The organism is Halorubrum shenae (assembly GCF_051194165.1).
In the GTDB taxonomy this organism is placed as follows: Archaea; Halobacteriota; Halobacteria; order Halobacteriales; family Haloferacaceae; genus Halorubrum.
Window position 1 is genome coordinate 169,354 of the sequence record NZ_JBLZNI010000004.1, and the last position, 57,101, is coordinate 226,454.

Sequence of the window (57,101 nt, forward strand, 5' to 3'; positions counted from 1 at the left end):
TCGAGTTCCTCATCGAGCGACTGCCGTTCGGCTGTTTCTGGAGCGGCAACTCCGTCAAGTATCTCGTCATAGCGGTCGGCCGGTAGATTCGCCAGAATCGCCTTTCCCGCCGCACTCACGTGAAGCGGGCCGCACTTGCCGACCGCCGCGTCCGTCTTGACGGCGTCAGGACCCGCGTGCGTGAATATGTAGACCCGCTTGCCGTGTTCTTCGGTGATAAACTGGACGCGCTCCGACGTCTCCTCGCTCAGTTGTCGGACTTTCCGGTGAATGAGCTCGTTCGCGGGGAGCGTCTCTCGCTGTCGTCCGCCGTGCGTCAGGAAACGGAGGCTCAACTCGTACTCGTTCCCGTCGCGAACAAGGTATCCGCGCTCGTGCAGCGTAGTGAGGTGGCGATGTGCCGTGCTCGTCCCCACACCCACTCCCTCGGCGACCTCGTCAATGGTTGCCGACCCAGCCTGATGGAGGTGCTGGACGATGTCGAGCGTTGTCTCGACCGCTTTGACCCGCGATCGGTCCGACGTGTTTCCCATACTCCAAACGTAACGTTCGAGAGTAATAATTGTCCCGCATTGCGGGACGAGCGGACGACGGTTTGCGACGATCGATCCGCTCAGACGAGTATTGCAGTGGGGTCGTTCACTCCGGGCGGTAGTATCCCGTGCCGTCCATCAGGCGGCGCTGCGTCCGGTAGACGGTTACTGACTCGACCTCGGGAGTCGACTTGTCGACCTCAGCGGTCGCCGCCATCGTTCCCTTCGGGTGCCCGAGCGTGACCGTGGCATCGGGATCCGAGGCGACTTCATTGGGGATCGTTCCGGGGATCTGTGCCGCTGCGGCGGTACAGGAGACGCCGGTGACGGCGTACACCGGGTGGAGCTTCCCCATGCTCATATATCTCGCCGTCAGGTCGATCTCGCCGGCCGCGACGTCGCCTCCCTCCGGCGTCGTGTAGTCCGTCGGCGGAGCCACGAAGACGAGCTTCGGGTAGCCGGGCGTCTCGCTGGAGGCGTCCTCGGGAGCGTCGACGAAGCCGAGTTCGACCGCAACCGTCCCCCGAATTCGCTCGAGTCGATCGAGCAGCTCTTCGTCGCCGTCGATCTCCGAGCGACCTTCGGTGGCAGTGAGGCCGATGTCCGCCGCGCGGACGAACGCGATCGGCGTCGTGACGTCGAGCACGGTCGTCTCGATCGGCTCGCCGTCAACGTCGACCTCGATCGTCGGGCCGCCGAGCGGGAACAGCCCGTCCGTCATCGCGCCGGCCGGGTCGTGGAACGTCGTGTCGACCCGTGCGCCGGTACCCGGCACGCCGTGGATCTTAAAGTCGCCGACGCTCGCCGCGCGGCCGTCACACAGCGGCACCGTCTGGGTGATCGCCGCATCGGTGTTCGTGTTGTACAGCTCTATCGTCACCTCCTCGTGGTCAGGTTCGACGGACACCATCTCCTCGTCGACGGCGAAGGAGCCGATCGCACAGGTGAGGTTGCCACAGTTTCCGCCGTAGTCGATGACCGCGTCCTCGACGGCCACCTGTCCGAACGTGTAGTCGATGTCGATCCCCTGGCGGTCGCTCGGGGAGATAATCATCAGCTTCGAGGTCGTCGATGTCGCGCCGCCGAGCCCGTCGATCTGTCTGTCGTCGGGGCTGCCGAACAGCGAGAGGATCGCCTCGTCGCGGTTCTCCGCCGGTAGGTTTGCCCGGGGAATGAACACGCCCTTGCTCGTGCCGCCGCGAACGACGGCACAGCCGATCGCGCACTGGTCGCCGATCAGTTCGTCGCTCATTCGGTCGCTCCGACGTAGTCGACGACTTCCTCGGCCGCGATCTTCCCGAACACGGCCCCGTTCCCGAGGCCGGTTCCCCCTGGGTAGTTGTCGAAGAACAGCCCCCCGGTGGTGTTGCCCGCGACGTACAGCCCGGTGATCGGGCGTCCGATGGTGTCGAGTGCGCGGGCACGGTCGTCCGTCGCCGCACCACCGAAGCCGAACGTGATCCCGCCGGTGACCCGGTATCCGTGGTACGGGGCGTCATCGAGCGGCAGCGCCCAGTTGGACTTCTCGAGGTCGAGTCCCTCGGTGTGGTTCCCGTCGAGCGACTCGGGATCGAACTCTCCGGCGTCCGTCGCCGCGTTGAATGCGTCGACCGTCGCGGCGCCGCCCTCGGGCTCGTCGCAGCCCAGTTCGGTGAGCACTTCCTCGACGGTGTCGCCGCTCACCCAATCGCCCGGTCCGGTCGCGCGCATGTGCTCTTTCAGCGGATCGTCGATGATAATGAACGCTTCGTGGCCGGGCTCCTCGAAGATGATCCGACCGAGCTTGGCGTACGTGTGTGCCCGAGCGTCTTCGCCCTCGTCGAAGAAGCGCTCGCCGTCGTTGTTCAACAACACGCCGTACTGGTAGCCGTCGACGCGGTTCGCTCCGCCGTCGTAATCGGGCGATTCGCTGTCGATGAGCGCCATGTGGGCGCCGCCCCACTGGCCGTCCGCGCGCGCCCCTGCGTCGAGGACCATCTCGATCCCCTCGCCGGTGTTGTACCGGCTGCCGCGGACCTTCATCGCGTCGTAGTCGGAGCCGTAGTACCGGGTGCGTTTCTCCTCGCTCGACTCGTAGCCGCCGGCGGCGACGATGACGGCGTCGGCGTGGTACTCCACGTCGCCGTCGTCGTTGCGCGCGCGGATTCCCGACACCGCACCGTCGTCGAACAGGATCTCCCGGGCCTCGGTTCGGTACTCGAACGTCGCGCCGTCCTCCTCGGCGGCTTCCACGAGTTCCGCGACGAGTTCCTCGCCGTCAAAGAACGTTCGCGCGACCGTGTACCCGACGTTGAGGGGTTCCATGTCCCAAGTCACGCCGCGCTCGGTGAGCCAGTCGACCGTGGGCCCGATGTTGTCGACGATCGTCCGGGCCAGGTCCTCGTCGGCCCGCCCGTTCGTCTGCTTCATGATATCCGCGTAGAAGTCGTCCGGAGTGTAGTCGTCGATGTTGTACTCGTACCCGTACTCCTCGAGGTTCGAATCCGACGACGCCACTCGGAACGACTCGCTGTACCGCGTGTGCCCTCCCCGTTCCGCTTTCGGTGACTTCTCGATGACAGTGACGTCGAGCCCCTCCTCGACCGCGCGATTGGCCGCGCTCAGCCCGGCGATCCCACAGCCGACAACGACGACGTCCTGGTCGGTAACGATTTGCATCTCCACTGAATGTCTGTGATGAACAGTCATAGACGTTTCGTCCTCCTGTTGTCACTGTCCGAGGATATATCGGTTCGGTCGGTGAGGGAGACGGCATGGACGCAGTCGTAATCGACGAGTTCGATTCGTTCGACGTGGTCGACACCCCCCGCCCGGAGCCGGCTTCGGGAGAGGTCCTGATAGAGGTCTCGCGAGTGCAGTTGAGCGTGACCGAGTGCCTGCTCTACCGCGGTGAGTCCGTCGCACACTATGACGCGGTAAAACGCCGTATTCAAGACGAAGACCCCGGTGCGCGGCTGTTCGGTCACGAATTCTGCGGGGTCGTCGCCGAGTGCGGTTCGGACGTCGACGACTACCAGATTGGTGACCGAGTGTACGCGCCCGGGAAGATCCACTGCGGGGACTGTTCGTACTGCCGGTCCGGATACGAGAACTACTGCCCCGACACCGAAGCCATCGGCTACGATCGGCCGGGCGCGCTCGCGGAGTACGTCCGGCTCCCCGTCGAGCCACTTGAGCGGGTCCCGGAGGGCGTTTCCGACACCGAGGGGGCCGCGCTTCAGCCGCTCGCGAGTTCCGTGCTGTGCGTGGTAGACGCCGAGGTCGGTCCGGGTGACGACGTACTGGTCGTCGGCACTGGCGTCATGGGGTTCCAGTGCGCCCTGCTCGCGAAGCGTTTCGGCGCCAGAGCGGTGTACGCCACGGACATCCGGGACCGACCGCTGGAGCTCGTCGCGACCAACGGCGTGGTCCCGATCGACGCGACGGAGGCCGACCCCGTCACCGCGGTCCGCGAGGCGACCGGGGGGATCGGTGTCGACGTTGCGATCGAGGCGGTCGGGGGCGATCAGTCGCACGCAACCGTCGGCGACGACCCGCTCGCACAGGCGTTCCGCGCGGCCCGCCGCGGGGGGACGGTCCTCCAGGTCGGTCACATCTCGGGCGACGTTGAGACGACGCCTCGATCGGCCCGATCGAAGGCCGTCCGCTGGGAGAATCCACGAAAGGGCGTCGCCGACCTCGGCCCGGGAGTCGACACGGGCACGCTCGCGGGCGAACTCGTCGCGAGCGGCGCGGTCCCGATCGGCGAATACGTCACCCACGAGTTCGGAGGGCTCGACTCGTTCGAAACCGTCGTGGACGTCACGCTCGAGAAGGGGGCACACGACGCGCTCGGTCCGGCACAGATCGTCCTCGACTGAGGGAGGCGGCCTCCGAGGCCGATGCTGGCGCCGGCGGACTCAGCTGGCGACGATCCCGACGCCGTCTTCGACCGAGATCTCCGTTCCGAACGGCTCGGAGAGAGCGGCGAACCGACCGAGTATTTCTTCCGCGCGGTCGCCGCTTGCGAGCGCCGGCGTCCCGCGTCGCGGGAGCGCCCGATCTCGCCCGAGCGAACACGGGTACAGCCGCACCGACGCCAGCTCGTCGCCCTCGAACTCACAGACCGGGACGATCGTCTCCCAGTACCCGTCTCGGGCGAGACTTCCGTTCGGATCCCCGTTCGCGTCGCGGTAGCGCGAGCGGAACAGCGCCGCCGGGTCGGTCGCGTCGTCGACGCCGTAGTAGTCGTAGCTCTCCGCGGGCAGCCGCTCGATGGTCTCTGTCTGGTACGCGAAGTTGCCGAGCGAGTAGAGCACCGGTCGCCCGCGGTACAGCTCCATCCCGCGCAGGACGTGCGGACCGGTCCCGACGAAGAGGTCCGCTCCGGCGTCGATACAGTCACGAGCGAACGACCGGACGTACTCGGGCGTCTCGTCGGTGTTCCGCACGCCGCCGGGGGCCTGGTGGCCGTGCAGGCTCGCGATCGCGTAGTCCGCTCGCTCCGCCGCGACCGCGACCGAATCGAGGTACGCCTGCCGATCGTCCGCGAGGGGCTCGAACCGGACGCTTGGCAGCTCTCCGTCGTCGACTTCCTCGAAGAACGCGTGGAGGAACCGCTCGTACGGGCGCTCCTTCCAGTCGGGGTCCTCGCGGACCAGCCACGTCTCGTGGAGGTCGCCGAGCCCGAGTTCCGCGCGTAGCTCCCGAAGGCGGTCGAGCCCGTCGGCGGATGCCCCGTGTATCCAACGAAGGTGGAGGGGGTTGATCCCCGTGCGTCCGGGGTGGTCGGCCGAGGCGGGGCCGGCCTCGCTTCCCGGCGCGATGCTGGCGTTCGCGGCGACCAACCCGACTCGGCCGCCGGGGGTGTCGACGTACGCGGGTCGGCGGGCGTCCGAGAGCGACTCTCCCATGCCGGCGAACGGAAGCTCGCGCCCCCGGAGCGCGTCCATCGTCGACCGCATCCCGTGCCGACCGTAGTCGAAGGAGTGGTTCGACGCGGTCGCGAACAGGTCGAACCCGAACGCGTCGAGCTCGTCGAGCACGAACGGCTCGGCTCGCATCAGGATACCGGCCAGCGGGCTGAGGTACTGGTACTGCGACGGAACGGGCGGCAGCGGCGTCGCAGCGGCGTCTCGCTCGGGCAAGACGACTTCGAGGTTCGCCACCGCGGCGTCGGCGCCGTCGATGACGCCGCGGAGGTCGTCAATCTGCCGGTCCGATTCCGCGTAGGGAGTGAGCCGTCGGGTGACGATCGCGTCGCCGGCGGCCGCGATCGCACACCGTGAGCCGGATTCGCTCATACAGCCCGCTCGGCGCCGCCCGTCAAGACACTTTCGCGCCCGATCGCGTGGGCTTATGTCCCGTGGGGGTCATCGGTGCGCATGGTTCATCACGGCTCGCGACACCAACGCGGAGTCGACGGTCACCTGATCCGCGGCGGCACGAGCAAGGGCTTCTTCGCGTCGAGCGCGGTCCTCCCCGACGACCCGACGACTCGCGACGAGTTCGTCCTCGAACTGTTCGGCTCACCGGACCCGCTGCAAGTCGACGGATTGGGCGGGTCACACACGCACACGAGCAAGCTTATGCTCGTCGACGCGGCCGATCGCGACGATGCGGACCTGCGGTACCGGTACGCGCAGGTCGGCATCGAGAACGCGGTGGTCGACTGGGACGGCAACTGCGGGAATCTCGCGAGCGCGGTCGGCGTCTACGGGGTCCTCGAGGGGCTCGTCGACTCGACCGAGCCCACAACGACGGTGCGGATCTACAGCGAGAACACCGACTCGCTGCTCGAACAGGACGTGCCCGTCGTCGACGGGGAGCCGACGCCGTACGGTTCCCGCCAGATAGACGGCGTCCCCGGGACCGGCGCGCGGATCCCCACGCGGTACCTCGCCCCCGGCGGCGGGATGCTCGGTGCCACGCTCCCGACCGGGACCCCGACCGACGAACTCGTCGTCGACGGAGCGCGGTACACGGTCTCCATCGTCGACGCGACCAACGTGACGGTGTTCCTGCGCGCCGCGGACCTCGGGCTCGACGGGACCGAATCGCCCGCGACCCTCGCGGAGCGCGACGGCCTCCTCGACCGGCTCGAACGGGTCCGGGGCGCGGCGTGCGTGAAACTCGGGCTCGTCGACGACCCGGCGGACGCGGTCGACGAGCGACCGACCATGCCGTTCATCGCCGTCGTCGCCCCGCCGACGGGATATGCGACGACCGTCGGATCGAGGGTCAAGGCGGACGACGTCGACGTCGTCGCGCGAATGGTCTCGACCGGTCGTCCGCATCACGCCTACGCGACCACCGGGGCCATGTGCCTCGCCGCCGCGACGCGGGTGCCGGGAACGGTCACCGAGGCGGTCGCTCGCGGGTCGGGATCGGAAGTCCGGATCGGTCACCCGAAGGGAACGATCCGCATCGGTGTCGAAACCGGGGCCGATCGCGGCGACGGATCGCGGACGATAGCGTCCGTCTCGATCGACCGGACCGCGCGGCTCCTGCTGAGCGGGACGGCGTTCGCTCGGGACCTCGATCGAGTCTGATCCGGTCTCACCGAGTCTGATCGGATCTGCCGTCGTGAAAAAACATCGGGCGTCGCGACTCCCCGTCGGCCCGGTTCGTTCAGTCGAAGATCGACTCGACGAGCGCGCCGTCGTCGACGACGACCTCGCCGTCGAGTCGGACGGTCGGCGTTCGGACGACGCCGTCGAGATGGATGTCGCTTTTAAGCGTGCCGCCGAGCGACTCGTTGTCGCCAACCGCGAAGTGAACCGTGCCCGCCTTCTTCTTGTCCTCGGCGAGGTTGCCGATGAGTTTCGCTTCGGGGTTGGTGCCGATCGCGAACTCGGCGATGTTGCCGGCGTTCTCGCCGTTTTCGGTGATGATACGCCACAGTTCGTCGGCGTCATCGCCGCCGGAGACGCCGGTGACGAAGCCGTCTTCGACTTCGAGGGTGATCGGCTCGTCGACCTGTCCCAGGTTGTCCATCGAGACGTCGATGACGATCTCGCCGTTCGCGGTGCCCTCCGCCGGGTGGGTGGGCGCCTCTCCTGGCGGAAGCGTCGCGAAGCCGTAGTTCTCGTGGTAGTAGCCGTCCAGCGAGAACGCCGAACAGCCCTCCAGGCTGAAGGTGATGTCCGTGCCCTTGTCGCTCGTGACGTGGGCTTCGGTGGCCGCGTCGAGCACGTCGCGGACCGCCTCGGTTCGGCGACGGAGCATCTCGAAGTCGACGCTCATCGCCCCTTCCACCATCATGTCTTCCGTAACGCTCCGGAGAATTCCGAACCGAGTGCCGGCCTCTGCGGCCGCCAGTCGCGACCGCGTGTGCGTGATCGCGTGGCTCGTACAGGTGAACGCAACGTCTGCGGCGGCCATCGCCTCTGCGACCGTCTCCGGGGGCTCGTTGCCGTGGCTCTCGAGAAGCGGCATCGTCATCGTGATCGCCTCGCCGCCCGCTCCCGCGGCGGCTCGGGCGATGCTCCGCGCGACTCGCTCTTTTCTCGCGTCCGCGATAACGAGGACCTCCTCGCCGGGCTGGACGTCGAGACAGTCCTCGACGATACCCCGTGCTGCCGCCGCCATTTCGACATCTAACATTATGACCAGATCGATCGATCATTGGAGAATACATAAACACACCGGTGCGATCCGATCACATGTCTCTATTGCGCGTCCCTATCACGCGGACGCTCGCGGTCGGCTCCCGAATTCGCCGCGTCGGTCACCTCTCGGGCGCGGCTCGGGGCCGCCCACCCGGTTCAGGAACGTATTAGTATCCCGCTGTGCGATGTCGGAACATGGATTCCATCCAAGAGATGAAAGGAGCGAGTATCGTCGTCGACACCTGTGCGGCGATCGAGGCCGGCGAGGACGTGCTGGTCGTCACCGACTGGCAAGTCGCCGACGTCGCCGAGCGCGTCGCCGCGGCGGCCAACGAGCGGGACGCCAACGTGACGATGACGATGATGGACCCCCGAGAGTACGACGGTAACGAGCCCGAGGACACGGTCGCGGCCGCGATGATGGAGGCCGACGTGATCATCACGCCGGTTCACCGGTCGATCACCCACTCCAGCGCGACCGCCGAGGCGAAGGCGAACGGCGCACGCGTCATCAGCATGGTGAAGTTCACCGACGAACAGCTCATCCGCGGCGGGCTGTACGCCGACTACGAGGGGATGCGTCCCCACTGCGAGGAGATGGCACGGAAGTTCTCCGAAGCGAGCGAGGCGCGCGTCACGTCCCCGCAGGGGACGGACGTGACCGTCGATCTCGATGGCCGAGACGGCAACTCACACCCCGGGATCGCGGACGAGGCGGGCGAGTTCACCGCGCTGGTACACATCGAGGCGAACATCTCTCCGGTCGAGGGCGGCACCGACGGAACTGTGGTCTTCGACGGTGCGATCCCGAACCTCGATATCGGCGTTCTCGAGGAGCCGGTCCGAATGGAGATCGAAGACGGCGCGGTCACGTCGGTCGAGGGCGGCAAGGAAGCGAAAAAGATAGCGCGCGTTTGGGACGAACACGACGACCCGGCCGTCTACAACATCGCGCAGCTCGCTGTCGGTATGAACCCAGAGTGTCCCGAATTCAACGGCTGGTTCTCGAACGATCACGGCCGCTACGGCAACGTCCACTTCGGAATCGGCACCAGCAGTAACCTCGGCGGCACCACCCGTGCGCCCGTTCACTTCGACGCGATGATGGCCGAACCGACGCTCGAACTCGACGGCGAAGTCGTCGTTGAGGACGGCGAGTTCGCTTTCTTCTGATCCGCTCGGTACCCCGTTACAATATCTTTCTCCGTTTTTAACCCGGTTATAATTGGAATTTCAGTTATTATCCGTCCCTCATGGTGTGTTCATAAATAAACTCGATTTGTTAAAAGAGTCTTGTACCAGAAGATTCAAATAGGGTCCTAACTTTCCATACGTTTGTATGGGAGACAATAACGATCGATCGTCTGCTACCCGTCGAGACTACATCAAGTACACCGGTGCCGCATCGGCAGCGGCGATGACCGGCCTCGCCGGCTGTTCGGGCGGGGGCGATGGCGAGTACCCGGACGGAGACATCACGTACATCATCCCCTTCTCGGAGGGTGGCGGAACCGACACGTACGCACGCCAGTTCATCAGCCACATGGCTGACGAGCTCGGTACCAACATCGCGATCGAGAACGTCCCCGGTGCGGCGTCGCTTCGCGGTACCGGCCAGCTGTACAACGCCGATCCCGACGGCTACACCATCGGTGGGTTCAACCCGCCGTCCACGCCGGTCTCGGCCATGGTCAACCCGCCGGAGTACGAACTGACCGATCTCGAGGGCATCGGGACGTACGCCCGGACGCCGTTCGTCGTCGTCGCCAACCCCTCCTACGAGATCGAGAGTTTCGAAGATATGGTCAGTCGCTACGCCGACGGAGACCTCGAAATCTTCGCCGGCAAGGAACGCGGCGGCGTCGACCACGTGCTGGCTCTCCTGATGAAGGGGAACGATAGCTACGACCTCCAGTGGGACCGATACGTCGGCTACGACGGGACCGGCCCGGCCGTTCAGGCGACGATCTCCGACGAGGTACCGGTCTCGATCGCCACCGACACCGGCGCCGCTGGCGCGGCCGAGGACGACCGTATCGACGTCCTTGCGTGCCTGTCGAGCCAGGGTTCCCAGGTGTTCCCGGACGTCCCGAGCACCACCGACCTCGGCTACGACAACATCGACTTCCTCGGGCAGCTCGTCCGCGGCGTCTACGCCCCGGAAGGGACTTCCGAGGACCAGATCCAGGTGCTGACGGAGGCCCTCGAAGCGGCCCTCCAGACCGACGAGGTCCAGAACTGGTCCGAAGAGACCGGTAACGTCGTCGAGTACGGCGGCCCCGAGAGCGCCTCGAACGCCGTCACTGATGCGTTCGAGCAGATCCCCGAACAGGTCGACCTCGAAGCGGTCCGCGACGCCGCGAGCCAGTAGGCGCACGGCTTTCCCACCGCGGGTTTATCATCCGCCGCACCACCAGTCGAGACCATGTGTATTAATACCACTCCAACTCCAGTACCACCCAAGCATGTCAGGTAAATCGCTGTATCGACGGCTGTCCGAACGGTTCGATCAGGAACGCTTCCTCCTGATCGCGCTCGTCCTCGGGTCAGGCTTTGCGCTCGCTGAGACGTTCCGCTTCGACATCAGCTCAGCCGCGCGGTTCCCGCGGCTCACGGGCTCCGTCGTGTTCGTCGGTGCGCTTATGCTGTTATTCGCGAAGTACCTCCCGAGCGGGCTCCGAGCAGTCGTGGAGGAGTCGGCGGGCGTCTTCGAGGCAGACGAGGAGTTCGAGAAGCGCCAGCAGGGGGCCGAAGAGCGGCAACAAGCGGAGGCCGACGCGACGGAGACGGATCGGAACGAGTTCTCCACTGTCGGGCGCCCGATCCACGATTCGGTGTTCACGGCCCTCGTTATCAGCGGATACGCCGCGGTCGGCTTTGCGGTCGGCATTCTCTGGGCGACACCGCTGTTCGTCGTTGCGTACGGATACTGGTTTAAACAGCCGTGGTATCTCACCGGAGTACTCGCCGTCATCGGCTTCGCGATCGCGTTCGGCTTCATGACGGTGCTCGGTGTCCCGCTTGACCGCGGTGAACTCTTCCTCACCAGCGGGGTGTTCTAGATGGCCCTCTCCGCCTTCTCGGAGGCGCTTTCGATCGTCTTCAGCTGGCCGACGCCGCTCTGGGTGATCATCGGGCTGACGCTCGGCATGATCGGCGGCGCGCTCCCGGGGATCGGCTCCTCACTCGGGATGGCGATCGTCTTACCGCTGACCCTCCCGTTGGGTCCGATCAACGCGATCATCCTTCTCGTCAGCATGTACAGCGGCGCGATGTACGGCGGCAGTATCTCCGCCATCCTCGTGAACGTTCCGGGGACCGGTGGGGCGGCCGCGACGACGTTCGACGGCTATCCAATGGCGAAGCAAGGGCGTGCCATCGACGCGCTCTCGATGTCCGCGACCGCGTCCGCGACCGGTGGGTTCCTCTCCGTGATCACGCTGCTGCTTATCTCGCCAATCTTGATCGAGGCCGTGTTGTTGTTCGGCTCCCCCGAGTACTTCCTGATGGCGATCCTCGGGCTCTCGATGATCACCATCGTCGCCGACGGCTCCATGGTCAAGGGGCTTGTCGCCGGCGCGGCCGGACTGTTGCTCACGACGATCGGTATCGCCCCGAACTCCCCGGAGCTCCGGTACACGTACGGGAGCCTCGGGCTCTACGACGGCATCGACTTCATCGCGGCGCTTATCGGGATGTTCGCCATCGCCGAGATGTTAAAGCTCGCCGGCCAGGAGGGCGGGATCGCGAACGCCGATATCGATCTGACCGGGAGCACGCTCTCCGGGGTCAAGGAGACGCTTTCGCACCCTTGGACGATCATCAAATCCGGCTACATCGGCATGTTTATCGGTGCGATTCCGGGCGCCGGCGCGACCGTCTCGAACTTCCTCGCGTACGGTGAGGCGATGCGGAGTTCCGACAACCCCGGGCTGTTCGGTAACGGTGAGCCCCTCGGCGTCATCTCCAGTGAGGCGTCGAACAACGGCACCATCGGCGGGTCTCTGATACCGACGATCTCGTTCGGGATCCCCGGAAGCGGTTCGACCGCCGTGCTGCTCGGCGGGCTGTTGATGCACGGACTGCGCCCCGGCCCGCAGCTGTTCGAGGCCGACCTCCACATCACCTACGCGTTTCTGATCGCGCTTCTGATCGGGAACATCTTCATCATCCTGATCGGTGTCCTCGTCGTGACTCGCTTGGCCAAACTCACCCTGATCGACACCCACATCATCATCCCGATGATCCTCGTGCTGTCGATGGTCGGCGGATACACGCTTCGCTCCAACTGGGTCGACGTGATCACCGTCCTCCTGCTCGGGTTCTTCGGGTACATCATGGTCCGGAAGGAGTACTCGATCATCGCGTTCGTACTCGGGGTCGTCTTGGGACCGATCGCAGAGGAGAACCTCATGCGATCGCTTCAGATCTCCGGCGGCTCCTACGACATCTTCGTGACCAAGCCGCTGTCGCTGCTCATCACGGCGGCGATCGTCGTGATCCTCGTCGGACCGTACGTCAAGCCCGCGCTCGAAAAGCGGCTCGCGTAACCCCGAATCGGGCGCGTTTCGTCCGTTCGTCCGGGCAATATTTCTCACAGTCCCCACACGAGACACCGGAGACGCTCGTATCAGCTGTCAGAGACGATCGATCCGTCGTCGATCACGGTTTCCCCGTCGAGACGGAGGGTCGCCGACCGACAGATTCCGTCGAGGTGTAGGGGTGCGGGCCTCCCGGCGTCGACTGTCGGAGTGCCGGTCAGGGTCGGCCAGGCGGTGACGTCGCCGAGGCCGACGTGGGCCGTGCCGCGGAGCTTCTTGTCGTTGGTCGCGACGCCGGTCGGTCGCGTCCGGGGGTTCATCCCGAAGCCGAACTCCCCGACCGACCGGCACCCCTCGCCGTGTTCGTCTAGCGTCCTCGCGAGTCGATCGGCGCACCGTTCGACGTCCCGGCGCATCCGACCGGCCGTTCGGGGATCGAGATGCGCCGCCGCCGTCCCGCCGGTGAGCGCGTCGATCGTCGCATACAGTTTCAGATGGCGGCCGCCGTTCCGAACGAACTCGAGAATCTCCGGCGGAAACCCGGCGTATGCCCCACAGTTGACGACGACGTCAGCCCGATCGATCGCCCCCGCGAGGACCGGCCGAAGCGGGTCGTTCCGGACGTCGCTCGGGACCATCGTGAGCGTCGTCACGTCGGCTCCGACGGCAGTCAACGCGGACCACAGCGCCGTCACTACCGCGTTATCGGTCGAAGTCGGTGCCAGCAGTGCCACCCGGTCATCGGCGCGCACGTTCGTCTCCGTCAGCCGCGTCACCGCCGGGATGAGTTCGGGGACTCGTCCGTCGTTCATGTCCGAGCGGTTGACGCGCCGAGAGAATAACCGTATCTACGGAGACGCGGAAGCGATAGGGTCGGAACGGGTCGCCGTTCAATCGAATTCGCGTCGTCAGACGACGAGCGGCCAGTAAAACAGCCACGACAACACGATCACGATCGCGCCGTGAACCATGGTCACGAGCCCGAAGACGAACACCTCGCTGAGCCCGAGCGGCCCCTTGTCGTACGAGAGCAGCACCGATGTGGTGTTGAACGGAAAGAACGTCGTCGAGCCGACGACGATGAGTACCGATAGCGCGAGGTAGAGCCGGTTGAGACCGAGAACGTTCGCGAACTCCATGATGATCGGCAGGGCGACCACGATCGCGGCCGACGCCGTCGAGAACCACGAGCGGATGAAGACGGCGAGCGCGAGGAGGGTACCGATCACCAGCCACGGCGCCATCGCGCCGAACGGGACGACCGCGATGAGCGTCTCGACGACGTAATCGAGCGTTCCGGTCGCCTCCATCGCGTCGAGGATAGAGAACATCGCTCCGATGAGAAAGAGGATTCCCCAGCTGACGTTGGCAATCAGATCCCGGTCGACGATTCCCACGCCCGGGACCGAGAGAACAGCAACCGCCACAGCCGCCGGGACGATCGTCGGAATCCCGGCGAAGGAGCCGGCGATCCACGCCACGACCGCACCCAGCATGACGACGCTGACGATCCGCTGATCCCGCGTCAGCGTGAGCCCGCTGGTCGGCCGATCGCCGTTCTCATCCAAATCGAACACGTCATTACTCCCCGCTCCCCTGTTTTCGCCGTCCGCATCGGCGTCCCCCTCACGGCCCACCGATTCGAGTGTCCGGTCGTCGTCCACGCCGTACAGAAGGAGGACACTGACCGTCGACAGCCAGAACAGCAGGGCCATCGGGGGGATCATGTACACGGCCCACTGGACCCAGGTGATCGTGCGGACGGACTCGTTGATCAGTTGTGAGGTGATGATCGCCATCCCACCCCCGGTCATCAGCATCATCGACCCGATCGGGTTAATGTGGCCGAGGACGATGAAAGAGGCCTTGCGAAACGCGCCGTCGTCCGGAAGCCCGTACGCGTCCGTCATCTGATTGACGACGGGGATGAACGTCACCGCCCGGGCGACCGCCGAAGGCATCAAAAGCGACAGCCCGACCATATGGGTCGCCAGCGATCGCACGCTCGTTCGCGGCGTGCTCCGCGTCGAGAGCATCCGGCTTGCGACGATTTTCCCCAGACCGACCTTGCTGATCGCGCCACCGAGGAGCAACAGCAGCAGCAGGAAGAACACGAGCGTCGACGCGAACCCGCTGACCGCGTCCTCGAACGCCGGGACGAGCCCGAAGGCGAACAACAGTATCGGAGCCAGAGTACTCGAGACAACGTACGGGACGGCCTCAGTCAGCCACAACACGAGCGCGAAGAGGAAGACGGCGAGCACGAGTTGCATCTCGCGCTCGAGGCCGCCAAGCGGCGGCGCGAGGGCGCCCCCCACGAGAACGGCGATCGAGACCCAGACTCCCGCAACGCCGAAGCTTGGGAGGGGCAAATTGGTGACGACAGCGCGCAATCCGCCCTGAGAGGCAGGCATGTTCCTCTACCAACGCGGGTACGCTTAAAAAACACCACGGACCAAGCAATCCAAGCACACGCGACGGGCGAGACGACCGTACCGAACACGGCGGACGAACGCCCGACACCGGCCTGAGACCGATTTCCCGCGCCGTTCCACTGAAAGCTATAAGAGTGCTCGTCATAGATACGGTAACAACTATGACGATTGTCGCCGGAGTCGAACGAATCGATCGGGAGAGCAACGCCGTGATCGAGGGGCAAAAGCACGCCGAAGCGTTCGGGGAGGATCTCCACGTCGTCCACGTGTTGAGCCAGTCCGCGTTTCGGGACCTCGAAAAGGACAGCCTCAGCGAGACGGGCCAAACCGTCCCGGTCGACACCATTCGGACGTACGCTAAAGAGACGGCCGACGACGTCGCACGTCGAACGACCGACGAGTTCGAGGCCGTCGGCCTCGTCGGCGACGCGGGAGACGAGCTCGTTCGGTACGCCAAAGAGCAGGACGCGAGCTACATCTGCGTCGGTGGTCGCCGCCGATCTGCGGTCGGCAAGGCGCTCTTCGGGAGCGTCACCCAAGACGTCCTGATGAACGCGGACTGCCCGGTCGTCACGCACGTTCGACCGGAGAAAGAGGAATGACGAGCGGAGCGCCGCGAGCGCTCGTCGACCAAGACGTGAAGCCGCGTGACGTGCTCGAACGCGCGGTCGGCGACGGCCTCGCGCTTGAGGTCGGCGTCGACTCGACGGAAGAGGCGCTGATCGACGCGCTCGACGGCGTCGAGGTCCTCTTTACGACGTCTCGGCTTCCGGTCACTCGACGGGTGCTCGCGAACGCCGACTCGCTGCGGCTCGTGGCAAAGATCGGGACCGGCCTCGACACGATCGACCTCGATGCCGCCACGGACCACGGCGTCTCTGTCATCTACACGCCTGGAATGAACGCGCTCTCGGTCGCCGAACACGCGCTGACGCTGCTGTTGGCCGTCAAGCGGAACGTCCTGATCGGTCAGCGTGCCTTAGAGGCGGGCAAGTGGCGCGACGAGGTGCCGAACGCCCGTCCGGTGGCAGAGACGACCATCGGAATCGTCGGCTTCGGGAACGTCGGATCACGTCTCGCAGGCCTGCTCGACGGCTTCAACGCCGACGTCTACGCGCACGACCCGTACGTCCACGAGATCGACTCGCAGATCACGGGTGCAACGCTCACGGATTTCGAGACGGTTCTCTCGGAGTCGGACGCCGTCGTCGTCACCGCGGAACACACGCCCGAGACGCGCGGCATGATCGACACGGACGCGCTCGCAGCGATGGCCGACGACGCGGTCCTCATCAACACTGCGCGCGGGCCGATCGTCGACACGGACGCGCTGATCGCCGCGCTGCGCGACGGAACGATCGGCGGCGCCGGCCTCGACGTGTTCGAGACCGAGCCGCTGCCGGCCGATTCGCCGCTTCACGAGTTCGAAAACGTCGTCACGACGCCGCACATCGCGGCGTCGTCGATCCGGGCCCGGTCGGCGATACTCGAGACGCTGGTGGAGTACGCCTTCGAAATTATGGACGGAACACTCCCGCCGGAGCGGTTTGTCGCGGTACCGCCGCGCGAGAGCTGACTGAGACAGCTGCGGACGCCTCTCCCCAACAGCGATACTTAAACGGGGACTTATTTCAGCCAAACACTTTCATCAGTCTACGATCAACGTTGACTTGGTCGCTGACAAAAATGTACACTCATACCTACGATGCGGTCGTCGTCGGCTGTGGTATCGCCGGGCTCTCGGCCGGGATCCGCCTAGCGGAGCTGGACCGTTCGGTCGTCGTCCTTGAGAAATCTCCGAAGGAGCATCGTGGTGGTCACACGCGGTTCACGGAGTCGTTCCGTCTTCCGACGGCGGACATCGACCTCGACGTGGAGTTCGACGTGGAAGACTACACCACTGCCGACTTCTACTCGGACCTGATGAAGACGACGAACTACCGAGCCGACGAGGATCTCGTTCAAACCGTGACCGAAGAGGCCGGAGAGACGTTCGAATGGCTGACGCAGATGGGGCTCGACTGGGAGTATCAAGCTCCCCACCCTGGTTACACGGCGGGCCGCGTCTGGCTCGACGGGGAGACAATGCTTGACGACCTCGTCGACCAGTTCGAGGAACTCGGTGGCGAGGTGCGGTACGACGCGGAGATCCAGAGCGTCCACCGGGGAGACGACGGGACCGCGACCGGCGTCGAGGGGTTTGTCGACGGTCGTCGCACCCGGTTCGAGGCCGACGCGGTCGTGCTTGCGGCGGGCGACTACGGCTCCAGTAAGGAGAAACGAACCCGGTACTTCGGCCCCGGCTACGGGAACATGAAGGTCCGAGGTAGCCGATACAACACGGGCGAGATAATCGACTCGGCGATGGATATCGGCGCGAAGTCTGACGGTGAGTGGGGTGACGCTCACATGGCGATCATCGACGCTGGATCGCCAGACGTGGAGGGCGGTATCACTCGCATCGACGGCTACCAGTACGGGCTTATCTTAAACCACGATGGCGAGCGGTTCGTCAACGAAGGTGAAGACGCGCGGGCGCATACGTACGCCAAGTTCGGGCGGGAGATCTTCGAACAGCCCTATCACGAGGCGTTCATCATCGTCGACTCAACGGTCGTCGACGATGTGGCCCACATGGGTCCCTCGCGGGCGATCACCGCGGACTCGATACAGGCGCTCGTCCGCCGGCTCGACATCGAGGACCCGGAACGAGCGGTCGAGACCGTCGAGGCGTACAACGAGGCGTGCCACGACGGGGCGATCGACGAGTACGACCCAGACGTACTCGACGGAAACGCTGCGGAAGCCGTCGACCCGCCGAAGTCTAACTGGGCGCTCCCGCTGGACGAACCGTCATACACGGGCTACCCGGTTACCGGTGGCATGACGTTCACGTTTGGTGGTGTGGCGATCACGCCGGACGCGGAAGTACTCGACACGACGGACAGCGTCATTCCCGGGTTGTTCGCCGCGGGGAATGTCACGGGCGGGTTGTTCTACCACAACTATCCCGGCGGATCCGGCCTGACGAACGCGGCCGTCTACGGACGGGTTGCCGCTGAGACGGCGACCGAATACATCCGAGACGCGACAGCGGTAACGGCCACCGACGACTGACGACGAGCGACCCGAGGCGACACCGCTCCGCGACCGAGGGCCGCGGTATCGGAGCGATTTCACCCTGCGAGTTTAAGTGCATCTCGTCGTTCAGTACGGTATGGTACGCAGATACGACCCGGAACAGATTCCGTCGGTGTACACGCTCTCTGACGCGCCCGTCGCGAAGGAGGGGCCTGGGTTCGAGCAGATCGTCTTTCGAGGCGTCGACCAGATGGTGGGCATGACGACGATCGGACCGGACCGAGAGGACAAGCCGCAGCACAGCCATCCGTGGGAACAAACGACTATCGTCATCGAGGGCGAGGTCGACTTCCTCGTCGACGGAGAGCGGGTCTCGCTCGGCACGTACGATGCGGTGGAGATCCCACCGGACGTTCCGCACGCGTCCCGCGCGGTCACCGCAGAGCCGGCGCGCTTGCTCGCGTTCTGGCCCCTTCGGGAGGACCGACTCGATGCGACCGACTACCAGGAGGAGTTCGATGTCTAGTTCGGCTGCAACCGGCCGGACGAGGACTTCGAGGTGAGAACGGATGGATCTCACCGGACAGACGGCCCTCGTCACGGGCTCGAGTCGGAATATCGGGCGAGCCACGGCGATCCGGCTCGCAGAGGCCGGCGCGGACGTGGGAATCACGGCACGCAGTGACGAAGAGGGGTGTGAAGAGACTGCACGCCTCGTTCGGGAGGCCGGGAGCGAGGCCGCGATCGCCCTCGCCGACATCGGCGACCCAGATGCTGTCCAGCCAATGGTCGGCGACATCCGCGAGCAGCTCGGTCCGATCGACGTACTTATAAATAACGCGACATATCGACCGTCGAAACCGTTCCTCGACGTGGACACGCAGGACATCGATCGCGTGCTTGCGGTCAACTTCAGGGGAGTGTTTCAGACGACGCAAGCGGTCGTTCCGGACATGATAGATCGAGGCGGTGGTTCGATCGTGAACCTGATCGGAGCGATGGTGTATCTCGGCAAGGACGGCCACGCCCACTCGTACGGTTCAAAGCTCGGAATCGAGGGACAGATACGACAACTGGCGACCGAACTTGGCCCCGACGGGATCCGCGTCAACGGCGTCTCGCCCGGTCTCATCGACGTCGATCGAAACCGGACCGAAGAATGGGACCGGATCGAGCGAGAAGTGATCCGATCGACCCCGCTCGGACGGCTCGGGCAAGTCGAGGAGGTGGCCGACGCGTGTTGTTTCCTCGCGTCGGACGCCGGATCGTTCGTGACCGGACAGGTGCTACACGTCAACGGCGGGACCTACCCGACGCCGACACTGGTCCCGGATTCGTAATCCCCCACGGGCGGGCACCGGCGTCGCCGCTTCGAGGGCTCACGGTGAGCCGTGACCGCCACTCGGGTCTCAGAGCAGCCGTGAACTCCATCCGCCGTCGACGGGCAACACCGACCCGGTGGTGTACGACGCGGCCGAGGAGGAGACAAACGCGACCGCCTTCCCGAACTCTTCGATCGTTCCCATCTCCGGTAGGGGGAGCTCTGCGACGCGGAGTTCGCGCACGTCCGCTTCCGTCAGCCCCTCGCGTTCGGCCCGCGCAGCGATTTTCGACTCGATCCGGTCAGAGAGCACTCCTCTGGGGGCGACGCAGTTGGATCGGACCCCGTTTTTCCCCTCCTCGTTCGCGAGCGTTTTCGAGAGGCCGTAGATACCCGGCCGGAACACGTTTCCGAGGGTCCCGTGCGAGGTCGGCTCCGCCGCGGAGGCGGCGACCAAGTGCGTGATCGCGCCGCCGCCGTCGCGGAGCGCGGGCAGGGCGGCCTTACACTGAACAATCGTGCTCCGGAGTACGTCGTTGTACCCTCCGTCGAACGCTTCTAAGGAGGTGTCCTCGAAGGAGGCGTTGTTCGGACCACCGTGGTTGGTCACCAGCACGTCTAGGCCACCGAACTCCTCGACGGCCGCGGCGATACCCGACTCGATCGCGTCGGGATCGGCGAGATCCATCTCGACGGTGAAGACCGCATCGTCATCACAGTCGGTCTCCTCGAGTATCTCCTTGCGAGCCTCGGCGAGGTTGTCCGCGTTTCGGGAGGCAATCGAGACGCTTGCCCCCTCCGCGGCGAACTGAGTCGCTGCGCCGAGTCCGAGTCCTTTGCTTGCCGCAGCGACGAACACAGACGTTCCGCTGAGTCCTAACTCCATGCGTCTCACTTTCTTTGAGGCTGTGTAACGTTTCCGTTCACGGTAGAACTCGTCGTACGCGCCTCTTCGATCAGGAAGCCGAATGCACCCGTCAGGGCGCTATCGGCGGGCCGATTTCACGTGCTCTCGGATGTCAGCGACGAACGGATCGAACTCGGGGTTCCCGTTTTCACGGACCCACCGATACGTGACAATCCCGTCTGCGTCGATCACGAAGACGCTTCGCTGGGCGGACTCGATCGAACCGTACATATCCGGATAGGCGACGTCGTACGCGTGGGTGATCTCGTGACTCCAGTCCGAGAGCATCGGCACGTCGAACCCTTCCTGTGCTATCCAGACGTTCTGGGCGAACGGGAGATCAACGCTGACACCGTACACCGACGCATCGAGCGCTTCGAACGAGTCCAGTTCGCTTCCGAACGTACACATCTCCTCGGTACAACCGCCGGTGAACGCCCCCGGAACGAACGCCAGCACGATCGGGCCGCCGCCTATCTCCTCCGACAGGGTGAACTCGGAGACGTCGTCGTAGCCGTTTCCGCCAGCCAGCGGAACCGTGAAATCGGGTGCGCGATCGCCTTCAGAGACCATACTCGCCTATCGCGTGGACAGCGACCTAACGCTGACGGGTTGTCGGCCACCACCACGTCGCTGCCCAGGTTCGCAGTTAGCCGGACGCGCGAAAGGTCCGCGTGGTGTCTCTGTCGCCATGGACGACGTCAACCTCAACGAGATCGAACGAGGTGAAGATGCGGCCCCAGTCTCGGTAGTACAGGGGAGTGTCCTCGTCAACATAGTTCACGTCCGGGTCAGACGACGAGTCGCGTACCGGTCCCTCGATCTCCGCGGTGACAAGGATGGTGTCGGTGATCCGAGCCACTTCCTCGAAGACCCACTCGACATCGGGATGGAGGTGCTGTAGCGTTTCGACTGAGTAGACCGCGTCGAACTGCCCGTCGTCGAAGTCCTCGATGATACCCTCTATCGGGCCGCAGTGAAACGTTCCGTCGGCGGCAAGTGCGGGATAGGCCTCCCGCATCGTGTCGAATGCCTCGGCGTTGATGTCGACGCCCGAGAGGTTCTCAAAGCCGTCGTTGGCGAGATGCTCGAGATGACGGCCAGAACCGCACCCGAGTTCGAGAACGGCTGCGTCACGGGGAATGTACTCGTTGAGAGCATCGCGAATCACCGTACTCGTGTCGTTCGGGCCGTAATGTGCGTAGTACGCGGGGGAGTATTCGCCCGCCCGGTTTGTCCACGTGTTTCGGACGGAATTGAGGTCCACGTGTATCGACTCGGGCAAAGGCGTAAAACGCCGTCGAACAGCGTCTGATTGTGAACCGCCTCTGGGTCAAGCTCCGAGGCACTCGCCTTGGTTCTCCGTGGAATCGCCGGCTCTGTTGAACTGGAACGCCGAGGTGGCGTCTTCCGCCGCGTCGAGTTCTTCGGCCACAGTCCCTGTCGCCTCCAGTACCTCTCCGTTCACCGAAAGATAGGTCAGTTAAAATCGAATTCTACTGAACTATCAGATATCATATTATTATATACGCCCTTTGCGAGAGCGATGTCGAGCGCACCCAGCCCGATCGGAACGAAGACCGTTCGGTCCGAGGGTCGGACCGGCGTCTCGCGCTCGTCGTCCAACACCTCACCGATCGTCGCGTCCAAATCCGACGCAGAGAGGCCGTCTCGCGCAGCGATGTCGGCCAACGCACCGCGCTGGAGGCACTGCTCCACGTGATCGACCACGAGTCGGTCCGCACCCGTGAGTATCTCGTCCGGTAGCTCCTGATACGATCCGAGCGCGACGATGAGACCTGCTTTTGAGGGCCATTCAGCATCTAAAACCGGTAATTTTGAATCGGTGACCGTGAGAACGGCGTCGTTTCGAGCGGCGGTCGCCGCCGTCTCACACACGGTCAGCTCCGCGTCGAGCTGATCCCTCATTTCCGCGGCGAGACCGTCGGCTTTGTCCCGACTTATATCATATAAAAAGAATTCATTGATATCAAGTAGTTCGTCGGTTACCGAGAGCTGAAACGCCGCTTGAAACCCCGCGCCGAAGACGCCGACGGACTCGGGCGTGTCCGGTAGCAGGTGTTTCAGTCCCACGGCGGACTGCAGGGCGGTCCGGACCCCGGTCAGGTACATCCCCTCCAGTATCGCCTCGAATCGACCGCCGTCGAGGTCGAAGAGGAGAATGAGCGAGCTGATCGGGTCCTCGACGTCGGCGTCCCACGTCGCGACGGCCCACTTCGTGCCGACGGCGTCGAGCCAGTCGACGTACGCCGGCATATTGATCGCGAACGCGTTGTAGTCGGGCCATCCGCCGTCGTCGCCCAAGTGCATGGAGAGCTTCGCCGGATTCACGACCCGATCGCGGTTCGTCTCGATATACGTTCGCTCGACGACGCGCAGCGCGTCGGCGACGTCGAGTGCATCCTCGACATCGGACTGAGAGAGCAGGCTAGTTCCGACCATCGTGCGGTGATGATACTGGAGGCGCGCCCATACTTATTTGGATCGTGATCAGTTCTCACGCTCGCACTCGAACTCACCCGTTGGACTCACCATCGAACCGATCGGCGTTGAACAGGCCGATCTCTCGGTTCGTCTCGCCGTCGAGTGCCAGGTCGGCGAGGGCCTCCCCCACCGCGCTCGCGAACTTGAACCCGTGGCCCGAGAAGCCGGCTCCGACGGTGACGTGCGAACGGCCGGGCGCGGCGTCGAGCACGAAGTGCCCGTCGGGCGTGTTCGTGAACAGACACGTCGAGAGCCGCATGGTCGGCCCGATAGCGTCCGCGATCCGTCGTCACTCGGACTCCGCTTTGGTCCTCCGTGATGTCGGTGACCGTCTCACGGGCGCGAATCTCGGCGCCGCGGGCCTGTGCCGCCTCGACGTGAGCGATGATACATTGCTCGGGGACGAGGAACCCGCTCTCTGGTTGGTATACGGCGCGATGGTGGTCTGGGATGTCGTATCCCGGGAACCGCTCGATCCCGAGCGTGTCGACGCCCCGCGACGCGAGATGGTGCGCCGCAGCGCTGCCCATACCACCGACTCCGACCACGATCGCTTCGTAGCGTTTGCTCATATTCTGCTCGTCTTCGGTACGCACGGCGACGTGCATATATCTGAACTGTTCTACCGCCGCCGATGTGGTGCTGGCGACACGGTCCGCCGTGGTGTGGGTCCGGCCGCGTTACGGGCCTGGCCGCGCTACGGGTCCGACCGGTAGACGACCTTCTGATGGGTGTAGAACTCGTACGCCCGCTTTCCCATCTCCTTGGTCGTCTCGGACGACGACGCCTTCATGCCACCGAACGGCATCTGAATCTGCGAGCCCGTGGTCGAGCCGTTCACCTTCACGACGCCGGCCTCGATCCGGCGTGTGAACTCGCGGGCGGACGCCATGTCGGAGGTGAACACGCTGGACGAGAGCCCGTAGTCGACGTCGTTGGCGACCGCGATCGCCTCCTCGAAGTCGGCCACCTCGATGATCCCGAGTACCGGTCCGAACACCTCTTCTTGAGCGATGCGCATCTCGGAGTCGACGTCGCCGAACACCGTCGGCTGCATGAAGTACCCGTCTCCAAGGTCGGACGGTTGCTCGCCGCCGGTGAGGAGTGTGGCACCCTCCTCGCGGGCGATATCGACGTACTCGAGATTCGTCTCGTTCTCGTCCGCGGACACGGCCGGGCCCATGTCCGGGTCGTCCATTCCCGGACCGAGCGAGAGCGCCTCGGCGCGCTCGACGACGGCGTCGGTCATCTCGCTCGCGACGTCCTCGTGGACGATGAGGCGGCTCGTCGCCGTACAGGCCTGTCCACAGCCGCCGAACGCGCCGGCGATCGCGGTGTCAGCCGCTGCGTCGAGGTCCGCGTCCGGAAGCACGACCTGCGGGTTCTTCCCGCCCATCTCGGTCTGAACGGGGAGCCCTCGGGCGGCGACCGTCTCGGCGATGTGCTGGCCGGTCGCGGTCGACCCGGTGAACGAGACTCCGTCGACCGCCTCGTGGGTCGTCAGCTCGTCGCCGACCGTCGAGCCCGCGCCGACGACGAGGTTGACGACGCCGTCGGGGAGTCCGGCCGCCTCGAGGATCTCGACGAGCCTGCGGGCGATCATCGGCGTCTCGGACGACGGTTTAAGAACGACCGCGTTACCCGTCGCCAGCGCCGTGGCCAGCTTCCAGCTCGGCGTCGCGATCGGGAAGTTCCACGGGGTGATGAGCGAGACCACGCCGAGCGGCTCCCGAACCGTGTAGGTGAACGTCTCGGGGTCGTTCGACGGGACCGTGTCGCCGGTCGCGGTGCGCGACTGGTTCGCGAAAAAGCGGAAAATCTCCGCGGCCCGCCCGACTTCGCCGCGGCTCGAGGAAATCGGTTTCCCCTCCTCGCGGGTCAGCGTCTCCGCCAGCGAGTCTTGAGCGTCGTCGATCCGATCGGCGACCTCGTATAAGACCTCCTCGCGCTCGACCGGCGGCGCGGCCGCCCACGACGCGCTGGCCGTGTCGGCCGCGCGGACCGCTGTGCGCGCTTGCTCCGGGCTCGCGCCGGGAAACGCGACAATCGGGTCGTCGGGGTCCGCGGGGTCCCGGACCGTTATCTCGTCGTCGCTCTCTCCCTCGATCCACTCTCCGTCGACGTATTGGTAGGCTGTCGCTGACATAGCTGTCTGTCCGTGGTCGCGTGCCGCACAGAGTGAAGCCTGTGGGCAGCATGAAACAGTTACTCACCCCCGTCAATAAAGAGTTGCGCCCCTCGCGAGACTACGGGAAGCGATTTCCCGTCGCTGGCGACCTATTCCGCGTCGTAGTCGCGCATCGTCAACACCGGCACTTTGGCCGTGCGGACCGTCTTCTCGGTGACGCTGCCGATCAGCCGCTCTCGGAAGCCGGTGCGCCCGGCGGTACCCATCACGATGAGGTCGATCCCGTTCTCAACTGCGTAGTCGCCTATCTTCTCGTGTGGAACCCCTTCAGTCACGGCCGATACACCCTCCAATCCGCGTTCGCGGGCGCGGTCGGCGATCGCTAACGTGATCTCTTCGCCCCAGTCGATGTGTTCTTCATGTACCTCCTCGTGACGCATGACCTCCGAGGGAAGCGTCGCATTGTCCGGCTCGATCGCGTACACGGCGTGTACGGTCGCATCGCAGAGTGACGCGAGCTCGATCGCGTGTGACGCCGCGGTGTCTACCACGTCGCTACCGTCCGTCGGAACCAGGATGTCGTCGTACATTGTGTTACCTCAGTTCGAGGTTTCGGTCGAGCCACAAAGCAGTACCGGCGCACTCGGCGGTCACGCGGTGTGTGAGCGATCGGTCAGTCATCGTCAGTCGCCACCTCTTTGGCGTTCGCGTCGGTCTGTGACCGTTCCGACGGTTGCTCGGGCTGTCTGAGCCACGTGGCGTCCTCTTGGAACAGCCGCCGGCCGTGTTCCTTGCCGAGATGGCGCGCGAACACGAAGACCGCGATGAGACAGACGACGGCGAACGGGGCACCGGTGATGATGACCGACGAGCGGAGGGCGGACGCGCCGCCGAGCACGACGAGGATAGACGCGATGATCCCTTGGAGCACGCCCCAGAACAGTCGGTTGATGCGCGAGGGGTTCGCCTTCCCGCCGGTGGTCAGCATCCCGACGGCGAGGGTCGACGAGTCGGCCGACGTGGCGAAGAACGTCACGACGAGGACGAAGAACATCGCCGTCCAAATCTCCCCCAACGGCAGGGCGTCGAACAGGACGAAGCCGGCGACCCCGTTTCCGTACTCGTTGATCGGCCCGAGCAGGTTAGCGGCGCCCGAGTGTTGGAGCCAGACCGACGTGCCGCCGACGACGGAGAACCACACGATCGAGACGGACGTCATCGCGACGTAGGCCGTAAAGACTACCTCGCGGATGGTGCGCCCCTTGGAGATCCGCGCCAGGAACAGGCCGACGAACGGCGCCCACGCGATCCACCACGACCAGTAGAACACCGTCCAGAAGGACGCCCACGCGGCACCGCCCTCGGTGCCGACGCCCGAAAAGAGGCTCATCGTGAAGAAGTTGTTCACGTACGTCCCGACGGCGGCGACGCCGGTGTTCAGCACCGACAGCGTCGGGCCGAGGATCAGCGCGACGCCCAGCAGGATCCCCATCATGGTGAGGTTGAAGTCCGAGAGCCGCCGGATCCCGCGGTTGACGCCGGCGAGCAGTGACGCCACGAACACGACCGTGATCCCGACGATCGCAAGGAGCGTCTCGACGTTGCCGAAGGTGAATCCGGTCTGGAGCTCGACCCCGCTGAGCAGCTGTGTGGCGATGAACCCGAGTCCGGTCGCGATCCCACCCAGCGTCGCGACGACGGCGAGCGTGTCGATCGTCTTCCCGATCACGCCGTCGAGCCCGTCCTCGCCGAGGATCGGGTACAGGACCGTCGACGTCCGGAACGGTGCCCCCTCGCGGTAGACGTAGTAGGCGACCGGGATACCGATCGCGAGGTAGCCGGCCCACGCGCTGACTCCGTAGTGGAAGATCGCGTACGCGATCGCCGGAACGATCGCCCCGGTCGTCTCTCCCTGAACACCCTCAAAGAGCGGTGACGGGGTCGCGTAGTGGGTGAGCGCCTCTACCGGACCGAAAAAGACGATTCCGGCCGAGAGCCCCGCGGAGAAGAACATCGCGAAGTACGAGAAGTAGCTGTACCTCGGGTCGCCGTCGCCGAGCTTCAGACTCCCGTACCGACTGAACATGAGCCAGAAGCCGACCAGCACGATGAGGAACACCGAGAGCAGGTACAGCCAGGCGAGCCCCTGGCCGAACACCTCGAACGCGGTGTTAATCTGCTGTTGAACCCACTCCGTCCGCACCGCGGCGAGAGCGATGAATCCGAGCGTCACCACCGCCCCCAACACGAACGGGATCGGGTCTATCTCATCTACAAACGTTTCGAACGCACTCGTCCCTTCATCTGGCATGAGTGATCTTCGTTACCGTACTTAAACCGGGGATATTTATACTTTTTCATCATTCAGGATCGAGTGTCGTGATTCTCTTCAGCCGAGTGTTGTGGCACTTTCCAGACCCGACTACTCACCCGCGAGCCCGGGCACTCCACGGCGGTCTGCTGCGACGAACTGTTTCTGTTGATGCGAACTGTTAATATTGTTCGCTAAACTCTCCCAAACGTGACTGACGAGCAACCGATCTTCGACTACGCTGCATCGGCTCCGTGGGCGCAGGTGGTTCGGTCGTACGGCGGGGTAGAAGCGGTAAACGACGCGATCAAAGACATGGTCGCGAACGGCCGCACCCATGACGAGTGTTGGGAAGCGATCTGGGACCACGAGGTGCGGCGGTTCGAGCGCGACCCGGAGTTCCGTCGTGACGTTCGAGACATCTACGAGAGGGCGGGCGTGAACCTCCTCAGCGTCACCCCGTGGGTCCACGAGTCGGGAGCCTCCGAGCGTCCGGGCCAGCGCCGCGATCTCGCCCGCTGGCAGGCGCGGTTCGACGCTGCCGACTGGCTCCGGAAGGCGACCTCGCCCGCCGCGGCTCGGTCGATCGCCGCAGACGGCGACGTTGGGGTCGTGTTAAACACCCAGAACGTCGGCGGGGCGATCGACGGCTCTCTCGGCCGGGTCGACGTGCTGTACAACGAGGGCGTGCGGCTCTTCCAGCTGACGTACAACCACCAGAACCTGGTCGGAACCGGCTGTAATGACCCATCGCAGGGCGGACTGTCGGGATTCGGACGCGACGTCGTCGACCGGATCACGGACCTGGGCGGCGTGGTCGACGTCTCACACTGCGGGAAACAGACGACGCTGGACACGATCGAGTACGCCAACGCCCCGGTGGCGGTCACGCACGCCGCCTGTCAGGAGGTCGCGCCGCACTACCGCGGAAAGTCGGACGAGGAGATCGAGGCGGTCGCTGCCGACGACGGGTATATGGGGATCGTCGCGCTCCCCTGGTTCATCGCGCCCGGCCGAGACGACCCCACGCTGGAGGTGTTCCTCGATCACCTCGAACACGCCGCGTCGATCCTCGGGACCGACCGGATCGGGATCGGGACAGACTTCTTCCCGGCCGATTCACAGTTCCCGGACGAACTGTTGACGTACTACAAACAACACATCATCGACCTCGGCTTCGACCGCGAAAAGGTCGAACAACGCACGATAGCCGACGGAATCGGCGAGTTCGGGACGTACGAAGACTGGCCCGTGGTCCGGCAGGCGCTCGAGCGACGGTTCTCCCCGTCTGAGGTCGACGGCATCCTCGGCGAGAACTTCTTGGACTACTGGGATCGCGCGGTAAACGGCGACCGATAGGCGCGCGACGACGCGCACAGATCGAGTCGACGATGACGGGGCCGACGCGGAACCGCCGAGGCGACGTGGTCGGCTCCTCGGTTAACTCTCTAGCTCGTTCAGGTCGAACCCGGCCCCCTTTTCCGAGCCCTCGAACGGGGGCGCGAGGATCCCGTTACTGTACTCGAATATCTGTCGCCATCGCTCCCGGTCGACCGTGACGCCCTCCTTGACGAACCGGGTAACGCGGTCACAGATATCCTCGGGTAGGTAGACGCGCTCGAACAGCTCGGCGTCCCTGATCGCACGGTCGGCGACGCGGTTGACATCGTCCGAGTACCGGGGATGACGCGGGTCGACGCAGACGACCACGAACCCGAGATCGAACTCCTCGTCCGGAGCCGGTTCGACGGACTGCCGCAGGAACCGGTGGAGGAGCTGCGCGTCCGTCGCGTCGTACGGGGTCGACCGAGCCTCGCCGTCGAAAACGGCGCGGAACAACGGGGCCTCCTGCGCGCGGTGCCGATCCGCTCGGACCGCGCGGTCTATCGCCGCGTATCCGTTCGACGGCGCAGACAGGTTCATCTCGGCGACCGTGGGTCGCGACCCGGCGGGCGTCCCGAGGACGGTCCGGGACTGTCCGTCGTCGCCGACGGAGAGCACCAGCGAGACGTATCCTCGCTTGGCCGCCCGGTACGCCAGCGCGCCGAGCAGTTCCTCACCGGCGTCGACCGCACAGTCCTTCACGCGAGTGATCCCGGTTCCGTATCGTTCCGCGTGGGCACAGGCCAGATCCAGGGCCGGCACGGACGAGACGGTACACGGGAGTTCCCGTCCGTCGAGGACGGAGATCGGTGACTCACGCTGCTCAATCGTCGGCGTCGTCGCGTCCAACTCGTCTAGCGGGTCGAGCAGGGCTTCGAGCGTGGCGAGCCCGGTCCCGCGGTACGTCTCGGCCCACCACACCGCCGCCGCGTTCGACCGCGCGGTGCTGGGATCGAACCCGGCTGCCTGGAAGCATTGCTCGGACAGGTCCAACACCTCTCTGACGCTCAGGTTCATTGGTCGTCCCTCCAGTACGCCGCCTGCTCGGGCTTCGGCGGGTACATCCAGTACTCCTGATCGGAGTCCGGCAGCTCGTGTGAAAGCGGCGCACCTTGGAAGAACGTTCCGCGCACCCACCCCTTCGACTTGGGGTGTGCCTTCTGGATCCCCCACATCGCCTTGAGGCAGGCGATGAAATGCAGGGGAACGAAGTCGGCGTCGAGGGGGTTCCCCCGAATCTCCGCGTACGGGAGCCCGTGGAGGTTCTGTATCCGCTCGACGACGTATCGATGCTCCGGGTGCTCCACGAGTAACTCCGCGACGCTGTCGGCCGGATCGAACCCGTCGAGGTCACTCCGGAGCGACTGCACGCGGCGGGCGACGTCGGCCGGAAGCTCGTACTCGTCGGGCCCTCGACCGCGCACGCCGAGCCGCGGTTCCTCGTTTTCTATCGAGCGGTACCAGAAGTGACGGGTCGCCTCCGGCCGGTCGAAGTCGATGTCCAGCGCCCACGCGTACCCCTCGTCAATCTCCGATCGGAGTGTCGCGACCTCCATTCCGGGAACTACGTCGCTCCGCTCGGAGACCGTGAGCGACTCTTCGAGCCCGTCACAGACCTCCGGGCGGACGTCCAAGAGCAGCGAGTGGAGCACTTCTTGGGTCTCCCGCTGGAGTTTGTCGCCGGCCCACTGACAGACCGCCTCCCAGAAGCGACCCTCCGGCGGGTCGGCGGCCAGTGCGTCGACGCGATCGCCGACACGCGTGAGGTCGGCAGCGATCGTATCCTTCGAAGCGAAGAATCGGTTCGTACTGCTGTCGTCCTCTTCGAACCAGCGCTGTGCCCGCTCCAACAGCGAGTGGAACCGCTCGAGATCGGATTCAGACGGGTCGATCGACTTCGCGCGGGCCAGTGCCACCTCTCGGGCCCGGAGCCACGCGTGGAGCTGCTTCGGGTGGTTCACTAAGTAGAGGACGATTCCGACGCCCGAGGAGTTGCCCGTACCCAGGTAGCGTTTGATCTCGTCGTCGAGCGTCGGCGCATCGGGGTTGCGTGCCGCGGCGACGTGGTCGGCGAGGTCGTAGCCGAAGACGCGGAGCATGTAGGCAGCGAGCATCTGCGACATGTACGGTCGCGTCAGCGGGTGGTCGTCGTCCAGCGCTCGGAACATCTTCGTGCCGTTCAGCCCGTTCCCGTAGTACCCGGACGAGCGGGTGAGGTACCCCCCGGCGGCGAGCTGGTCGATGTCGGGCTGGTGGCCGTCCGCCAGCGAGTCAACGACGTGACCGAAGAACCTTGAGCTGCGGTTCGCTCGGGTCCAGATCAGGATCTCCGGCGTCGCGCGTCCCTCCATCACGTGCGGGAGCTCCTCGTGCTGTGCGTCCATCATCGCCGGCGAGATCTCCCCCTCACAGAGGAACGCCCACAGGTCCCAGTCCTCGGCGATAATTCGGTCCGTGTTCTCGCTTTCGGGGGACACTCGCGAGAAGACGCCGAACGATAAGCGACGCGTCGGCGTCTCGATCGCGTAGACGACCCGACCGACACCTTCCTCATCGAGCGACAGTCGGTCGACGCTGATCTCCCACTCCTCCGACGTCATCTTATTAACGAGCAACCGTCCGAAACTCAATCGTGTCTGTTTCAGTGCACCCAGGCGTTCGGGACGCATCAACTCCGACGGATCGCGAAGCGAACCCGTCTCGAACGGGGGCATCTGCTGGTCGGTATGCATCGTGTGGGTGAGAAACAATCACTCTGTTACTAATTTCTTTCGGTTCTTGTGGATAGATCATGTTGGATATGGCCACTGAAGGAGAACGGAGAATCGAGTAAAAGTATAGTAATACATATGAGTCTGCAAATACCGATACGTAACTTCCCGACGAGCGGTGAAACGGCATTGCCAACATATATCATGCTCGCTGTCCTTCCGCCCGTCATGGGATTAGACAAACCGCCGAAACGGTCCGTCAAAACGGCGACCACTGTCTTCGGAATTATCGAATACCTACTCGAAACCGGCGGCGCAGACGTCGCCGAAATCGCGGAACAGCAAGAAATGGCGCGAAGCACGGTTCACAACCACCTCGCGACCCTCTCGAATTTAGAGTACGTGGTGAAGACGGACGGGACGTACCGGTTGAGCCTCAAATTTCTGAACCACGGGATGCTTGTCAGGGACCAACTGCCGCTGACACACGTCGCTCCCCCGATCATCGAGCAGCTGTCAGCGGAGACGGGAGAGGTTTCGTGGATCATCGTCGAAGAGCACGGGAAGGCGGTGTACCTGCTGAAAGAAACCGGTGAAAACGCAGTCAAGACTCGTGGCTACGTCGGTAAGCGCACCACGATGCACGATATCGCCGCCGGGAAGGCCATTCTCGCGCACTTGCCAGACGAGAAGGTTGCGAAGATTATCGAGACCTACGGGCTCCCCCGGCGCTCGGAAAACACGATCACCGACGAGGGAGAGCTGTACCGTGAACTTGAGACGGTTCGAGAGCGCGGATACGCTATTAATAAGGGTGAGACGACAAAGAAAGTCTGGGCGATGGCGAGCCCCATCATGAAGCAGGGCTTCGTCTGCGGTGCGGTCGGGGTTGCAGGGCCGAAACACCGCATGAGCGGGGAGCGGTTCACCGACTCGATGCCGGCGAAAGTGCTAGAGGCCGCGGACACGATCGAACTGGAATTGGAATATCAGTAACCAACGTAGCTTTTTGCGGATCGGCGTGTCTGTCGCCGTCGATAATCGTAGAACTATTTGAATATGGACATATTATGGCGGCGAGATCTGCGTGTATATAAATCATCGTCGCGCGAACTGTACTACGCATCTCGGCCGAAGACGTCATCCGTAGAGAGCGCCTTTGTGAAAGCGTCGAAGACCGTAAGACATAAATAGATTATGTATCGTCCCGTGGAAGTTGGATCAGTACCGAAAGCGCCGTGGTCGATACGTAGTGATCGCGACACGCGCTACGACGAGCGGTCTAATCCCGTGCCTCTTCTCATATTCGTAGTATAAGCGGTCGGACGTCCGGTTACAATTACAAATATACGAGTGTAATTGTAGCCCAACTACTGCTCTACTCTCACGCCCGTCGCGGTTGAGAAGCCGAAACCGATGCTTTCGGAGTAGATCTCCATTCGTGCCTTCTCGCCTAAATAATGGGTAGAGTCTGGAATCCGTCGAAGGCGTTTAATTGCACGCTTCGCGGTGCCACGCTCCGTAACGTGGTGGGCGTTAGTGCGTGACACCAACATATGATATGATTTGACGACCAACCCTACCGCCTTACCGCGATTCTCCAGATTCGTAATTGTTCATTAAGAATCGGTTCAGATCATTTTGACAATACCAAACAAAGAGAGGTCGACGATCCGAAATCATGCATTAAGTGATACGCTGGCATATAATTTGTTGCCAGCGATTACTGCTAATATTTTAATAATCCTATAATATTATCCAAAATATGTTGTCTTTGCTAGATAATAATCATCTAATCGATCGCTTGAATATTGACTTCGATAATATTAGCAGTATCGAGAACTTGTTCGGGGACGGTCGTCGTAAACCGTTCGTCGGGCATTCGGCTCTTTGGCGCGGATAAACTAATTGCGCCGTGGACCGTGCCGTCATAGACGATCGGGGCAGCAACTGCCCTCACACCCATAATTTGTTCTTCGTCATTGTTGGCATACCCCTTGGTTCGAATTTGACGGAGTTCATCGCGGAGTTCCGATTGATTGGTGGTGGTGTTCGGAGTCCGTGCAATCAGCTCGTAATCGCTGAGAATCCGATCACGGTGGGGTTGGTTGAGGTGCGCTAAAATCGCTTTACTGGCGGCTGAACAGTGGAGATTTCGCCGTGGGTATCCCTTAATACGCGTATAGAGGTCTTCACCGACGGCATCAGGACCAAACTGTTCGTACAAGAGGATCTCTCGACCGTGGCTCTCGACAACAAGATGTCCGGCCTCGCCGGTCTTTTGTGTCAGTTTGTTTACTACTGGTTTGCCTGCTCGATACAGACGCGACTGGGACCGAACGTACTCTCCAAGCGGCAGTGCGAACCAGCCTACTCGGTACATTCCGTCTTCGCTTCTAACGTACCCTTCGTCTTTCATCGTTGCCAGATACGTGTGGACTGTCCCAGCCGATCTATCGACTTCGTTTGTAATCTCGGTGATCGATGCACCCTGCTTCTCTCGGAGAATCTTGAGTATCTCAAAAGCCGTCTCAACTGACTGAATTCGCCGCGGAGATCGGTCATCGGCCATATTAAGTCGTTAATGCCCAAGGATATAGTATTTGGTATCGTCAAATCAATACTGCCGGACCACCCACAGTTGGGTTCAGAAGACTATCGGCGGTAGGGTGGGCACGATGCCCGGTAACTTTTTGTCCCCCGCAAGGAAGAAGTTGACAGATCGATATGAGTCAGGTACAGCTATCAGACGTAACGAAAGTGTACGACGACGTACTCGCTGTAGAGGACATCGATCTTGCCGTTCAAGACGGTGAGTTCCTCGTAATGGTGGGTCCGTCCGGTTGTGGAAAGTCGACGACCCTCCGGATGATTGCCGGTCTCGAAACAATAACTGCGGGCGAGATCGCTATCGGTGACCTGGTTGTTAACGATGTCAGACCGCAAGACCGGAACATCGCAATGGTGTTCCAGAACTACGCGCTGTACCCGCATATGACAGTGCGAGAAAACATGTCGTTCGGATTGCGACTCTCAGAGGAGTACTCCGACGAGGAGATAGACGAACGCGTTGAGGCTGCAGCAGATCTCTTGGAAATCCCGGAACTTCTCGATCAGTTGCCGAAGCAACTCTCGGGTGGCCAGCAACAGCGCGTCGCGCTGGGTCGATCGATCGTCCGCGATCCGGACGTGTTCCTGATGGACGAACCGCTCTCGAATCTGGATGCCAAACTACGCACGCAAATGCGAACTGAACTCCAGCGCATCCACGAAGAACTTGGTGTGACCACGATCTACGTCACCCACGACCAGACGGAGGCGATGACGATGGGCGATCGCATCGTCATCCTCAACGAGGGCGAGATCCAACAGGTGGACGAACCCTCGGTGTGTTACGATCGGCCGAACAACAAGTTCGTTGCAGGGTTCATTGGGTCTCCGAGCATGAACTTCTTCGATGTCGATGTCACACCGACCGACGAGGGAGTTCTGGTAACCGGTGACGGGTTCGAGGCGACGCTCCCGGTGGCACTAGCTGCCGGCCCGTACACTCTCGGAGTTCGCCCAGAGGACTTCACTGTCGCGTCCGGCAGCGGCCACCTCGAGACGGTCGTCGATGTCGTCGAGCCAATGGGATCGGACAATTTTCTCTATCTGCGTCCGCCCGAGGGCGACGGCGAGATCGTCGCCCGTGTCGATAGCGAGTTCCATCCGGAACCGGGAGAACCGCTCGCGCTCGGCTTCGAGCCGGCCGACGTCCACTTCTTCGACGCATCGGGGAAGCGTGTCTCTCTGGGCGACGAATCCGAATTCGTAACGGGGCACTGAGACACTCATGATCTACGATTCTATTGGGTCCATAGATACCGAATGGGCAGGGAAACCGTACAGAGAGATCACGGCTATCGCGGAGAGCGACGGCTCGGTCCTCGTCGTTCCGGTCGGCAGTATAGAACAGCACGGCCACCATCTCCCTGTCGCGACGGACACTATCCTTGTCGACGCCATGGTCCACGGCGGCTCAGAACAGGTCGATACTGACGTTCCGTTGCTCGTCACACCGCCGGTCTGGAGCGGGTTCTCTCCGCACCACCTGCCCTTTGGCGGAACACTGTCATTAGATCTCGATCATCTCCGGGCAGTCCTCGAGGATGTCGCCCAGACCGGGATCGAGAACGGCTTCGACGCGGTCTGTTTCGTCAACGGGCATGGCGGAAACGCCTCACTCATCGACGCGGTCGTCAGTACGGTTGGGATCTCGACGGACGCCGAAATCCTCGGGACGACGTACTTTACACTGGCGACCGAAGAGATCGAGTCAATTCGGGAGAGCGACACCGGCGGGATGGCTCACGGCGGCGAGTACGAGACCTCACTCATGCTCCACCTCCGACCGGATCTGGTAGCCGATTCTGACCAGCGAGACGGCACGATATGGAACGAACACTACGAGTTGGGCGGCCGCGACCTCCTGGAGAGCGGTCCGCTCTCAGTCTACCGATCGTTCGACGAATACTCGGATTCGGGAGCCATCGGCTCCCCGGAACTGGCAAGCGCCGAGAAAGGTGCTCGGATCTACGATACCATCACGAGTGAGTTGGCCGCTCTGTTCGTTGCTATCCACGAACACAACGCCTGAACGCGGCCGTTCATCTGCACTATACGTCATGATTGTTCTTGTGTAATCGGAGGGTTTTTATGGATACATACAGAGCTTACTTTCAGATGTCGAACAATCAATCGGACCTTTCGGAAGAGGACGGTATTGACCGGCGCCGAATGCTCGGGGCTATCGGGGGCGGCGGTATCATCGCCATCTCGGGCTGTCTCGGTGGCGACGGCGGCGATGGTAGCGACGGTAGCGATGGTAGCGATGGTAGCGATGGTAACGATGGTGACGACGGTGGACAACAGACCATCCAGTTCCTGACGATGGGTGTCGGGGACAACATCAGGGAGTTCTTCGAGGAGAACAACGCCCAATTCGAGGAGGAGTACGATGCCAATCTTGAGTTCACCAGTGTCACATGGGGTAACGCCCAGCAGACCGTGAATAACCGAGTCGACGGTGGCGAAGCGCCAGACGTCGCTCGCTGGCCGGCCCGGTGGATACCCCAGCTCGTCGGTAAAGAAGAGCTCGTCCCGATCACCGACATGATGGAGGGCGAATTCGGTGACAAGTTCTACCAGGGAATGGCCGAAGGCTGCATGTATCAGGGAGAATACTACGGCGCACCGTGGGCAGCCTCCAACAAGTGCATGTACTACAACAAGGACGTCTTCGAGGCGGCGGGCCTCGACCCTGAGAATCCCCAGATCGACACCTGGGAGGAAATGCTCTCCGCGGCCCAAACGATCACGGAGGAGACCGACACGGCGGCTCTCGGACTCGCTGGCGCCGACGCGATCGAGACCGGCTCTCAGTACTACCACTACCACTGGTCGTACGGTGCCGACCTGATCGACGACGACGGGCAACCAGTCGTCAACTCCGACGAGGGCGTCGAAGCCCTGAGCTTCTACTCGGACCTACACCTCGAGCACGGCGTTACGCAGTCCTCGCCGCTGTCCTCGACGCGACAGGACATCCGACAACTGTTCGAGTCCGGTTCGCTCGGAATGGTTATCGCCCACGTGTACGCGGGAATCAACATCGACAACAGCGACGCCGACTTCGATTACGGCATCGTGCAGGTGCCAGAGGGTCCGGCCGGTCGATACAGCCTCAACACGATCGACGGGGTGTCGATCTTCGCCCAGACCGAGGTTGAGGATCTCGCACGGGACCTGCTCCGGTTCTACTTCGACGAGGATCGTCACTTCGAATACGCCAGTAACAAGGGATTCATGCCGACGGTGGAAGCGGTCGGCGACCGCGACTACTTCCAGGACTCGGAGAACTGGTCGCCGTTCATCGAAGCCGGCCAGTATGCGCGTGCCCGACCGAAACTCTCGAACTTCAACCAGTTCAACAACCGCATGGTCCAAGCAATCCAGGAGGCGGTGGGCGACCAGAAGTCCCCTCAGGAGGCTCTGGACGACGCCCAGGCCGACCTCGAAGCGGAGATGCAGTAATCTCAACAGATGGGTTCCGTAGAAGAGTACACCGAGTCATCGACTGATTCGCGCCTCCAGCGGAGCGCTACTCACCTGAGGAAACACAGACAGGCGTACCTGCTGATCGCGCCAGCAGCGATCTTTCTCCTCAGCGTCGTGGGGTGGCCGATCTTCGAGACGTTCCGCCTGTCGCTGTATCGCTCACCGGCCGATTCGGCGATCGAGACCTACGTCGGCTTTCAGCACTACGTCGATATTCTCACCGACGATTTCTTCCCCCAGTTGCTCTGGCAGACTGGTCGCTGGGTTCTGCTCGGTGTCGCCGGTAAGACGCTTCTTGGGCTGTTGATCGCCGTTCACCTCAAGGGTGACATCCGGGGGCGGAAGTTCTTCAGAACGGCATTCCTCATCCCGTGGGGGATCCCCTATGCCATCTCCGCGGTCGTCTTCCGTTGGATCGAGCACCCCCAGTACGGCTACCTGAACGCCATCCTGCTGAAACTGGGCGTGATAGACCAGGGCATCGGAATTCTCGGGAACCCTGACGTCGCCTGGCTCGGCGTCGTGGTGGCTGACATCTGGATCGGGACGCCGTTCATGGCCATTATCTTCCTCGCGGGGCTACAGTCGATCCCCGAGGAGCTGTACGAGGCCGCCGCGATCGACGGGGCGGAGCGGTGGCACCAGTTCCGCTACATCACGATCCCGCAACTCAAGAGCGTTCTCCTGATAGCGACTCTGCTAGCGACGATCTGGACGTTCGTTAGTTTCGACGTCATTTGGACGATGACCGGCGGCGGTCCGATCAACACGACGGCGACGCTCGTGATCTGGATCTATCAGGTCGGCCTCCAAAACGGGAATCTCGGCGAGGGCGCGGCGTACAGCGTCATCGGGTTCCTGTTCCTGATGGTGTTTGCCGTGATCTATCTGCGGATCTACACTCGTGGAGGTGACGAGTTATGACGATGGCTGGCCAGGAACGGAGCGGGCTCCGGAAGGTCCGCATCTACGGCATCCTGATCGGCCTGCTCGGGGTCATGATGTTCCCGTTCTACGCCATGTTCTCGAGTACGTTTAAATCGGAGTCGGAGATATTCTCCAGTCCGGCGACGCTGTTCCCCACAGAGGGGTCCATCGAGGCGTATCTCACCGTCTGGAGCCAGACCGACGTGTTACTGTGGATAGGTAACAGTTTCATCATCTCGCTGGGGACGGTTGCCCTGACCCTACTACTCGCCATCCCCGCCGCGTACTCCTGTGCACGCAACGAGTTCGTCGGCAAGCGGTCATTCTTACTTGCGGTGCTCGTCGTACAGATGTTCGCGCCGGTCGTGCTGATCGTCGGGCTGTTCGACGTCATCACCCGGTTCGGGATCTACAACAGCTACCTCGCCGTGATCATCCCCGCGGCCGCGTTCACGCTGCCGTTCAACATCTGGATGCTGTACGGGTACTTCCAGACGATCCCCGTGTCGCTAGAGGAGTCGGCTCGCATCGACGGCGCGAGTCAGTTCCAGATCCTCACGAAGATCGTTCTCCCGCTGACGAAACCCGCTTTGGTCGCCAGCGTGACGTACACGTTCCTGTACGCGTGGAATCGGCTTCTGTTCGTGCTCACCTTCCTCACCGACGCGGAGAAGTACAACATTCCTCGCGGGGTCTTCTCGATGGTCGGTGCGCTCCAAACCGACTGGCGGATGATGCTGACCGTTTCCGTTATCGGAATCATCCCGCTGTTGATTCTCTTCGCCTTCCTCGAAGAGTACATCGTCGCCGGTATGACTGCCGGCGCGGTCAAAGAATAGCCATCCGTCGAAGTGGCTATTCATCACCCCGAGAATTAACTGGGTTCCCCTCTCTTTTGTCGCATGGAATTTGCAACGTGGGCCTATCCGTGGGATATCCTCGATGAAGGGCCGGAGCAAACCGTCGAGCAACTCCGCGATATCGGTATCGGGGAGATCAATCTCGCGACGAACTATCATGCCGTCCAGACGTTCTCGCCACGTAACCCCGACCGGAAGACGCACTTCGCTCATGCGAGTTCGTACTTCCAGCCGGACGATCGGTATGGGACACTTGCGCCGACGCCGTACGAGGGGATGGACGGAGACTGGGTCGCGGATATCGCCCGACAGATCGACGATCTCAGACTCACCTCGTGGACGGTCGGGTGTCACAACTCGCGGCTCGGGATGGCGAATCGGGACGTGACGCTCGAATCGCCGTTCGGTGATGACCTCGTCTTCGGGCTGTGTCCCTCACACCCGGCCGTTCAAACGTACCTCCGAGCGCTCGTGGGCGATCTCGCGGATCGAAAGGAGTTCGACAGGATCGAACTGGAGACGTTCGATTACTTCTACGGCACCGGCTTCGGCTGGCATCACCAGAAGATTCACGCGGCTCTCGGGATGCTCGGAGAGTTCCTCTTCGGGCTGTGCTTCTGTGAGCACTGTCGCGAGCACGCTACGGCTGCGGATGTCGACGTCGCACAGGCCCGCGACACCGCTGTCAACACGATCGAGGACCTCATCGCGGGACGGCTCCCGGCCGACACGCCACCGGACCAGTGGCTGCGCCAGCATCCAGAGGTCGGTGCGTACGTCGACGTTCGAGAAGACGTGCTCGTCGACCTCTACGCTGACCTTGCTACTGTGTCGGGGACGACGCCGCTGGGATACTACGTCGGCACGCCGGACCCCGGCGGGGAGTGGATGGCTGGCGTCGATCTCGACCGTATCGCGCGCCACGTCGACTACTACTGTCTGCCGGCATACGAGTCGTCGCGGGAAGCCGTCCTCGATGCCTATCACACGGTGGACGCGTTCACGTCTAGCGTTCCGCTCCATGTCGGGCTTCTTCCGGGCCATCCGGCGATCCACGACGGGGAGACCGTTCGTGAGATCGTCGATGGACTGCGACGCGCCGAGGTCCCTCGCGTGTCCTTCTACAACTACGGGCTGCTCCCCGAGCAGTCGCTCGACTGGATCGAAGCGGCGATCCAGTGAGAAGGCGGTAGATTCTTTTTGATGCCGAGTGCACACACACACATGCAGATTAGTGAAGTGACAGCTACAACTGTAGACGTGCCACTCCTGGAACTCGACGAGACCCTCGGTATCGGTCCGTACGTCACGAACCACGGGCAGGTCGAGTCGATGGAGCGGGTGCTCGTGCGCGTTGAGACGGATGACGGGATCTCGGGGTGGGGAGAGATGCGGACGTTCCTCTCACCGGCGGCAACGGAGTCCATCATCGAGGACGGCATTGCTCCGCTGATCGAAGGTCAGTCGCCGTTCGAAACCGAGAGACTCCGCCGTCAGGTGTTTATCGAGTACACGAATATCGAGCTGTTCTTTTCGGCCGTGGAAACGGCCTGTTGGGACATCGTCGGCAAAGCGCTCAACAAGCCGGTCTTCGAGCTGCTCGGTGGAGCAACCGCGCCGTATCAGACGACCGCAATGAACGCGGCCGCGGGAGGCCGGGAATCGGCGACGGCTCGCGACGTCGAGTTCGCGTTCTGTCTCGGCATTCTTCCACCGTCGGAGTCGAGAGCGAAGGCGCGAGAGGCCGTGGATGCCGGCTTTTCGGTTCTCAAGACGAAAGCCGGGCGCGACTGGCAGCAAGACGTCGCTCGGATCAAGGCAATGGATGACGAGGTCGATGGAAAACTCGAGTTCCGGCTCGATCCCAACCAAGGCTGGTCGCTCGATCAAGCGGTTCGAGTGGGCGCCGCGCTCGAAGACGCGGGGATTTATTTGCAGTACATGGAACAGCCGATCCGAGTCAACGCGCACGAGTCCCTCGCGACGCTCCGACAGCGCCTGCGCCAGCCTATCGCGCCGAACGAGGACACCTACATTCCGAACAATCTCCGGTCGCTCATCGAGGCCGGCGCGATGGATGTGGCCGTGTTGGATCTCACACCGGCAGGGGGGATCGCCGGCCTGCGACAGCAGGCGGCAATCGTCGAAGATGCGGGCATTCCGTACACGCACCACTGTGCGTTCGATCTCGGCATCCGAACGGCCGCGATTCTCCATGCAGTACACGGACTCCCCGGATTCTCGCTGCCCCCGGACACGACCTATTACGCGTGGGAAGACGATATAATCACTGACCCGTTCAGCGTCACGGACGGTACGATGAGGGTGCCGGATGCGCCGGGGCTCGGGATCGACGTCGATCAGGATGCCGTCGATGAGTATCAGGTATAGCCTCGGCGGTGTTGGTAGAACTGTTACTCACGATAGACACCAGCCGCGGAGTCGAACACGGTGAAGCGAACTCGAACCACCTCTGTGCCGAGGGGAACCTTCTTACTCGCTCGCGAACAGCATTGATTTGATATGGTCGAGCTATCCCTAGCCAACCGCCCAGCAATCGTGACCGGGGCCTCCCGAGGCATCGGACGTCAGATCGCGACGACCTTTGCCGAGGCCGGTGGCGACGTCGTCATCTGCTCGCGATCGTACGAGGACGTCGAGTCGGTCGCCGAGCAGATCACCGAAACCCACGAGGGACGCGTGGTGCCGGTCGAGTGTGATGTGACGGACGCCGAGGACGTGCGCACCCTTGTCGACACGGCTATCGAGGAGTTCGGCGACCTCAAAATTCTCGTTAACAACGCCGGGGGATCGGTCGAATCAGCCGACCTTCTCCACCGATGTGACGAGGAAGACTTCGAGTGGATGCTTGAACTGAATCTTAAGGGCCCCTACCTGCTTGCTCGGGAAGCTCTCCCCGCAATGATCGCTGCTGGTGGCGGCTCCATGGTCCACATCGGATCGGTGAACGGGCTCTTCGGTATCGGGTTAGCGGGCTACTCGGAGGCCAAAAGCGGGATCCTTGCGCTCTCGCGCAACATCGCGACGCACTACGGACAGTACGGCATTCGGTCGAACGTGGTATCTGCTGGGACCATCGAGACGCAGGCCCGCAAAGATGAGATGGAGCAGACGGCAGAGGAGTCAACGGACGCGAGCGCTCGCGACCGGTGGCTCGATCAGTACCCCATCGGTCGCTTCGGCCGCCCGCACGAAGTGGCCGACACGGCTCTCTTTCTGGCCACGGAGCGAGCGGGATTCATCACCGGCGAGAACGTTGTCGTCGACGGTGGGCTCACAGCCGGGCTCCCGGTTTCGTTCCAAAACGCGATATACCAGGCTGACGAACCGCCACAGGATCGATGACGGCGGTCCAGGTACGGTACGTCGACACAGAACCACCATTGACCGGAACCGTCGACGGGACGCCCTGGCAGGATGCGGTCCCAGTCCCGATCAGCGAGTTTCTGTGGTGTGACCCGGATCAGGAACCCCGAGCCGTTGCACGGCTGCTCTACAACGACGAAGAACTGTTCCTTCAGTACCAGGTGGAAAGCGACCACATCCATGCAGAGACAACCGCCCTCAATGGACCCGTTTGGGAAGATAGCTGTGTCGAACTGTTCGCAGCGGTCGACCCGGCACGGCGAGACCACTACGTCAACTTCGAAGTAAACTGTCTCGGCACCGTTCATCTCGGAGTCGGAACCGATCGCACCGATCGCGACCTGATCACCCCGGAGCTCGCAGAGTCGATACGGGTCAGAACTTCCGTTGACGGGCCGACGAAGACGCCAGCCCGCGATGACGAACATTGGTGGGTTGCGGTCGCGATCCCGTTTGAAACGCTTACGAGGCTCACAGGCACGCCCGTTACCCCGAAACGGGGAACCGTCTGGTACGGAAACGTTCACCGGCTTCGGAGTAAGCCCACTCGGATGTTTGCAGCATGGACCCCGGTTGAAACATCAGAGCCGGATTTCCATCAGCCGTCGGCGTTCGGCAAACTGGTCTTTGAGTAGGCCCACAAGGTCTCGTCTCTGATCCTACCGTAACACGAGCGGGAGTTGGGACCGGTAGATACAAATTGGAGTTGACAGTATTTCATAATATGGAGGAAGTCGAAACGAGCGACGCACCGGACGCTATCGGCCCATACTCGCAAGGAATCATCGATGATGGTCGCGTGTACGTATCTGGACAGGGACCTGTCGATCCAGAGACGAACGAGATCGTATCGGAGGACGTGAGCGAGCAAACAGCACAAACGCTCCGAAACATCGGAGCGATTCTCGATGCGGCGGGCACCTCGTTTGAAAACGTTCTACAGGCGAACGTCTACGTGACGAATATGGATAACTATGAAGCGGTCAATGAGGTGTATGCTGAGTTCATGACCGAACCGTATCCCGCAAGAGCAGCAATGGAAATCTCACGGCTCCCGATCGACATCGAAGTCGAGATAGAAGTCGTTGCGAAAAAAGAATAACCAGCGCAGCCGGCGTCAAATTAAGAACGCGGCGGTCGGCACCTCGAATGCCGTTCTGAAACGTCTCATCGGGTGGTTCTAGCATTGATCTCGTCTTTGCACTCATACGGCAGCGTCGGCACGTTATTCGATATAGCGACATGAGATTTATATATCTGATACCAGACGCCATTTGAGTCGGAGCCATAACGACAGAACCTCGAACAACCGATCTCGCGTGACCGTTCGCTATCCCAACAGCCGGTATACGTTCGCTTCGTACGTCTCGCGGACCTGATCGCCCCAGTTGTGCGTGTACGTGTCGATCACGTCGTCGGCGACGTCGCCGCGGAGGTACTTGACGACGCCGCGGTCGCCGGTCCGGTCTCGGAGGTGCGTCGTGAAGAAATGCCGGAAGTAGTGGGGCGTGACGTTCTCTGCGGCTCCCCCGCCGGTACGGTACCACCCGGTCTCGCGGGCGTACCGCTCGACGACATGTCTGACCGCTTGCGGCTCAAGACGTTCTCCCCACCCCTCTGCGGTACCGACGAACAAGGGGTCCGCAGTCGAGGGGCCGTCCGGCCGCACGGCGAGCCACCGTTTCAACGCCCGAGCCAGTTCGTCGTCGATCGGGATCACGGTGGCGCGCTTGCGCTTGTTCGACGCGGTTCGGACCTCCCCGTTCAGCTCGTCGCCCACCGTCGCGTCCGGGGTGACGTACAGCGAATTCGGTCGGTCCGCGAGCGCTGGTCGCGTGCCTATCGTAAACGCCTCGCTCACCTCCTGGTCGTCGATCGCGATATCGCGGAGATCGAGGTTACAGAGCTCACCGACCCGCATTCCGGTCTTCAACAGCGTGACGACGAGCGCACGGTGGAGTGGATGCCGAATGTCGACGAGAAACTCTCTCATCGCCGGAATCGACACGTCTCGCCGGGCGGGGTCCTTATCAACGGTCTCGTCCATCTCTTCCATCACGAGCGTCATGGGGTTCCCCTCGAAGACGCCGACTTCGGTCATGTACCCGTAAAAGCGGTGGAGATACGCCGCATACGTCGCCACCGTGCTGTCGACCACGTCGCCGCGCAACGAGTGGACGAACGCCATACAATCACGATGCGTCGCCGAAGCGGGCGTCGTTTCTCGGTCGAGAAACACCTCGAACCGTCGGAGGACGCGCTCGTAGGAGTCTCGCGTTCGCTCGGTCTTCCCGTGATACGTGAGGTCCTCGATGAAGTACCCGATCGGGTCATCGACCTCGGCGGGAGCTCGCGTGCTACTCATCGATCAGCGTGTACCCTCCTTCCCGCCCGCTGTACCGGACGCGGTTCCGATCCTGCAGCGAATCGAGCGCGTCCTCTAATTGCCCCTCGAAGTCATCGAACACTGCGTCGACGAGCGCCTCCCACGAGAGTACCCCCTCGGCGAGAGCCGCTTCTACCCGTCTTTCGAGGTCGTTACCCCCGGGGTCAGACCCCGATATATCGGGTTCGGCGCGGTTATCGGGTTCGTCGATCGAAAACCCGCGTCTCCCGGCCTGTACCATCGTTCTGATGAACTCGCTTTGCGACATCCCTAACTCGTCGGCGTGATCTTGCCAGATCTCTTTCTGGTCTTCAGGGACGTACGTTTTCACGGAACGGCGGTCGTCGCTCATCTCTCGACTGGGGCTTCTCGTGGCCTCCCCTTCAATCTATCCCACAATTCGGGATAAGGTCACTTATACAGTACTGTAGGACTGTTGACGACGCCAAATGCTTTTTATATACAATATTCTGGAGCTATAAAAGCCGCGTATTGGTACCAGAATATGAGATATTTGTGGTCGGTGCTGTTCTCATCGCTCATCGACGAGTAAGGTGTGGGTTGGTACCACACCAATAGCGATGGTGTGAGCAAGGCAGACTGAGCGGTTTCCTCAGAGGACGAAAAGACGGTGTGTACATCGCTCGGATCCGCCACCGATCAAAGTCGATCAACAGCACTTCTGTGTCCGGTGTCTTCTGCACCGCAACAGGCATTGCTTCGTTGCGGTAGATCAGATCGTCACCATCGGCTTCCGGCATTCACTGCAGAGTCCTACAGACAGGCATATCTACTCCCCTCTCAGGGTCGCAGCGTCGCACAGTCGCCGCTGAGGGTGGTTGTCGGGCAACGTGTGAATGACCACTGAGACAACGAAGGACTCGTCACAATGCCACTGTGAACTACCCCACCCTACTCAGCCACTGGCGTGGCTTCGTTGAGGGTGGGGCTTCCTGTTTCCACGACGCGCTTTGCAGACACCGAAATAGTGTCCGTAGGGAGCGCAGTCTCCACAGGCGTTGATTCGGGCCATCCCAGCCCTAGTTCAGAAAAACCGCGTTGCAGTACGTTCATCGCCGCGTTCGCGTCACGGTCGGCTTCAAATCCACAACTGGGACACGAGTGTTCTCGTACCCAGATGGGTTTGGCCGTCTCCACACCACACTTCGCACATTCTTTCGTCGTTCCTCTCGGTTCGACTTGCACCACGTGTGTCCCGTACAGCTCACCCTTGTATTCGAGTAAGGTGATGAACTGTCGCCACGCAGCATCTTGCTTGTTCCGCGCGTTCCCATCGCCTTGAAGCATCCCAGTGACGTTCAGGTCTTCCACGAACACGGCATCGTACTCTGTGACGAGCCACGTCGTGAGCTTGTGCTGGTAGTCCAGCACCTTCTGACGGATGTGGCGGTTGACCTTCGCAACCGTTTTGCGCTGGCTCTCGTAGTTGTTCGACCCGTGTTCCTTCCGCGAGAGATTCTGTTGCTCTCGACGGAGACGATCGTACTCGTCTTTGAGGTCAAGCCAGTCCACGGTGTTCCCGTCCGACGTGTGGATGTAGTTCAGGATGCCGAGGTCGATCCCGATACTGTTGCTCGTGTCGAGCATCTCTACGTCGGGTTTCTCAGGTACGTCAGCCTCGTCGGTTTCGAGGCCGAAAGAGACGAACCACTCGCCGGTCGTCTCTTTTTTGATGGTGACTTCTTTGATGGCGGCTTCGTTGGGGATCTCGCGGTGGTAGCGGAGTTTGATATCTCCGATTTTGGAGAGCCAGAGCGTCGCATTGCGACCACTCGTGTTTTTGAGTTCGAAGCCGGACTGCGAGTACGTCATGCTCTGGTAGTCTCTGGGTGATTTCCACGTGAGTTTCCCGACGGCGTTTCCGTTTTGCTTCTGTTCGGAGAGTCCGGCAAGATTCTGATAAAACCGAGTGACGGTTCGTTGGAGAGCCTTCGAATTAACGTCCGAGAAGACGGGAAACTCGGTTTTCCAGTCGGGGAGTCGAGAGTGGTGGTTGTATGCGGAGCCGATATCGTCGGCGTCCGCGTTCTCGTACTCGTACAGGGTGTAGTTGTACGCTTGACGATGAACGTCGATGTGGTAGTCAAGCCGCTCCGCTACCTCTTGTGTTGGGTAGACGTGGTAGCGATGACTGTACTCCATCGCTGTCTTGTGTTTAGAGATGTGTCGATTTAATGGTTTGTACTGGTGTGCGGCGATTCATCCCCTCCCTACTCGCTCGCGGTACTCGCTCGTGGAGGAAGGGGCATTCTCGCCTAAATTTTGGTAACCGGCTGACATCACCGTTACTCGGTGTTCGGTCGCTCTCTCGAAGCTGCCGTTCGTGTGGCGCGTCATGTCGATCGATCGCTCACAACTATATCGAATATCGCTATAGAAAGTGCCGGGCGTCAGACTCGGATCTCGGAGGACGACGTTTCGACCGCGAGCGCGTCGAGCGCACGGTCGACGGCGGGATCGTGTTCGGCCGCGTTCTGCATCAACACGGTCTCGCTCGGGAAGAGATGCTCGCCGACGGCGAGCCCGTGTTCCCGGGCCGTCGACCCGGTAACCGTGAGGTAGACGCCGAGCCCGGTCCGTGAGATTGCGGCTTCCTCCTCTTCGTGAGCGTTCGGATAGACGAACTCGACGCCCTCCAGCGCGTCCGTTCCCAACACCGCGGTGACGAGTCGCTCGTAGCGCGGGGAGATGCAGAGCGGCCCCTCGTACTCCGCGACGAAGCCGCGATCGAAGTCGGTTCCGGGATCGACGCTTTCCGGGCGGCCCATCAGCGTGTGGTAGACGGTATCACCGAGCCCGTTGACCACGCGCACGTCGGTGTCGACGGGGTCGATCCGATCGTTGATGTCGGCGATTTGGCCGAGACCACCCGTTCGGATCCCGACGACTTCCTCTAAAACGAGGTCGGCGGAGTCGAAGCCGAGCGCGAACTCGTGGGTTCGAAGCGCCCGAAACGGTTCCTCGCGGCCGACGAGCTTCAGCGTCACGTCACTGAGGGTGACGGTGGCCGCGTCGAACACGATACGGCGGGGTTTGCCGTCCCGGTCGTCGCGAAGCAGCGTGAACTCGGGCTCGTGTGGGTCGTCGGGGTCGGAGTACTCTGTCAGCCGCTCGTACGGGCCGTCATCAGCGTCGACACGCCCCTTCGTGACCGCCTTCTCGTACCGGAGCGTGTTGCTCACGTGGTCCGCGAGCCCGTCGAGCCGGTCGTCCGGGCCGACGGCGGCGATCCGTTCGAGGACCGCTTCGAGCGGTCGGCCTTTCCGCGGTACGGCGACCGGTACCGGTTCGCTCATTACCGGAGGTGGAGCGCCGCGGGTAAAACGGGTTGCGCTTTCGGCTCGGTGCAGTTCGAGTGTCGCGTCGGGCCTCTCTACGGGCCGAAGGCCTCGTTGAGCCGCTTCCTGAACGCTTCCAGTTCTTCGAGGTGGTCGTTGATCGCGTCGAGCTCCGCCTCCACGTCGTCGAGGTCCTCGCCGAGCCGGTCCTCGATGTCGGTCAGGCGGGTATCGACTTCCGCAAGGTCGCTCCAGAGGTCGTCGAACTCCTCGTCGAACCGTCCCAATCGGGCCTCCACGTCCTCCACCCTGTTCTCGGTCGCTTCCATCTCCGCGGCGGCGTCGTCGACCTCCTCGTACAGCGTCTCCACGTCGTCGCCCAAATCGTCGACTGCCTCGTCGAGGCCGGTCGTCTCGTCGTCGAGCCGCGACACGTCGTCGGTGACGCCGTCGACGGTCTCTTCGACGCCGGTAACCGTGTCTTCGAGGTCCACAACGGTTTCGTCGACGCCCGCGAGCGACTCCTCGACACCCGACACGTCCGATTTGACGCCGGTGACCCGGTTGTCGACGCCGTCCACGCGCTCGGTGACGTCGTCGATCTGGGCGGTGGCGGACGATACCGACTCGTCGACCCGCGAGACCTCCTCGCGGAGGTCGCTTCGGTCCGCGTCGGCGGACGCGACCCGGTCGTCGATCGCGGCCATCTCGGACTCGACGGCGTCGACCTGCTCGTCGAGGTTATCGAGGATTTCGCGGGCGGTCCCTTCGCTGTCGATGAACTCTGCGAGGGCGTCGGCGTACGCCTCGATGTCGGCGAGACTCGACTGGAGACGGGCGATTCGCACGTCGACGCTGCGGGGGACGCCCATATCAAGCTCGGACCGAAGGGTCTCGAGGTCGTCTTCGTCGACCTCGTCGGCACGGATCTCGGAGGCGAGCGCCGCGGCGAATCCGCTTTCCGGAGCCGTCGCGGGCTCCGTGTCAGGCGGTTCTCGGTCCTCGACGTCGACGGAGTCGGTCACTTCCGGCGGGATGGGCTCGTCCGGCTCGTCCGGCTCATCCCCGTCGTCAGATTCGGCCGCCGCGTCCGCTTCAACACTGTCTGCCCCGTCTGCTTCGTCACCTTCATCTACCTCGTCGAACGCTTGTTCGTCCACGACCGGTTCCTCGGTGTGAGAGGTGACCGCAGCGGTTCCTGCGACGACGGCTCGCGGTTCGGGAGCTTCCATATCGTCGACTTCCTCGTCGTCTCCTGTGGCCTCCGACCTGTCCTCGTCGGCTTCCACTTCGGGTGCCGGTTCCGCCTCAGTGACCGCTTCCGCGTCGCTTTCGGCGGTCTCCGGTGTTTCGTCTTCCGGTTCCGCAAGCGGGTCGGTCGCGGGCTCCAAGCCCTCGGTCTCGGCCGCGATCGGCTCCTCCATTCCGGGAAGCGTCGCGCGGTCACCGGAAAGCACCTCTCTGACGGCGTCGGTGTCGCCGGTACCGAGGACGTCCTCGATCTCTTCGCCGACCGGGACGTGCTCAATCACCGGCGAGCCGAGGAAACCGTCGAGATCCGGGTCGTCGTCGCGGATGCCGAACACGGTCTCGACCTCCTCGTCGGGATCGATCACGCGCTCGAACTCGACGCGGTGGTCCTTATAGGCGGTCCAGTTCTCGCTCTCGTACTCCGGGTGGAATCCGATTCGGTCCATCGGGAACGACTCGGGAATCCGGTCGACGATGCGCACGCGCACAGCGTCCTCGCGGGTCGAGGAGAGCTCGTACATCACCGCTGGCACCGGGAACGCGTCGTCTGTGAAAGACTTCTCGACGCGAATGCCGTCCTCGTCGACGGTCGTGGTTGCTTCTTCGGTCCGTTCGCTCATACGGAGTCTCACCCGGAGCAGGGGCTTAAATTCCACGGGCCACGTTTCGGCGCTGATAACCACCTGGCGGTGGAGAACGCGAGACCCGCCCGACTGAGGTCGACGGCCTACAGATCGATCCGGTCGCCGATTTCGACGATCTCCAGGTGGTTCGGGTGCGAGCGGCTGCGGGTGTGTTCGTGGAGCGCGGTCGGGTCCGCAGTCATCCCTTTCCACATGTCCCAGTGGGTCGGGACGAGGCGGTCGAGCGCGAGGTCCTCGGCGGCCGCCGCGATCTCGTTTTCGTCGCTGTACCACTTCGTCTCGACCGGCTCGCCCGTCTCCTTGTCCGGGACCCTGCCGACGGACCCGAACGCGAGGATGCCGAGGTCGATATCGAACTCGTCTGCGAGCCCCGCGAACGACTCCGAGGGCTTGCTGTCACCGGCGTGGAACAGGGTACCCGACTCGTGTTCGATCACGTAGCCGACCGGGTGGGTCGCGTCCGCGTCCTGCGTTTCGACGACGTGAACGGTGAACTCGCCGACCTTCAGCTCGTCGCCCTCAGTCACTTCGAGGAACGCCTCCTCGTCGACGTCCCAGTTCCGGGTCCACCGCTCTTCATCGCGGGCGACTGCGAGCGAGTCGTCGGGCGCGACGAGATCGGCGTCGGTGTTCGCGAGGATCGGCGCCTGCGAGGGGCCGTGGACGTGATCCGTGTGTTCGTGGGTCGCCAGCACCGCGTCCGCTTGGTCGACGTCGTCGGGGTCGAACGGGACCGGAATCATTCGGACCGTGCGCGGCGGGTCGCCGGTCCCGACGTACGGGTCGACCCAGAGGACGGTCCCCTCGCGTCCCTTGATCGCGAACCCGTTACAGCCGAGATACCACAGCGCCACCGTGTCGGGGTCGGCGTCCGCCACCGCGCGCGGCAGCCAGTCGCCCCAGTCGGAGTCGGTCATGGCTGACGGTGTGGGTGCGGGCGGTGTAATCGTTCCGGAGTCGGCGGCGATTGAGTCGTTGTTTCGGGATCGGGGACAATTTTGTCGGTCGCTTACCGACGCTGAACCGGCTGAGAGTGGACGCGTATATCGCATGTCGCGATATGAAATCTTGTCCGAGCGCCGCCAACGGTCGACGACAACGACCGGTCGCTCTCGACGACGGACCTGAAGTGAGGTCGGGGGAGCCGGCGGCGAGTAAGGCGCAAGAGGAGTGGCAGTCAGCGATCAGCGGCCGGCGACAGCAGTCTCACAGCGACTCGTACAGCGATCGGTACCGTCCGGCGATCGCGTCGAGTGAGAACGACTCGCTGCGCGCCGCCGCGTTCGATCCGAGTCGCTCTCGGAGCGCAGGGTCAGACAGGCGGCGGATCGCGCCGGCGAACGCCGCGGTCTCGTCGTTCGCGTCGACCGGATCGACTTTTAAACAGTCGTCGCCGTCGTCGAGCCACGAGAACGTCTCGATGTCGCGGACGACCACGGCCTTCCCGGCTGCCATCGCCTCTAACAGCGCGATCCCCTCGTTCTCCTCGTGGGTCGGGAACAGGAACACGTCGCCGGCGGCGAACGCGCCACGGATGTCGTCGACGAAGCCGGTGAACGTGCAGTTCTCCGGCGACTCCTCGATGAGCCGAGTTGTCTCGCGGCCTTTCAAGGAGAGATCGAGCGGGCCGAACCACGCGAAGTCGACCTCGGGCAGGTTGCGGGCCAGGTCAACGAACGTCTCCAACCCCTTCCGTTTGATCACGTGGCCGACGAGGAACACCGTTGGGGGGGAAAGATCGTAGCGCTCGCGGTATTCGGCCTCCAGCGACTCGAAGCCGGCGAGCTTCTCGCGGTCGACGCCGTTCGAGATGACGGTCGTCGGCGCGTCGGTGTACCCCTCGATCACGCCGCGGTTGTACTCGGAGGGACAGACCAGCGCGTCGGCGAGTCCGTACGCTCGGCTGAGGTACGGTTTGAGCGGTTTCGCGAGCGCGTTGGTAAACCGGAAGCTGTCGCCGAAGTCCTCGGCCGTGACGTGGGCGTGTGCGACCACGGGGATCCCGCGGTCGCTCGCGCGTTTCGCGTACCACACCGAGCGCGGGCCCATCAGATTGCAGTGGAGCACGTCGGCGTCGAGGGTCGGCTCGGTCGTGTACGCGATCCCCTCGCGGTCGAGCATCTTCCGCTGGTGGACGACCGACTCCCGGATGCCGCCGGTGACGTGTTCCTCGAACTCGAAGTAGTGGCTGACCTTCATCGCGGGGTCGCGGCGGTGATTGCTCTCGGGACGCTCACTCCACTTCCAGCCACGGGACCTCCATCAACGGCGGGATGTGGGTCTCGATGTGGTGTTCCCAGACGCCCTCCTCGCCGAACGCTTCGCCGTGGTCCGCGGTGACGACCACGTCGCCGTCGAGCTCCTCGACGAGCTCGGCGACGGACTCCAAGGCGATCCGGAGGTTCTCCTCGTAGAGCTTGAGCGCGGTCACGCGGGTGCCGTCTTTCACGAGGTCCGTGGGATCGAGTTCGAGCCACAACCCCGATTTCTGAGCGAACTCGCTGTCGTCGAGCCGGCTCTCGATCTTCGGTCGGACCGTGTCGCTGAGCGACGAGAGGAGGCCGCCGTCGTCCCCGTCGTCGCCGGCCGCTTCTTCTTGTTCCTGTCGTTTGATCCCCTTCTGAATTTGTTTGAGCTTCTGGCCCTTCCCGCGCGAGAGGTACGGCGCGTGCGGCTGCATGTAGTGGAGCACGGTCCGGTCGGCGCGCTCGACGGCGTCGAGGTTGTTCCGGTACGCCTCCGCGAGGCTCTCCGGCGGAACGGTCCCCAGATCGTCGTCCCAGCCCGTCTTCCAGACGTCGTGGATGTCGCTGATGTGGTCGGAAGCGGTCCACTCGTAGTCGCAGCTCGCGCCCCACTTCAGCTCGTTCAGCGGGATCCCCAGATCGTTGATAAAGGGGTTCCCCGAGAAGTACGCGATGTCGTGGTCGCCGGTGAACGTCCGGTAAGCCCACTCCGGCGTCGACGACCCGACGCTCCAGCGCTTCTCGAGGTCGCCGTCGAGATACTCGTCATACACGTCTTCGAACACGTCGTAGCGGCACGCGTCCAACACCAGACAGTAGTCCCACTCCGATTCGAGGAACCGCAGGTCGTCCATGAGTACGCCCTCGTTTCCTGCCGACGGTTGTATTCTTGTTGGTGCCGTCTCACGACGGAAATTAGGGGTTTAAACTCCGCCAGCGCGTCATTCGCCCATGGACGGGAGCCAACGGCGAGGACTGGTCATCGGCGGCGTCGCAGCGATCGCGGTCCTCGCCGTGCTCTTCGTCGTCGTCGGAGCGGACCGCGTGATCGGGACGCTGCTGGCCGCGGACCCCGCTCTGGTCGCGGCGACGTTCGGGCTCGCGCTCTGCTGGCTGACCGCGTGGAGCCTCATGCTCCGGACCGTGCTCGGCTCGCTCGGCGTCGATCTTCCGGTCACCACGTCCTTCCTCGTGTACGCCGGGGCCGTGTTCGCCAACAACGTCACGCCGTTCGGGCAGGCGGGCGGCGAGCCGGTGGCGGCCGCGCTCATCTCCCGGGTTTCCGGGTCGCGCTACGAGACGGGGCTGGTCGGGATCGCCAGCGTCGACGTGCTCAACGTCGTTCCCTCCATCTCGATCGTGTTCCTCGGAGTGGGGTACTACGCGACGACCGCCGCGGTCGGCGAGCGCCTCGAGGTCGCGGTCACGGTCGCGGTCGCGTTGAGCGCGGCGATCGTCACAGCGATCGGTCTCGGCTGGCGGTACCGACGGGCCATCGTCGACCGACTCCCGAGCGCGGTCGCCGGGGCGGCCGGACGACTGGACCGGTTCGACGCCGACAGCGTCGAAGCCGGGCTCGCCGCTCGGTTACGGAACTTCTTCGAGGACATCGAGCGCGTCGGGACGAGTCCCTGGCGGCTGGCCGCGGCGGTCGGGCTCTCGCTTTCCGGCTGGCTGTTTCAGGCGGCCGCGCTCACGGTCGCGTTCGCCGCCGTCGGCTACCAGATTTCGCCCGTGGTCCCGTTGTTCGCCGTCCCGCTGGCGAACCTCGCGGGCGCGACCCCGCTCCCCGGCGGACTCGGCGGGATCGAGGCGGCGTTCGTCGCCCTGCTCGTCCCGACCACCGGTGTCCCGGCGTCCGCGGCCACCGCCGCCGTACTCGTGTTCCGCGGCGGCATCTACTGGATGCCGGTGGCGATCGGCGGCGTGTCGGCGTCGGTACTCGGTGTCCGCACGGTCCAATAACTCTTATTCTGATAAACGTTTGCGTCGTCGTTTATGCAGGATTTACCGGCTTCAGGCCTGCCCTGAAGGACGGGATTCTTAGCTTAAAAAAGATAGCCCGGTACCGTCGGTTGATTCGCAACGGCGTAGGTAGATATTAACAATGTATTATCCATCCCATCATTGAATTGAATGTTTGGATCGCTCAGACAGATTGAGACGAATAGCGTCGATCCGGCGCACGTCGCTGTCGCGACCGGCGCAGGCCTGTTGACAGTTGGAATAGCTGCAAAGATGGCTACCGCAATGGCTTATGTGGGTGGCACGTTCGTTGCTGCCGGAGTCTTTCTGGGACCTGCAGCACCACTCGGTGGCGTCGCCGGTCTCATTATTCATGACCTCTTTCGCGGGGCAATCGGGTATTCGACGCTGGTCGTAGCAGCGTGGATGCTAGTCTTTTCCGGATTAGTCGTGTGGCTCACTGGACCGGTATCTAACACGTCTGAACGACTCGGCCTGCAGTCGACACGTCGAACGGTACCAACCGATATCGGAATGGTCCTGATCGCCGGAATTCATGCGACAGCATTCACGGCGTGGCTGGCGATGATGCTCGGTTGGCAGCGCTTCTACACGGCTGCTATCGGACTGCTTCCGGGTGTCGTCGTGGCCATGGGGATGTGTGTAGTCATACTGGTTTCCGCGGGCGCGATACGGCGTCTCGGTCTGCTTGCTGATCGAACTACCGTCTTCGACTTCTCCCCGTTCAGGCCGGCGGTGTCCGAACAAGACCGTTCTGCGGGGCGAACTGGTGCGGTGGCTGTCGGAGCGCTTACCATCGGCGCCGCGTGGTTGGGAGGTGCGTTGGCACTCGACATCTTCGTTCACGATCTGGGACTGTTCACGACGGCGAGCCAATTCCGCGCTTACATCACCGAATTCCTCGGTACCAGTTCGCCAATAGCAGTCGTCGGGACGTCTCTCCTCGTCGGCGTATATCGATACGGTGAGCTGGCAGTGCTCCTCTCGGCACCAGTCGCGATGCTCGCTCTGTGGGGATGGAATAACTACCGAGGCAGTATATTTTTGTCTTTATTTGAGAGAATAAAAAGGATCAGTGGGGGGTCGACCCAATGACCGAAAATCAGCACGGAGCGGCCGATTCGACCCCAACCAGACGACAATTCTTCACGGCTCTCGGCGGTATGAGCCTGGCAGCGACGGGCTACGGCTACGGGACCGACATCGACGGGTCGCTGAGTGCCGCTACGGGGGCGCAATCTAGCGCCCACCCAGCGTCGCAATACCACGTCGATGTGATGACGGCTATCGCCGAAGCGGTGTATCCGTCGGCCGTCTCCGTGGAGAGTTCATTCATTGAGCGTCGCGTATTCGCTCGGATCGAACCGAAACCCGACCATTTCGAGAATCTCCTGACAGCTATCGAAGCAGTCGACAGTCATGCCAGAGCGCGCTTCGGTGGCGGAGTCACCGAAATGTCGGCAGCTCACCGACGGAAACTCCTGCAGTCGATGGGTGTGACGGCGGTACATCCCACCGCTGATGGGTCGACCGTGGAACAGATTCGGTTCTATATCGTGAACGAGCTGTTGTACGCGCTGTTTACGTCTCCTGTTGGCGGTGAGCTGATGGGAATCGACAATCCACCCGGATATCCCGGTGGGCGAGAGGCGTATCAGCGAGGGCCCGAGAGAGGTGAACGATGACGGGGGCGGCCGGCCGAGCGCCGACCGACGCCGACGTCTGTATCGTCGGAGCAGGGCCAGCCGGAGCTGTTACTGCCTACGATCTGGCGCGGCGCGGACACGACGTCGTAGTGCTCGAAGCGGGCGAACGACTGACTCCCGAGGACCATCACCGACGGATGGAAATGTGGCTCCGTCCGGGTCTCGAGCGCGACTCGTACTGGCTCAACGAGGCGCGGGACGCGTACACGTCTACCGGTGCGATCAATGCACGGCTCAACAAGACGCGCGTGAAAGCGGTGGGTGGCACGTCCGTACATTGGGACGCGAACACGCCGCGGCTTCACGAAGAGGACTTCGAGATGAACACCCGATACGGGGTGGCGCGGGACTGGCCGATCAGCTACGACGACCTCCGACCGTACTACGTCCGCGCCGAGCGAGAGATGGGCGTGTCGGGCGCCGACGATAACTCGCACGGACCGCCGCGGAAAGAGCCCTATCCGATGGACGCGTTCCCACCGAGCTACTCGGACTCGCTGTTTGCCGAGGCCTGTGAGGAACTCGAGATTTCGATGGCATCCCAGCCGAAGGCGATCAACTCCGAATCGTACGACGACCGCTCCGGATGCGTCGGGTACGGGGTTTGCAACGCTTGCCCATCAGGAGCGAAGTACAGTGCGGAAGTCCACGCCCGGAAGGCGGAGGCGGAAGGGGCGCGGATCGTCGATCAGGTGCAGGCGCTCTCTGTGGAACACGACCAAGCGGGTGAGTATGTAAAATCGGTCGTCTACGCGACCCCTGACGGACGCGAACACCGCCAAGAGGCCGATCAGTTCGTCATCGCGTGCGGAGGGATCGAAACGCCGCGACTGCTGTTGTTATCGGATTCAAGCGTCTATCCGGA

General features: G+C 63.0%; 52 protein-coding genes and 1 pseudogene (2 of these 53 only partly in view). 27 read left to right on the forward strand and 26 right to left on the reverse strand.

The window, feature by feature from the left end:
- The 3 genes from ACNS88_RS07250 to tcuA (ACNS88_RS07260) form a co-directional block, all read right to left on the reverse strand.
- Positions 1-533 carry the 5' portion of an IclR family transcriptional regulator gene (locus tag ACNS88_RS07250; protein ID WP_435095134.1) on the reverse strand. The gene continues 220 nt to the left of window position 1, outside the view, so the window shows 533 of its 753 coding nt (coding positions 1-533); its start codon is at positions 531-533; its stop codon lies off the left edge, out of view.
- A gap of 106 nt (positions 534-639) precedes the next feature.
- Positions 640-1,785, reverse strand: coding sequence for a 2-methylaconitate cis-trans isomerase PrpF family protein (locus ACNS88_RS07255; RefSeq protein WP_435095136.1), 1,146 nt, complete (start codon positions 1,783-1,785; stop codon positions 640-642).
- Positions 1,782-3,191: an FAD-dependent tricarballylate dehydrogenase TcuA gene (gene tcuA / locus ACNS88_RS07260; RefSeq protein WP_435095138.1), complete on the reverse strand. Its 1,410-nt coding sequence runs from the start codon at positions 3,189-3,191 to the stop codon at positions 1,782-1,784. Before tcuA (ACNS88_RS07260) ends, ACNS88_RS07255 begins: the two co-directional genes overlap by 4 nt.
- Before the next feature lie 95 nt (positions 3,192-3,286).
- Here tcuA (ACNS88_RS07260) and ACNS88_RS07265 point away from each other — a divergent pair, with 95 nt between their 5' ends.
- Positions 3,287-4,393, forward strand: coding sequence for a zinc-dependent alcohol dehydrogenase (locus ACNS88_RS07265; RefSeq protein WP_435095140.1), 1,107 nt, complete (start codon positions 3,287-3,289; stop codon positions 4,391-4,393).
- Between the two features lie 39 nt (positions 4,394-4,432).
- Here the strand turns inward: ACNS88_RS07265 and ACNS88_RS07270 are convergent, their stop codons facing one another.
- Entirely contained in the window at positions 4,433-5,815 is a 1,383-nt protein-coding gene (locus ACNS88_RS07270; protein ID WP_435095142.1) for a CapA family protein, read from the reverse strand.
- An 81-nt stretch (positions 5,816-5,896) separates the two neighbouring features.
- Between ACNS88_RS07270 and ACNS88_RS07275 the strand changes: the two genes are divergently transcribed.
- On the forward strand, positions 5,897-7,063 hold the full coding sequence (locus tag ACNS88_RS07275; RefSeq protein WP_435095144.1) for a PrpF domain-containing protein: 1,167 nt from the start codon (positions 5,897-5,899) through the stop codon (positions 7,061-7,063).
- Between the two features lie 79 nt (positions 7,064-7,142).
- Here ACNS88_RS07275 and ACNS88_RS07280 read toward each other — a convergent pair whose 3' ends face one another.
- Positions 7,143-8,117 (reverse strand): aminopeptidase, encoded by a 975-nt coding sequence (locus tag ACNS88_RS07280; RefSeq protein ID WP_435095146.1) that lies wholly within the window; start codon positions 8,115-8,117, stop codon positions 7,143-7,145.
- A 200-nt stretch (positions 8,118-8,317) separates the two neighbouring features.
- Between ACNS88_RS07280 and ACNS88_RS07285 the strand changes: the two genes are divergently transcribed.
- The 4 genes from ACNS88_RS07285 to ACNS88_RS07300 all read left to right on the forward strand — a co-directional run bounded on the left by ACNS88_RS07285 (position 8,318) and on the right by ACNS88_RS07300 (position 12,672).
- Positions 8,318-9,295, forward strand: a complete 978-nt coding sequence (locus tag ACNS88_RS07285; RefSeq protein WP_435095148.1) for an aminopeptidase — start codon at positions 8,318-8,320, stop codon at positions 9,293-9,295.
- A 166-nt stretch (positions 9,296-9,461) separates the two neighbouring features.
- Entirely contained in the window at positions 9,462-10,493 is a 1,032-nt protein-coding gene (locus ACNS88_RS07290) for a Bug family tripartite tricarboxylate transporter substrate binding protein (protein ID WP_435095150.1), read from the forward strand.
- 94 nt (positions 10,494-10,587) lie between these two features.
- Positions 10,588-11,184 (forward strand): tripartite tricarboxylate transporter TctB family protein, encoded by a 597-nt coding sequence (locus ACNS88_RS07295; protein WP_435095152.1) that lies wholly within the window; start codon positions 10,588-10,590, stop codon positions 11,182-11,184.
- Complete coding sequence (locus ACNS88_RS07300; protein WP_435095154.1) at positions 11,185-12,672, forward strand: tripartite tricarboxylate transporter permease; 1,488 nt, start codon at positions 11,185-11,187, stop codon at positions 12,670-12,672.
- Positions 12,673-12,752: 80 nt separating this feature from the next.
- Here the strand turns inward: ACNS88_RS07300 and ACNS88_RS07305 are convergent, their stop codons facing one another.
- Positions 12,753-13,475, reverse strand: a complete 723-nt coding sequence (locus tag ACNS88_RS07305) for a M29 family metallopeptidase (RefSeq protein WP_435095156.1) — start codon at positions 13,473-13,475, stop codon at positions 12,753-12,755.
- Between the two features lie 96 nt (positions 13,476-13,571).
- Positions 13,572-15,077, reverse strand: a complete 1,506-nt coding sequence (locus ACNS88_RS07310; RefSeq protein ID WP_435095158.1) for an SLC13 family permease — start codon at positions 15,075-15,077, stop codon at positions 13,572-13,574.
- Positions 15,078-15,259: 182 nt separating this feature from the next.
- Between ACNS88_RS07310 and ACNS88_RS07315 the strand changes: the two genes are divergently transcribed.
- From ACNS88_RS07315 to ACNS88_RS07335, 5 genes are all read left to right on the forward strand, one after another.
- Complete coding sequence (locus tag ACNS88_RS07315) at positions 15,260-15,700, forward strand: universal stress protein (protein ID WP_435095160.1); 441 nt, start codon at positions 15,260-15,262, stop codon at positions 15,698-15,700.
- Positions 15,697-16,674, forward strand: coding sequence for an NAD(P)-dependent oxidoreductase (locus ACNS88_RS07320; protein ID WP_435095162.1), 978 nt, complete (start codon positions 15,697-15,699; stop codon positions 16,672-16,674). Before ACNS88_RS07315 ends, ACNS88_RS07320 begins: the two co-directional genes overlap by 4 nt.
- A gap of 110 nt (positions 16,675-16,784) precedes the next feature.
- A complete protein-coding gene (gene tcuA / locus ACNS88_RS07325; protein WP_435095164.1) occupies positions 16,785-18,215 on the forward strand; it encodes an FAD-dependent tricarballylate dehydrogenase TcuA in 1,431 nt (476 codons plus the stop codon).
- 100 nt (positions 18,216-18,315) lie between these two features.
- Positions 18,316-18,705, forward strand: coding sequence for a cupin domain-containing protein (locus ACNS88_RS07330; protein WP_435095166.1), 390 nt, complete (start codon positions 18,316-18,318; stop codon positions 18,703-18,705).
- 43 nt (positions 18,706-18,748) lie between these two features.
- Positions 18,749-19,519, forward strand: coding sequence for an SDR family NAD(P)-dependent oxidoreductase (locus ACNS88_RS07335; RefSeq protein ID WP_435095168.1), 771 nt, complete (start codon positions 18,749-18,751; stop codon positions 19,517-19,519).
- A 69-nt stretch (positions 19,520-19,588) separates the two neighbouring features.
- On the opposite strand, the gene ACNS88_RS07340 is transcribed toward ACNS88_RS07335, so the two are convergent.
- From ACNS88_RS07340 to ACNS88_RS07375, 8 genes and pseudogenes are all read right to left on the reverse strand, one after another.
- Complete coding sequence (locus tag ACNS88_RS07340) at positions 19,589-20,386, reverse strand: SDR family oxidoreductase (protein ID WP_435095170.1); 798 nt, start codon at positions 20,384-20,386, stop codon at positions 19,589-19,591.
- Between the two features lie 99 nt (positions 20,387-20,485).
- Positions 20,486-20,980 carry a redoxin domain-containing protein gene (locus ACNS88_RS07345; RefSeq protein ID WP_435095172.1) on the reverse strand — a complete coding sequence of 165 codons (495 nt, stop codon included), beginning with the start codon at positions 20,978-20,980 and terminating at the stop codon, positions 20,486-20,488.
- Positions 20,981-21,056: 76 nt separating this feature from the next.
- Positions 21,057-21,674, reverse strand: coding sequence for a class I SAM-dependent methyltransferase (locus ACNS88_RS07350; protein ID WP_435095174.1), 618 nt, complete (start codon positions 21,672-21,674; stop codon positions 21,057-21,059).
- Positions 21,675-21,886: 212 nt separating this feature from the next.
- Positions 21,887-22,870: an ornithine cyclodeaminase family protein gene (locus ACNS88_RS07355; protein WP_435095176.1), complete on the reverse strand. Its 984-nt coding sequence runs from the start codon at positions 22,868-22,870 to the stop codon at positions 21,887-21,889.
- Between the two features lie 73 nt (positions 22,871-22,943).
- A pseudogene (locus tag ACNS88_RS07360) lies at positions 22,944-23,382 on the reverse strand (FAD-dependent oxidoreductase); the annotation flags it as partial.
- Between the two features lie 227 nt (positions 23,383-23,609).
- Positions 23,610-25,058, reverse strand: coding sequence for an aldehyde dehydrogenase family protein (locus tag ACNS88_RS07365; protein ID WP_435095178.1), 1,449 nt, complete (start codon positions 25,056-25,058; stop codon positions 23,610-23,612).
- Positions 25,059-25,189: 131 nt separating this feature from the next.
- On the reverse strand, positions 25,190-25,630 hold the full coding sequence (locus tag ACNS88_RS07370) for a universal stress protein (protein ID WP_435095180.1): 441 nt from the start codon (positions 25,628-25,630) through the stop codon (positions 25,190-25,192).
- 83 nt (positions 25,631-25,713) lie between these two features.
- On the reverse strand, positions 25,714-27,351 hold the full coding sequence (locus ACNS88_RS07375) for a BCCT family transporter (protein ID WP_435095182.1): 1,638 nt from the start codon (positions 27,349-27,351) through the stop codon (positions 25,714-25,716).
- Positions 27,352-27,561: 210 nt separating this feature from the next.
- On the opposite strand from ACNS88_RS07375, the gene ACNS88_RS07380 reads away from it, so the two are divergent.
- Entirely contained in the window at positions 27,562-28,710 is a 1,149-nt protein-coding gene (locus tag ACNS88_RS07380; protein WP_435095184.1) for a dipeptidase, read from the forward strand.
- A gap of 81 nt (positions 28,711-28,791) precedes the next feature.
- On the opposite strand, the gene ACNS88_RS07385 is transcribed toward ACNS88_RS07380, so the two are convergent.
- A complete protein-coding gene (locus ACNS88_RS07385) occupies positions 28,792-29,751 on the reverse strand; it encodes an ArsA family ATPase (RefSeq protein WP_435095186.1) in 960 nt (319 codons plus the stop codon).
- Entirely contained in the window at positions 29,748-31,334 is a 1,587-nt protein-coding gene (locus ACNS88_RS07390) for a hypothetical protein (RefSeq protein ID WP_435095188.1), read from the reverse strand. The genes ACNS88_RS07385 and ACNS88_RS07390 overlap by 4 nt, the downstream gene beginning before the upstream one ends.
- A 339-nt stretch (positions 31,335-31,673) precedes the next feature.
- Here ACNS88_RS07390 and ACNS88_RS07395 point away from each other — a divergent pair, with 339 nt between their 5' ends.
- Positions 31,674-32,441 (forward strand): IclR family transcriptional regulator, encoded by a 768-nt coding sequence (locus ACNS88_RS07395; protein WP_435095190.1) that lies wholly within the window; start codon positions 31,674-31,676, stop codon positions 32,439-32,441.
- Positions 32,442-33,237: 796 nt separating this feature from the next.
- Here the strand turns inward: ACNS88_RS07395 and ACNS88_RS07400 are convergent.
- Complete coding sequence (locus ACNS88_RS07400) at positions 33,238-34,017, reverse strand: IclR family transcriptional regulator (protein ID WP_435095192.1); 780 nt, start codon at positions 34,015-34,017, stop codon at positions 33,238-33,240.
- A 155-nt stretch (positions 34,018-34,172) separates the two neighbouring features.
- On the opposite strand from ACNS88_RS07400, the gene ACNS88_RS07405 reads away from it, so the two are divergent.
- From ACNS88_RS07405 to ACNS88_RS07450, 10 genes are all read left to right on the forward strand, one after another.
- Entirely contained in the window at positions 34,173-35,273 is a 1,101-nt protein-coding gene (locus ACNS88_RS07405) for an ABC transporter ATP-binding protein (protein WP_435095194.1), read from the forward strand.
- A 7-nt stretch (positions 35,274-35,280) separates the two neighbouring features.
- Complete coding sequence (locus ACNS88_RS07410) at positions 35,281-36,084, forward strand: creatininase family protein (RefSeq protein ID WP_435095196.1); 804 nt, start codon at positions 35,281-35,283, stop codon at positions 36,082-36,084.
- An 86-nt stretch (positions 36,085-36,170) separates the two neighbouring features.
- Positions 36,171-37,520, forward strand: coding sequence for an ABC transporter substrate-binding protein (locus ACNS88_RS07415; RefSeq protein ID WP_435095198.1), 1,350 nt, complete (start codon positions 36,171-36,173; stop codon positions 37,518-37,520).
- A 9-nt stretch (positions 37,521-37,529) separates the two neighbouring features.
- Positions 37,530-38,468, forward strand: coding sequence for a carbohydrate ABC transporter permease (locus ACNS88_RS07420; RefSeq protein ID WP_435095200.1), 939 nt, complete (start codon positions 37,530-37,532; stop codon positions 38,466-38,468).
- Entirely contained in the window at positions 38,465-39,310 is an 846-nt protein-coding gene (locus ACNS88_RS07425; protein WP_435095202.1) for a carbohydrate ABC transporter permease, read from the forward strand. The genes ACNS88_RS07420 and ACNS88_RS07425 overlap by 4 nt, the downstream gene beginning before the upstream one ends.
- A 63-nt stretch (positions 39,311-39,373) precedes the next feature.
- A complete protein-coding gene (locus tag ACNS88_RS07430) occupies positions 39,374-40,513 on the forward strand; it encodes an alpha-amylase family protein (RefSeq protein ID WP_435095204.1) in 1,140 nt (379 codons plus the stop codon).
- A 42-nt stretch (positions 40,514-40,555) separates the two neighbouring features.
- Positions 40,556-41,722: a mandelate racemase/muconate lactonizing enzyme family protein gene (locus ACNS88_RS07435; protein ID WP_435095206.1), complete on the forward strand. Its 1,167-nt coding sequence runs from the start codon at positions 40,556-40,558 to the stop codon at positions 41,720-41,722.
- A 132-nt stretch (positions 41,723-41,854) separates the two neighbouring features.
- Positions 41,855-42,697, forward strand: coding sequence for an SDR family NAD(P)-dependent oxidoreductase (locus ACNS88_RS07440; protein ID WP_435095208.1), 843 nt, complete (start codon positions 41,855-41,857; stop codon positions 42,695-42,697).
- A complete protein-coding gene (locus ACNS88_RS07445) occupies positions 42,694-43,353 on the forward strand; it encodes a carbohydrate-binding family 9-like protein (RefSeq protein WP_435095210.1) in 660 nt (219 codons plus the stop codon). The genes ACNS88_RS07440 and ACNS88_RS07445 overlap by 4 nt, the downstream gene beginning before the upstream one ends.
- An 89-nt stretch (positions 43,354-43,442) precedes the next feature.
- Positions 43,443-43,820, forward strand: coding sequence for a Rid family detoxifying hydrolase (locus tag ACNS88_RS07450; protein WP_435095212.1), 378 nt, complete (start codon positions 43,443-43,445; stop codon positions 43,818-43,820).
- 228 nt (positions 43,821-44,048) lie between these two features.
- Here the strand turns inward: ACNS88_RS07450 and ACNS88_RS07455 are convergent, their stop codons facing one another.
- The 8 genes from ACNS88_RS07455 to ACNS88_RS07490 all read right to left on the reverse strand — a co-directional run bounded on the left by ACNS88_RS07455 (position 44,049) and on the right by ACNS88_RS07490 (position 53,398).
- The gene (locus ACNS88_RS07455) at positions 44,049-45,083 is read right to left on the reverse strand and encodes a tyrosine-type recombinase/integrase (protein WP_435095214.1); all 1,035 of its coding nucleotides are present in this window, start codon (positions 45,081-45,083) and stop codon (positions 44,049-44,051) included.
- Positions 45,076-45,456 carry a DUF5805 domain-containing protein gene (locus ACNS88_RS07460; protein WP_435095216.1) on the reverse strand — a complete coding sequence of 127 codons (381 nt, stop codon included), beginning with the start codon at positions 45,454-45,456 and terminating at the stop codon, positions 45,076-45,078. The genes ACNS88_RS07455 and ACNS88_RS07460 overlap by 8 nt, the downstream gene beginning before the upstream one ends.
- A gap of 560 nt (positions 45,457-46,016) precedes the next feature.
- Positions 46,017-47,267 carry an RNA-guided endonuclease InsQ/TnpB family protein gene (locus ACNS88_RS07465; protein WP_435095218.1) on the reverse strand — a complete coding sequence of 417 codons (1,251 nt, stop codon included), beginning with the start codon at positions 47,265-47,267 and terminating at the stop codon, positions 46,017-46,019.
- A 248-nt stretch (positions 47,268-47,515) separates the two neighbouring features.
- On the reverse strand, positions 47,516-48,421 hold the full coding sequence (locus ACNS88_RS07470; RefSeq protein WP_435095220.1) for a phosphoribosyltransferase HisG-related protein: 906 nt from the start codon (positions 48,419-48,421) through the stop codon (positions 47,516-47,518).
- Between the two features lie 77 nt (positions 48,422-48,498).
- The gene (locus ACNS88_RS07475; RefSeq protein ID WP_435095222.1) at positions 48,499-50,274 is read right to left on the reverse strand and encodes a hypothetical protein; all 1,776 of its coding nucleotides are present in this window, start codon (positions 50,272-50,274) and stop codon (positions 48,499-48,501) included.
- Positions 50,275-50,381: 107 nt separating this feature from the next.
- Entirely contained in the window at positions 50,382-51,215 is an 834-nt protein-coding gene (locus ACNS88_RS07480; protein WP_435095224.1) for an MBL fold metallo-hydrolase, read from the reverse strand.
- Positions 51,216-51,504: 289 nt separating this feature from the next.
- Positions 51,505-52,497 carry a glycosyltransferase family 4 protein gene (locus tag ACNS88_RS07485; protein WP_435095226.1) on the reverse strand — a complete coding sequence of 331 codons (993 nt, stop codon included), beginning with the start codon at positions 52,495-52,497 and terminating at the stop codon, positions 51,505-51,507.
- A 34-nt stretch (positions 52,498-52,531) separates the two neighbouring features.
- Positions 52,532-53,398, reverse strand: coding sequence for a hypothetical protein (locus ACNS88_RS07490; protein WP_435095228.1), 867 nt, complete (start codon positions 53,396-53,398; stop codon positions 52,532-52,534).
- Positions 53,399-53,495: 97 nt separating this feature from the next.
- Between ACNS88_RS07490 and ACNS88_RS07495 the strand changes: the two genes are divergently transcribed.
- From ACNS88_RS07495 to ACNS88_RS07510, 4 genes are all read left to right on the forward strand, one after another.
- Positions 53,496-54,509, forward strand: a complete 1,014-nt coding sequence (locus ACNS88_RS07495) for a lysylphosphatidylglycerol synthase transmembrane domain-containing protein (protein ID WP_435095230.1) — start codon at positions 53,496-53,498, stop codon at positions 54,507-54,509.
- A gap of 171 nt (positions 54,510-54,680) precedes the next feature.
- Positions 54,681-55,625, forward strand: a complete 945-nt coding sequence (locus ACNS88_RS07500) for a hypothetical protein (RefSeq protein WP_435095232.1) — start codon at positions 54,681-54,683, stop codon at positions 55,623-55,625.
- On the forward strand, positions 55,622-56,215 hold the full coding sequence (locus ACNS88_RS07505; RefSeq protein WP_435095234.1) for a gluconate 2-dehydrogenase subunit 3 family protein: 594 nt from the start codon (positions 55,622-55,624) through the stop codon (positions 56,213-56,215). Before ACNS88_RS07500 ends, ACNS88_RS07505 begins: the two co-directional genes overlap by 4 nt.
- A protein-coding gene (locus ACNS88_RS07510) for a GMC family oxidoreductase (protein ID WP_435095236.1) crosses the window boundary here: on the forward strand, positions 56,212-57,101 show its 5' portion. Its footprint extends 793 nt past the window's final position; 890 of the gene's 1,683 nt are visible here — the first part of the coding sequence; it begins with the start codon at positions 56,212-56,214; the stop codon falls past the right edge of the window. The genes ACNS88_RS07505 and ACNS88_RS07510 overlap by 4 nt, the downstream gene beginning before the upstream one ends.

Excerpts from the sequence above, each read along its gene's own strand:
- ACNS88_RS07255 (WP_435095136.1), bottom strand. The coding sequence starts at position 1,785 with ATGAGCGACGAACTGATCGGCGACCAGTGCGCGATCGGCTGTGCCGTC.
- tcuA (WP_435095138.1), bottom strand. The coding sequence starts at position 3,191 with ATGCAAATCGTTACCGACCAGGACGTCGTCGTTGTCGGCTGTGGGATC.
- ACNS88_RS07265 (WP_435095140.1), top strand. The coding sequence starts at position 3,287 with ATGGACGCAGTCGTAATCGACGAGTTCGATTCGTTCGACGTGGTCGAC.
- ACNS88_RS07270 (WP_435095142.1), bottom strand. The coding sequence starts at position 5,815 with ATGAGCGAATCCGGCTCACGGTGTGCGATCGCGGCCGCCGGCGACGCG.
- ACNS88_RS07275 (WP_435095144.1), top strand. The coding sequence starts at position 5,897 with ATGGTTCATCACGGCTCGCGACACCAACGCGGAGTCGACGGTCACCTG.
- ACNS88_RS07280 (WP_435095146.1), bottom strand. The coding sequence starts at position 8,117 with ATGTTAGATGTCGAAATGGCGGCGGCAGCACGGGGTATCGTCGAGGAC.
- ACNS88_RS07285 (WP_435095148.1), top strand. The coding sequence starts at position 8,318 with ATGGATTCCATCCAAGAGATGAAAGGAGCGAGTATCGTCGTCGACACC.
- ACNS88_RS07290 (WP_435095150.1), top strand. The coding sequence starts at position 9,462 with ATGGGAGACAATAACGATCGATCGTCTGCTACCCGTCGAGACTACATC.
- ACNS88_RS07295 (WP_435095152.1), top strand. The coding sequence starts at position 10,588 with ATGTCAGGTAAATCGCTGTATCGACGGCTGTCCGAACGGTTCGATCAG.
- ACNS88_RS07300 (WP_435095154.1), top strand. The coding sequence starts at position 11,185 with ATGGCCCTCTCCGCCTTCTCGGAGGCGCTTTCGATCGTCTTCAGCTGG.
- ACNS88_RS07305 (WP_435095156.1), bottom strand. The coding sequence starts at position 13,475 with ATGAACGACGGACGAGTCCCCGAACTCATCCCGGCGGTGACGCGGCTG.
- ACNS88_RS07310 (WP_435095158.1), bottom strand. The coding sequence starts at position 15,077 with ATGCCTGCCTCTCAGGGCGGATTGCGCGCTGTCGTCACCAATTTGCCC.
- ACNS88_RS07315 (WP_435095160.1), top strand. The coding sequence starts at position 15,260 with ATGACGATTGTCGCCGGAGTCGAACGAATCGATCGGGAGAGCAACGCC.
- ACNS88_RS07320 (WP_435095162.1), top strand. The coding sequence starts at position 15,697 with ATGACGAGCGGAGCGCCGCGAGCGCTCGTCGACCAAGACGTGAAGCCG.
- tcuA (WP_435095164.1), top strand. The coding sequence starts at position 16,785 with ATGTACACTCATACCTACGATGCGGTCGTCGTCGGCTGTGGTATCGCC.
- ACNS88_RS07330 (WP_435095166.1), top strand. The coding sequence starts at position 18,316 with ATGGTACGCAGATACGACCCGGAACAGATTCCGTCGGTGTACACGCTC.
- ACNS88_RS07335 (WP_435095168.1), top strand. The coding sequence starts at position 18,749 with ATGGATCTCACCGGACAGACGGCCCTCGTCACGGGCTCGAGTCGGAAT.
- ACNS88_RS07340 (WP_435095170.1), bottom strand. The coding sequence starts at position 20,386 with ATGGAGTTAGGACTCAGCGGAACGTCTGTGTTCGTCGCTGCGGCAAGC.
- ACNS88_RS07345 (WP_435095172.1), bottom strand. The coding sequence starts at position 20,980 with ATGGTCTCTGAAGGCGATCGCGCACCCGATTTCACGGTTCCGCTGGCT.
- ACNS88_RS07355 (WP_435095176.1), bottom strand. The coding sequence starts at position 22,870 with ATGGTCGGAACTAGCCTGCTCTCTCAGTCCGATGTCGAGGATGCACTC.
- ACNS88_RS07365 (WP_435095178.1), bottom strand. The coding sequence starts at position 25,058 with ATGTCAGCGACAGCCTACCAATACGTCGACGGAGAGTGGATCGAGGGA.
- ACNS88_RS07370 (WP_435095180.1), bottom strand. The coding sequence starts at position 25,630 with ATGTACGACGACATCCTGGTTCCGACGGACGGTAGCGACGTGGTAGAC.
- ACNS88_RS07375 (WP_435095182.1), bottom strand. The coding sequence starts at position 27,351 with ATGCCAGATGAAGGGACGAGTGCGTTCGAAACGTTTGTAGATGAGATA.
- ACNS88_RS07385 (WP_435095186.1), bottom strand. The coding sequence starts at position 29,751 with ATGAACCTGAGCGTCAGAGAGGTGTTGGACCTGTCCGAGCAATGCTTC.
- ACNS88_RS07390 (WP_435095188.1), bottom strand. The coding sequence starts at position 31,334 with ATGACGTCGGAGGAGTGGGAGATCAGCGTCGACCGACTGTCGCTCGAT.
- ACNS88_RS07395 (WP_435095190.1), top strand. The coding sequence starts at position 31,674 with ATGGGATTAGACAAACCGCCGAAACGGTCCGTCAAAACGGCGACCACT.
- ACNS88_RS07400 (WP_435095192.1), bottom strand. The coding sequence starts at position 34,017 with ATGGCCGATGACCGATCTCCGCGGCGAATTCAGTCAGTTGAGACGGCT.
- ACNS88_RS07405 (WP_435095194.1), top strand. The coding sequence starts at position 34,173 with ATGAGTCAGGTACAGCTATCAGACGTAACGAAAGTGTACGACGACGTA.
- ACNS88_RS07410 (WP_435095196.1), top strand. The coding sequence starts at position 35,281 with ATGATCTACGATTCTATTGGGTCCATAGATACCGAATGGGCAGGGAAA.
- ACNS88_RS07415 (WP_435095198.1), top strand. The coding sequence starts at position 36,171 with ATGTCGAACAATCAATCGGACCTTTCGGAAGAGGACGGTATTGACCGG.
- ACNS88_RS07420 (WP_435095200.1), top strand. The coding sequence starts at position 37,530 with ATGGGTTCCGTAGAAGAGTACACCGAGTCATCGACTGATTCGCGCCTC.
- ACNS88_RS07425 (WP_435095202.1), top strand. The coding sequence starts at position 38,465 with ATGACGATGGCTGGCCAGGAACGGAGCGGGCTCCGGAAGGTCCGCATC.
- ACNS88_RS07430 (WP_435095204.1), top strand. The coding sequence starts at position 39,374 with ATGGAATTTGCAACGTGGGCCTATCCGTGGGATATCCTCGATGAAGGG.
- ACNS88_RS07435 (WP_435095206.1), top strand. The coding sequence starts at position 40,556 with ATGCAGATTAGTGAAGTGACAGCTACAACTGTAGACGTGCCACTCCTG.
- ACNS88_RS07440 (WP_435095208.1), top strand. The coding sequence starts at position 41,855 with ATGGTCGAGCTATCCCTAGCCAACCGCCCAGCAATCGTGACCGGGGCC.
- ACNS88_RS07445 (WP_435095210.1), top strand. The coding sequence starts at position 42,694 with ATGACGGCGGTCCAGGTACGGTACGTCGACACAGAACCACCATTGACC.
- ACNS88_RS07450 (WP_435095212.1), top strand. The coding sequence starts at position 43,443 with ATGGAGGAAGTCGAAACGAGCGACGCACCGGACGCTATCGGCCCATAC.
- ACNS88_RS07455 (WP_435095214.1), bottom strand. The coding sequence starts at position 45,083 with ATGAGTAGCACGCGAGCTCCCGCCGAGGTCGATGACCCGATCGGGTAC.
- ACNS88_RS07460 (WP_435095216.1), bottom strand. The coding sequence starts at position 45,456 with ATGAGCGACGACCGCCGTTCCGTGAAAACGTACGTCCCTGAAGACCAG.
- ACNS88_RS07465 (WP_435095218.1), bottom strand. The coding sequence starts at position 47,267 with ATGGAGTACAGTCATCGCTACCACGTCTACCCAACACAAGAGGTAGCG.
- ACNS88_RS07470 (WP_435095220.1), bottom strand. The coding sequence starts at position 48,421 with ATGAGCGAACCGGTACCGGTCGCCGTACCGCGGAAAGGCCGACCGCTC.
- ACNS88_RS07475 (WP_435095222.1), bottom strand. The coding sequence starts at position 50,274 with ATGAGCGAACGGACCGAAGAAGCAACCACGACCGTCGACGAGGACGGC.
- ACNS88_RS07480 (WP_435095224.1), bottom strand. The coding sequence starts at position 51,215 with ATGACCGACTCCGACTGGGGCGACTGGCTGCCGCGCGCGGTGGCGGAC.
- ACNS88_RS07485 (WP_435095226.1), bottom strand. The coding sequence starts at position 52,497 with ATGAAGGTCAGCCACTACTTCGAGTTCGAGGAACACGTCACCGGCGGC.
- ACNS88_RS07490 (WP_435095228.1), bottom strand. The coding sequence starts at position 53,398 with ATGGACGACCTGCGGTTCCTCGAATCGGAGTGGGACTACTGTCTGGTG.
- ACNS88_RS07495 (WP_435095230.1), top strand. The coding sequence starts at position 53,496 with ATGGACGGGAGCCAACGGCGAGGACTGGTCATCGGCGGCGTCGCAGCG.
- ACNS88_RS07500 (WP_435095232.1), top strand. The coding sequence starts at position 54,681 with ATGTTTGGATCGCTCAGACAGATTGAGACGAATAGCGTCGATCCGGCG.
- ACNS88_RS07505 (WP_435095234.1), top strand. The coding sequence starts at position 55,622 with ATGACCGAAAATCAGCACGGAGCGGCCGATTCGACCCCAACCAGACGA.